Source organism: Massilia sp. Mn16-1_5 (assembly GCF_004798585.1).
GTDB lineage: Bacteria > Pseudomonadota > Gammaproteobacteria > Burkholderiales > Burkholderiaceae_D > Telluria.
The window spans coordinates 1-42,154 of record NZ_PPXQ01000028.1 but is presented as its reverse complement, the minus strand read 5'-3'; the positions used below and the strand labels follow the sequence as shown (position 1 = coordinate 42,154).

Genomic DNA, 42,154 nt, shown 5'->3' with positions numbered 1-42,154 from the left:
TGCGCTATCGCCGTCTTGTCCGGGACTACGAGCAGCGCCTTGATGTGTCGGAAGCGATGATTTTCATCGCGCTCGGCTCTTCATTACTGCACCGGATGCGTTTCCGGTGAGTTATTAAACCGTCTCTTAGCGTTTCCTAGTTAAATACAACGTGCCCATGACATCATTATAGGTAGCAAAGGGAACGGCTCAATTACTCGGACATTACATTTAAATTACGTCACAACCGGTCTAGGCCAATTCCCGTTTTTCATCGTCCAACCCTAGTGGCACGGAGCTCGACGTCACTCCCATCGGCGCAGACGGATATAGAAAAGAGCGCTAGGCCGGTTCAGTATCCGCAGCCGTGCGTCTCAGATTGATTGGCTAAAAAAGCGGCCACGTCACATGATTACTAACTTGGCCGGCGGCTTTTGCAACTGAAGTGATTCGAACCGTAATCGGCAGGTCAAGCGCCTGTTGCCCTCCAGCAATCACATCGCGCTTGGAGGCTGCTGCGAGACGAGGAACGCGGCGGCGGCGAGCGCGCCGAGAACCGCCACAGCTTCCAGACGCAACACGAAGCGTACGGTGCGCTGGCCCTCAGCCGAGCTGCCGGCGGCGGGCAGGCCAAAGAACTTGTTATAGCCGCCCAGCGCGATAGCGAACACTACCAAGACTACTTTCACCAGCAGCGTGATGCCGTAGTCGGTGCCGACCAAGTGCTCGGCAGTCCCGACACGGTGCCAGGCACTGTATAGCCCCGTAGCGACAATGGCCGTCACCGCGACCATTGCCGCGTTGGACATCGCATCAAGATAGGCAGACATCTTTGGCCTGTCGACCTCCGCGCGGTCGAGGACAAACCAGCCCGACACCATCACCATGCCAACCCAAAGCGCGATGGCGAAGAGATGGATGCTTTCAGCCGCAAGTGGCATGCTTAAGAACCCCTGTTCGCCCGCATGGCCCATCGAGGCTCGGGTAACAGTGAACACGACAAGCAGCAACAAGACTGCCCCATCCGCAGCGCGACCGGGACGATGGATGAGCCGACATAGAAGCAGTAGCGCGATCGCCGCCAGGCCAACAGCCCCGGCGTGCCCGAGCGAGGTCGTCGCAAGCATTGTCCAGAGCATCGGACCTGCTTCAGCCAGCTGGAATCCCCCCATGACTGCGGTAGCAGCCCAGAATGCGGCCGCACTCGATGCCATAACCAGTCCGGCTGCCGCAAGGTCGAGCTGACGCAAGGAGCCCTGGTAGCTCGCCGCCGGCACGTACGCGGCTTGCAGCCAGCGGCGCGCAAACCAGGACCCGACCAGCCAGGCAAAGCCGAAGTCGACCAGCCAGACCGAGGTCACCTGCAGCAGCGCAACGCGATCCAATTACTTCACCGTGAACGAGAACTCGCCGGTGCGACGATGCCCATCGTGGCCCGCTACTGCCCACTTGACGGTGTAGGCGCCGGCAGCCAGCGTCGGGGTCTCAAGACGCAGGACGGCCGGATTATCGGCATCCACCGTGGCCTTGGCGGTGGTCACGGCTTTGCCCGTACTGTCGTTGAGGCTGACAGTGCTGAAGGCCTGCTCGATTTTCTCGTTGAAGGTCAGCGAAATCTGTTTCGGTGCGGTCGCGACAGTGCTGCCTGCCAGAGGATCCGAGGCCTTCAGGCTGGCGTGGGCCGACGCAAACGGGCTTGCAAGTACTGACGCCGCGAATGCCGATGCAATCATGATCGATTGGAATGCTTTCATCTTGTTACTCCTTGGTTGATGGTCTACCGGTTGGGGTGCGGACGTGGCACCCTATCGCTCCTTCGCTACATGCCTTGCTGCGGGCATATATATTTTCATGAAGCTATTATAGGGAGCCCGTCATACGGGTAAATTACCCAAACATTACATTCGCATTACAACGAGGCCAACCGGATGGAGTGGTCAAGAGGGCAATGGCATTGGCGCCGTATCGGTAGCTGCCGGAATACCAAAGTGTGGTACTTGTCTAGTAACGAGTCAGGATCAGCCCGGCAGAACTCTATGCACGAGCCGATATCCGCGACGTATGGCAGCATCGAACTTGAGCTATCGGGTCGAAGCATCAGCGTGTGCAGGGCAATTTAAGTCTCCGTCCGGCGATCAGGGAAAAACAGTTCGAAACGGGTCAACCCTTGCTCGCTGCTTGCACTGACCCGGCCCCGGTGGAGCGTCATGATGGACCGAACGATCGCCAGTCCCAGGCCTGCCGACCTGGCGGCACTCGAGCGCGAACTGTCAGCCCGGTAAAACCGGTCGAACAGCCGTGGGAGGTCGGCGGTGCTAATGCCGACGCCGGGATTAACGACCGCTATGCGCATCCCGCCGTCCGCTGCGGAGGCTTCGAGCCGGATCGTGCCGCCTTTGGGCGTGTACCGGACCGCATTAGCGACAAGATTGTTCACCGCGCGCCGCAGCAGGTGCAAGTCTGCGAGGACGGTGCCGCTTGCCCGGACTTTGATACCGATCCCCGCTTCCGCTGCTGGTGCCTCGAAATACTCCGCGATCTGCTCGAGCGCCTTGTTCGCATCGAGCCGTTCGGTACTCAGCAATATTTCTTCGTGGTCCGCCCGCGCCAGGAAGAGCATGCTCTCCACCATGCGCGCCATGCGCTCGAACTCTTCATGATTCGATGACAGCAGGTTCTGGTATTCCTCGTTCGACCGCGGCTGGGACAGTGCAACCTGCGTTTGCACCATCAGGTTGTTGAGCGGCGTGCGCATGTCGTGTGCCAGATCGGCAGAAAACTGCGACAGGTGTTCGAAGCTTTTTTGGAGACGGTCCAGAACGGCGTTAAAGGCATCAGCCAGCACAAGCAGCTCAGCTGGGGCGGTCGCCGCGTCGAGCCTCACGGCGAGGTTAGTCGCTGTCACGTTCCTGGCCTGATCGGCCAGTTGCCATACCTGCCGCAGGCCGCGTTTTACCAGCAGAAAACCCATCAACGCGGTAAGAATGGCTCCCCCGATCACCGCTGCCATCACTTTCAGGCGATATGCTGCAAGCAGCACGGAGCGGTCATACGGCGTCCTGGCCAGAACGATGCGCACCACACTCCCGTCAGCAGCCTCGCCCAGCGCCGTCAATATCCTCAGCCCTCCGCCTCCGACCTCGTTTTCGCCAATCACATCATTCGCAGTCGGCGCACGCGTTGTAGCGACGGCTTTGGCCGGGACCGTAAACTTCCTCTGCCCGACATTACGCAGCAGAGGCCGTCCATCGATCGTTTCGATCACAAGAAGGTAGCCACCATGGATGTCGACAGCGTCCAGGAACTGATGGGGAGTCTTGCCCACGTCAGTCGCCGTCGCGGTTTCGTCGAGCAGGTGGCGTATCAACGAAATCCTGTCAATCAGGTCGGCATCGTCACGCTCTTGCAGCTGGCGCGCCAGCGCCTGGTACAGGACGATACCGACGGCAGCGAATACCACGACAGCAATCGCTGCGAACAGCGCCCCGAGCTGCATCGTAAGGGAACGCTTCCAGACACTCATCCCCGGTCTTCCAGTACGTAGCCCATGCTGCGCACCGTATGGATGAGTTTCGCGCTGTACGGGTCGTCGATTTTTGCGCGAAGCCGCCGGATCGCGACGTCGACGACGTTGGTTTCACTGTCGAAGTTCATGTCCCAAACCTGCGAAGCGATGGCCGAACGCGACAGCACCTGTCCCGTGCGCTGGGCCAGCAGGTGCAGCAAGGCGAACTCCTTTGCTGTGAGATCGATTCGGTTTCCCATTCGGGTTACGCGATGTTTCGGTACATCAATCTCGAGGTCGGCAATCTGTAGGACTTCCAGTTCACGTATGGGCCCACGCCGCAGTAGCGTCTTGATCCGGATGAGTAGTTCAGCAAAAGCAAACGGTTTGACAAGATAGTCGTCCGCGCCCAACTCGAGCCCCTTGATACGATCAGCGAGCGCGTCCCGTGCGGTCAGGAACAGAACCGGCGTATCGACGCTCTTCCTCAGCGCACTGATGACCTGCCATCCGTCGAGTCCAGGCAGCATGACGTCCAGCACAATCAGATCGTAATGCATGGCAGTGGCCGCGGCGAGTCCTTCTGTTCCGCTCCGGACCAGGTCGACAACAAAACCGGATTCGCTCAATCCCTTCTGAAGATAATCACCTGCTTTAAGCTCATCTTCGACAACTAATAGACGCATGTTCATCCTGTAACACTATTTAGGCCAGACGTATTCTAGCGGCCATCCGGAAGAGAAACATGGCGGCGGAGTGACTCGATCATTACATCGGGATGACAGGCTCATTACAGTTTGCGTGTTTGCGCGAAACCGCCGCTTACCCAAATAAGCGGAACAGGGCCATGCTGTAACGTAACTCTACCAGCGAACACCCCACGGCCCTGTGGCCATGCCAATGGTCCCTTGAATCAGGCGCTGGCGCCCATCGAACCCATCTGGCGGCACTCCTCGGCGCAGCGGCGGCAAGCAGCGGCGCAATCCTGACAGTGCTGCATCGAGTGCTTGGCGCATTCGTCCGCGCACATGTCGCAGGTCGCGGCGCAAGCCTGGCAAATCGCGTTTGCTGCCGGGCCTCCGCGGGCCATGACCGCAGCAGCGACCCGGCAGATCTGTGCACAGTCGATGTCCAGCGCAATGCAGCGTGCCATCATCTTGACGTCGTCCTCCTGCAGGCAGGCCGACGCACACATGTCGCAGGCGTCGGCACAGTCGTTACACGCGGCGATACACGATTCGAATTGTTGGTTATGCATGATGTTGCTCCTTTGTCGAAATGAATTGAATGAACAATGCCCTCTCAGGTACATCGGCGGCTTTTCCACAGGAGCGTCTCCGGACGCGCCCTGGCCTGCCGCTCTCGCTCCCTTTCATAAATCGGTCAATACCAGACGCGTAATCCGGCTACAGCACGGAACGTCGTGGCGTCCTCGCCGCGCGCTCTTGCCAGGTCCGCGGTGCTGCCGACCCTGCGGTTCCATGTCACGCCGATGTAGGGCGCGAACTGGCGCCTGATTTCGTAACGCAGGCGCAGGCCGAACTCGATGTTGGACAGGCCAGTCCCCGTTCCAAGAGCTGGATCGGCATGGCTGTACAAATTGCCCTCGAGCTGAGGCTCGAGGATGAGCCGTTGCGTGAACAGCACTTCGTAACGGGCGTCGAACCGGGCAGCAAATTCGCCTCCAGGACGCGCGTAGGCAGTTGCCTCCACGTCGAACCAGTACGGCGCCAGGCCGCGCACGCCGGCAGCAAGCCAGTTGCGGGACTCGCCCCCGCCCGTATCATGGCGCACGCCGAGCTGGGTGCTCCAGAAAGGGGCGAAGGCGCGATCCCATAGAGCCTCGGTGCGCAATGACTCCAGCCGCCCCCCCGTACGCTCGCCCTGGGCCTTCAGCCATACTTTGTTGTAGTCCCCGCCGTACCAGGCTTCGGCATCGAGGTTCTGGCCGTGCTCGCCGTCGCCGCGCGACAATTCGGCGCTGTCGATCAACACCCGTCCAGAGGGCATGTCGTCCATCATCTCGTTGCCGGGAAAGTTGGCGTGACGCGTTCCTTCGCCGTAGGCATTCGGGTCGCGTGCATCGGCAGGTGCTTTACCTCCCTGCATCGGTCCCATCTGCATGGAGCCCGTCGAGCCCCCCGCCGCGTGCGTCATCGCCTGCTGGGGCTTAGCGCCGGATGCAGCCTGTGCCGCCGGGGGCATCGTCATTTGCGAATGGGACATCCCAGAGTGATCCATGCTGGGCTGATCCTTCGCTGGCTGCTCTCCGGTGGGTCTGTTTGAATCGGCCTGCCGCGGCATCGCGTGGTCCATCTGCGAGTGGTTCATCCCCTGCATCGTCGGCTGCTGCTGCGACATCGGCGCTGGCGCCGCCTGCGCAGGGACCGGCATCGTCATCTGCGAGTGGCCCATTCCGGAGTGATCCATGTTCGATTGGTCCTTTACCGGCTGCCCTGCCGCGGGCTTCCTGGCCTTGGACTGCTGCGGCTTGGACTGGCTCATCTTCGAATGGTCCATCTGCGAATGATCCATCCCGGTCATGTCCTGGACGGGTCCTTCCTGCGAGGCGCCTGGCGGATTTGCTGTCCGAGGCGCGGTGGTCTGTGCCTGTGCGCATTGGTTGGCGACGAGCGCGCAAAGCAGCAGAGGAAGCCCTCCCCTTGTCATCATTGGCTTCTTCATGATACGACCACCTCCCTGAACATTCCCGCCTCCATGTGGTACAGCAAGTGGCAGTGATAGGCCCAATGGCCTGGGGCGTCGGCGGTCACCCGATAGGTGACGCGTTGCGCCGGCTGGACATTGATCGTGTGCTTGCGCACCTGGAACTGCCCGTCAGGCGACTCCAGCTCGCTCCACATCCCGTGAAGGTGGATGGGGTGGGTCATCATCGTGTCGTTCACGAGGACGATGCGCAGGCGTTCTCCCGCGCGGAAATGAATCGGCGTCGCTTCGGAGAACTTCTGCCCGTCGAACGACCACATGAATCGGTTCATATTGCCGGTCAGGTGAAGCTCGATTTCGCGCGTCGGTTCGCGCGGGTCGATCGGCCCGCCAATCGTACGCAGGTCCGCATAGGTGAGGACGCGGCGCCCGTTGTCGCGAAGGTTAATACCCGGATCGTCGAGATTGGTACGGGGCATGTCGACATGCATGTCGACGCCAGGACCATACTCCGTTCTGGCATGCGTGACCTTTGGCGCTTGCCCCGATTGCTGCATGCCGCCCATCGGCATCTCCTGCTTCAAACCCGACTCCATGCCCCCCATCTTGCTGTGGTCCATGCCCTGCATCTTGCTATGGTCCATCCCCTGCATTTTGCTGTGGTCCATGCCCTGCATCTCCATCCCGTCCATCTTGCTATGGTCCATGCCCTGCATGCTGCCCGCTCCTCGAGACTTTGCCTGGTCCATGCCCGGCATGCCGGCCATCCCGGCCATCGACATGGCGCCCATCATGTCTGTCATCGTCAGCCATCCTGCCGGATCGACTTCCGGTACCGGCGCCTGCATGCCGGCCCGTGGCGCGAGGGTCGCGCGGACAAAACCGGAACGACCAATCGACTGCGCAAAGATCGTATAAGCCTTGTCTTCCTGGGGTTCGACGATTACGTCGTAGGTTTCAGCAACGGAAATGCGGAACTCATCAACGGGAACTGGTTCGACATCCTGACCGTCGGCCGAAACCACCGTCATCTTCAGGCCCGGAATTCGAACATCGAATATCGTCGTCGCCGCGCCGTTAATAAATCGCAGACGCACTTTTTCGCCTGGCCGGAACAGCCCTGTCCAATTCTTCGCCGCCGGCATCCCGTTGATCAGGAAATGCAGGCCTCCGCTGACATTGCGGCTCGCTGTTACATCGCTGAAGTCGGTCGGCATCATGCGCATGCGGTTCCACATCTTGCGCTTGTCCACGGCGGGGCCGAGGCCCATCGACCGGACATCGCTTACAAAGTCACCAAACGTCGGCTGGTTGCTGGCGAAGAAGTCACTCATCTTTTTCAGGTTCGCAAACACCCGCTCGGGGTCCGAATCGGTCCAGTCCGACAGCATGACGACGTAGTCGCGGTCTGCCGGTACCCGCTCGCCCCCCTTGGGCGTGATGACAATCGGGCCGTAGAGGCCAGTCTGTTCCTGGAAGCCTGAGTGGCTGTGGTACCAGTAGGTCCCGCTCTGTTTGACTTGGAAGCGATAGACGAAGGTCTCGCCCGGACGGATGCCCGAAAAGCTCAGCCCGGGAACCCCATCCATCTCTGCCGGCAGCAAGATGCCGTGCCAGTGGATCGAGCTCGTGTCGGGCAGGCGGTTGGTCACTCTGAGGGTGACAGTGTCGCCCTCGCGCCAGTACAAGGTCGGCGCCGGTACTCGGCCATTGACGGCGGTTGCAACCCGCTGGGCTCCCGAAAAATTAACCGGCGTCGCTCCGATCTGGAGATCGAATTCGCTTCCCCTCAGGGCCCCGGGATCGGTCTCGGCGGCAAATAGTCGCGCCGGACTGAGCCCGGCGACGCCGGCGACAGCTCCCACTCCTTGCAGAATGCGGCGGCGCCAGGTATTGACGCCGCTTCCTGCACTATCATCGTGTTGCATGAATTCTCCCTCTTCGATTAATTAAGTACTTGGTGTTGGTACGCTGCGTGCCTCGGTGCCGCCGCGCAGGCGCAACGCGTTGGTGATGACTGATACGGAGCTCAGGCTCATGGCCAGGGCCGCGATCATCGGCGAAAGGAATTGCCCCGTGACCGGGTACAGCAAGCCGGCGGCCAACGGGATGCCAAGCGCGTTGTAGACGAAAGCGAAAGCCAGGTTCTGCCGCATATTGCGCACGGTCGCGACCGATAACTCGCGTGCTCGCGCGATCGAGCGCAGGTCGCCTTTAACCAGGGTCACATGGGCGCTATGGATCGCGACGTCGGTCCCCGTCCCCATCGCGATCCCGACGTCGGCTTTGGCCAGTGCCGGCGCATCGTTGATGCCGTCACCCACCATCGCGACGATCTTGCCCTGCCCTTGCAGGCGCTCAACGAGCTCGAGCTTGTCCCGCGGCTTCACTTCGCCATGAAACTCTTGAATACCGAGCTTGCCTGCTACGCTGGCGGCCGTTGCGACACCGTCGCCAGTTGCCATGACGATGGACAGGCCGGACTGGCGCAGGCTTGCCAGGGCTTCCGGCGTTGACGCCTTGATCGGGTCCGACACGGCAATCAACCCGGCAAAGCGTTTGTCGACGGCTAAATACATGACGCTGGCACCCTCCCGGCGCAGGCTGTCCGCCTCGGCGGCGAGCGGGTGGACGTCGGCACCTTCGGCCTGCATCAGGGCCGTGTTCCCCAGTGCGACGCGGCGGTTGTCGATCATGCCGGTGACACCGATGCCAGTGGACGACTCGAACTGCGCGGATGCCGACAAGGTCATCTGGCGACGCCGGGCCTCTGCCACGATTGCGTCAGCAAGCGGGTGCTCGCTGCCCTGGTCCAGGCTGGCCGCAATGCGCAGCACCTCGTCCGGGTCGAAGTCCGGGGCCGCCAGCACCCGGTCGAAGGCTGGCTTTCCCGCGGTGAGCGTGCCGGTCTTGTCGACGACCAGGGTATTTACCTTGCGCATCGCCTCGATCGCGGCAGCGTCCCGGTACAAGATCCCCTGGGTGGCGGCGCGGCCGGTCGCGGCCATGATCGACATGGGCGTTGCCAGGCCCAGGGCACAGGGGCACGCGATAATCAGCACGGATACGGCGTTAACGAAGCCGTAGCTCCAGCTAGCCCCTGGTCCCCATACGCCCCACCCGACCAGCGTCAAGAGGGCAATGACGACGACGACCGTCACGAAGTATCCGGCGACCTGGTCTGCGAGGCGCTGCAGCGGCGCCCGCGAGCGCTGTGCCTGGGCAACAAGCTGCACGATCTGGGACAGGACGGTCTGGGCACCGATGCGCTCGGAGCGAATCACCAGGCTGCCGTTCGTGTTTAGCGTTGCGGCAATGACCTTGTCGCCTGGTTGTTTCACTACGGGAACCGGCTCGCCTGTCAGCATGGACTCATCGACCGCACTTGTCCCCTCGACGACTTGGCCGTCGACGGGCACCTTCTCGCCAGGGCGTACTCGCAGCATGTCGCCCACGTGCACGTGGCTGATCTGGACGTCCTCCTCGTTTCCGTCGGAACCGATCCGTCGCGCAGTTTTTGGCGCCATGCCCAGCAGCGACTTGATCGCCGCCGACGTCTGGGACCGTGCACGCAATTCCAGTGTCTGTCCCAACAAAGTCAGGGACACAATCACGGCCGCGGCCTCGTAGTACACACTGGCTCGGCCATGCGATCCGAATTGCTCCGGTATCAGGTGCGGAGCGACGGTTGCTACCACACTGTAGATGAAGGCGGCCAGCACGCCCAGACTGATCAGGGTCCACATGTTTGGGCTTCGATTAGCTACGGACTGCGCACCTAACCTGAAGAACGGCGCGGCTCCCCACAACACAACCGGCGCACTGAGCGCCAATTCAACATAGTTTTGGTAGGGCAGCCCCTCCGGTACGAACTGATGGACTCCCATGGCGAGCGCCGTCACGACGACCGTCAAAGGCAAGGTCACCCAGAACCGCCGCCTGAAATTCACGAGTTCAGGGCTTTCTCCTTCATCGAGCGCCGGCATAACCGGTTCGAGGGCCATGCCGCAGATGGGGCAGTTCCCCGGGGCATCGCGGCGGATTTGCGGATGCATGGGACACGTAAACACGCCTCCGGCAGAGTCCCCATCAATGTTGGCGTCCCGCTGCGGCTTCGCCACCACAACTGAAGATCCGGCGTGTTCATGATGGCGATCAGCATGGCTGTGCTCATGCTCATGCCCGTGCTGGTGGTCGTGCGTAGACTGGTTCTTCATATTCCTCCTCCCTTGAGCCATAGCCGGAAACACCAGCGGATGCTCAGCGGACCATCGGTATCCTTACCGGTTCTCTGATTGGGCATACTGAGCCGCACCGGCGCTAGCGGGCAGCATCAGGACGTTTGGCTGTACATAATTCGCGATCCCGTTGCGACGCTGCATGGCATGCGGATACCAAACCGTATGGAAAGCGATGGCAGGCTACTGCTGGATGCGCTTCCTGAAACGATGTTCAGCCGGCGAAGGAGGCCGCGTAACGTGGAGGTCGCTCTATGCGAGCGGAGATGAACCCGGTGAACGGGTCGGAAGAAGGGAGAAGAACGACGCTTGATGGAGCGCCGGTTGACGCGAACGCGGCGACGGAGGGCGGCGCGAACGCGCCAAACGTGCAGCCCGCGCAGTGGCTGCACGAACTCTTGTGCACGGAGCCTTGCGTGGACTGATCATGCACATCACTGTCTTGCAGACCCACCTGCGAATTGTCCTTGCTTTCCATTGCCATCGCTGACTCATCGCATGGCTGGGAACCATTTACTGAAACACTGGACATTCCACGGTGCGCCATGGCGCACGGCGGCATGACGGCGGCTGCCATACCTTGGACAGGTAGCCAGGCCATCAACAGCCATAGAACGAAATGTCGCAGACTCTTACTCATACGGCGAATTTAGCACATATGAAAATGGCATTGCCGCACGATACGGTGATTCAAGGCACTGGGCGACAATTCGACCAGCGCGTCGGCAAGAATGCTGAGATCCCCACTTCGTACTGGGCCTATCTCCACAGATGTTGGTGTCCGCTTGGGTAGATGTCGAAAGCCAGGCGCCGGCCTTGCCGCGGTTGCCAATCGCGGGCATAGGCGCGCTCGCCGAAACGCAATGCCCGCTCGGCCGCAACGACATCCAATACGGTCAGGTGCCGATGACTGCCATATTGGCCACGGCGTCTTCCCTCGGTCACGCCCTCGCCGGTCGGCTGCGGGCAAACCACATGGTCTTAAGCCACTCCCTGACACGATAAGTCTGGGCTTCGAAGGGCATGTGGAACAGATATGCACCGACGACGAGTCCAAGATACAGGAGCAGATACACGAGCAAATGCATTGGCCGATTCGGGTCCAGTCGCCCGTTGCCGAGGGGTGGCATGCCAACATGCAGGAACACTGCCATCAGCGGGATATGTAGGACATACAGCGTGAACGAGAAGTCTGAGAAGAAACGCCCGATCCGGCTCGCCAATTCAATCGAGCGGGTACGCTGACGCTTGTACTGCATGCTGGACAGGAAAAGTACGAAGATCACGCTGAAAAGCAGATACTGGACAAAACTGTCCACCGTGATGTTGTTCTTGCCTTTCATGCGGATACCGACTGCCGTAGCCACGAAAGCGAGGAATAAGGACCAGCGCAGGAATGCGCCGCACTCGATTCGCACGCGCGAGAACGCTGCCCCTAACAGCCAGATCGAAAAGTATAGAAGGATTGCGCTGTCGAGGAAGTGAACGATAGCCGCGAGCGCCATCAGGATCAGCGCTCCCTGCAGGGCGGACCGGGTACGAAGAAGCATGGCGAGTAGCGGGAACAGCACGTAATACCAGGTCTCATTCGCCAGGCTCCACAGCGGGAAATTCCCGCCGAACTCAGGCACGAGAATATTTTGCAGTCCGACGAGGTTCCCAAAGAAGGCAGCCGCCGAATAAGCGTTGTCAGGGCCGAACGACAAACGGGTGGGATCGAGCGCCGCCGTCGCAAGACCGAACAGCAGCATTGCGCCAAAAGTCGGTATCAGCACGATCCATAATCTCGTCGCCCGGTCGATCGCGTAATTTGCAATGGCCTGGTGAGTGTCAAGGCGATTGAGCAAGCTGCCTCCCACCAGCCAGCCGCTGAGCACGAAAAATACGATCACGGCCAGATAGGCAAACCCGGTGGCGAAGGCGAGCCCCTGGAAAGCAAGCGAAGGGTTCTGGACGGTGCCGAAACCGGGATAGACCTGGGCACGCAAGTGCGCTGCTGCGACGACCAAGGCCGCCAGTCCCCGTAGCTGTGCTATGAGCATGGAATGCCACTGGTCTTCGGACAGGTTCGAGCGTTGGAGCAATGTTATCTTAGGCATGTTTGGTGCTCTTCCAAAGGTCTAGATTCACCAATCGTAGGGCAACCCAAACCTACCCGTCTGATAGCGAACAAGCATGCCGGACAAGGAGACAGAACCATGCATACTTGCCGATGTGTCTCTTCAAATTGCTGTGTGCCGATCGCGGCGCAAGTGCGATCCGGCTGGATCTTACCCGGACGTCTTGGCTAAGTACACCGCGGCCTTCCTAAGAAACTCACTTTCAGGCTGGGACCTCCTGTGGTTGCAGCGCGTAGCCAAATTGTGCAGCGCGCCGATGCAGTTGCTTGATGACCCGGTCACGATATTGTTGTTCGTAGTGGTCCGCCCCGGGGTCGCGGTAATCCATGCCGTATCGCATCGCGTTGTAGAACAGGACCGCAATCTTGCGTGCTGTTGCGGTCAGGGCCTTGGCATTGCCAATGCGGCCGGCGAGCCGTCGGTAGAACGCGCCAAGTGCCGTATTGCTGCGGCCGACGGTGACTGCGGCAAGCCGAAGTGCGACGGTGATCCGACTGCTGGTCTTTCGGGTGTGTGACGACAGCACCTTACCGCCGCTGATCTTGCAACCTGGCGACAGCGTAAGCCACGAGGTGAAATGCTTGGCGGTGCGCCAGCGGCTGAGATCCGTACCGCATTCGCCGATCAGGCGCAGCGCCAGGAATGGCCCGATGCCGTGGATCTGAGTCAGGTCGGTGCCGGCGAGCTGGTACATGGCCGAGCGCACGTCAAAGTTGGGGTCGCTCGGCATCTTGCTTCGGTGTTTAGCCTTGGGCAAAGGTCCCTCTGGTACGGGCCTGTCGATATTCAGCCCTGCAACTGTGCGCTCAATCTCGACATCGCATTCGTCGATGCATTGCTGATAGAAATCGTAAAGTGAGAGGGCCTGCTTCAATGCGAACAGGTGCTCCGGCTGGTAATTGCCCACGAGCGCAGCGCGGATCGTCTCGCTGCTTTCCTTGCAGCGGACATCACGCATGGCAGCCAATCTTTCCGGGTCGCGTTCGCCGGCGACAATAGCGCGGATGATCCGCATTCCCGTTACACCGGTAATAGTTGAAATCACATGATGTAGCTGGATGTTCATGAAAGTCAGCGCCTTCTGCATGTGCTGGATATGCGCTGCGGCGTAATCGCTATGCCGCTCGCGTGCACGCAGGTAGGCTCTCAGCTCGGCAATATCTCGGCCAGGACGAAAACTGGCGCGTAGCAGCCCACACGCATGCAGTCGCTGCAGCCATTGTGCGTCGTTGACGTCGCTCTTCCTGCCCGGGACCGCGCGCGCTTCGCGGGCATTGGCCAGAATGACCTCGAGGCCGCGCGATTCGAGGACCTCGAAAGCGGCGACCCAGTAGACGCCGGTCGACTCCATCACCACGGTTTTTGTACCGGTAGCGACCAGCCAATCGGCCATGCGTTCCAGATCACTGGTGAAGGCCTGGAACGTCTGCACCGGCTCGTCGCAGAGATCCGGACTGACGGCGGCAACGTGGAAGCGCGAGCCGATATCGATACCGGCGGCGAAGGGATGAATGATCGGCAACCCGGCGGGCTTCGATGTTGATCTGGATTTCGGCATGGTCCACCTCCTGATTCAGGTGCAGGACGGGGACTCGGATTTGATCAACTTCCTAAACGGGGTCGCTCGACAGCGCCGCCACAGATGAGTCCGCAGCTTCCCCTGGGCCAGGTTTTTTGACGGGGTCAAGCCTCCAAGAAGCTTACGGCCACAGTCCTGCGTGCATGCAGTGTACCCGCTTGGAGTTTCTATTCATGAGGGCCACGGGCAACCGTGTGGGGCGGTTTTTCAAGATGTCACGCTCCTCCCTGGCGCGCTTGAGCTCGGCCTTCTGGCGCTGCATCTCGTCAGACTGGGTATCGACAGCCTTGCGCTCCGCCTCGGGAACGCCATAGCGGTTCATCAAGGCGTACAGGCTATAGATGCTCACCTCAAGCCGCTCCGCTACTTCGCTCGCTGGGTGCCCACGCTGGGCTACCTATTTGACGGCTACAATCTTGAATTCCTCTGTGTACCGCTTGCCGCTCGTACCTTCTCCTCGCGCCCGATATTCTGGCTCAGGAGTGTCTACAAATGACGTGGCGATTCAATAACGGTTATTGCCCTTATCCCTAAGTCAAATACGGTTTCCGCCCTTCAGATCTTGAAATCGTCGTACGCTACCCTGGCATCGTCAACGCCGAGACCACGTAACATCTCCCGAGTCGCCGATAGCATCGCTGGAGGACCGCAAACATAAAACTCGAGCGAGGCTATATTCGGATGTGTGCGCAGCAAGCCCTCCAGCACTGCATCATGGACGAATCCGGTCTGCACATCGGCGGCGCCTGCTTCCTCCGACAGCACCAGGTGCCAGTGGAAGTTCGGATAGTTCTCGGCGAACTCGCGCATCTCGGCCACATAAGGCGCATCGCGACGGCTGCGCGCCCCGTACCAGAAGTGCAGCGGCTCGGTGGCGCCCTTGGCCAGCAGGTCGTGGATCATTGCGCGCAGCGGCGCCATGCCGGCGCCGCCGCCGATGAAGACCTTTTCCCGCGTCCCTGGTTTCAGGGCGAAGTCGCCATACGGCCCGCTGAAGCGCACCTCATCGCCTGGCTTGAGCGTGTACATGTAGCCCGAGCCGCGGCCGGGCTTCGAACCGGGCACAAACCGGACGAGGAAGCTCAGGTTCCCGTCGCAGCGCTCTACCGGAACCGATACCGAATACGAGCGCCGTACCGGTGCATCGTTGGCCAGCTCGGCCGGCATGCCGATCGCGTGCCAGTCGGCGTGATGATCCGCCGGAATGGCCAGGTCATCGCCGTTGCGGACAAATGCCGGCACATGCATCTGAACGTAAGCGCCGGGACGGCATTCCACGGGGCTTTGCGGGCGTATCGTAACCTCGCGCAGGAAGGGCGCCACCGGCGTCACGCTTGCCACCACACCAGCCTGCTCCGCAGACGCCACCAGCACGTCGCCAATGTCGATCTCGACATGACGCTTGACCTTCAGGTTGCATGCGAGCCTGTAGCCCGCTGCGAGCTTCTGCGGCGACAGCAACGCGCGGTCTGCGCCCGTTGGTTCCGGCGCCTTGCCGACACAGCGTACCGCGCACAGTCCACAGCTCTGCCCTCCTCCACAGTTCGATGGCAGCTGCAAGCCGGCCCGCGCAAGCGACTGGAACACGGTGTCACCCTGCACCGCCTCTACCGCGCGCAGCTTGCCGCCTTGCTCGTCCATCAGGCTGACCGTGCTGCGGCGGCGCCAACGGGCCGGCACGAACTCCGCGAGACGAACGCTGGCGAACAGCAGCCAGACGCCGGTCAAGGCCATCCATAGTCCACCAATGGCGCTCGACACCAGCAAGGGATTGTTGAAGTTGGTCCGCTCGCTGTAGTCCATGATGTGGAGCATCCAGAAGAAGTCGAACAGCCGCCAGGTGCTGTTCCTGTGCTCAAGTACGGTCCCTGAACGGCTCGACACATAGACCGAGGTCTCCTCCGGGTCGTTGAAGTCGACGCGCCAGACGGGTTCCTTGTGCGCACGCGCCTCGAGCGTAAAGTCCAGCAGGCGCGGCGTCCCAGCGCTGCCGGGCCCGGAATACGAAGCACGGGCGATCTGCTGCGCGAGCTGCGCATCGACTGGCAAGCCATGGCCTGAGCGTGCATCGACCAGCCAGCTACGCTTGTCGTTTTGCAGACGGTACACAGGACGGTCGAGCACCCATCCTGACGTGATCGACATGATGTTTTCGGTGGTCGCGGCAAGGAGCGCGTCGACGCTGAGTACATTACTGGGCCAGGCCAACGGTGGGGCCGGCTTGACGCGGAACTCGCGTCCCTGCACCTTAGTTGCGTCGAGCAGGCTCATGATGACGCCGCTGGACATCCACAACACGAACTGAATCGCGATGACCAGCCCGACCCATTTATGGAGACGCCGCATCCAATGGCTCATGCCTGCTTCCTCCGGCTGAAACTATAGAAGAGCAACCACGCGCCGCTCAGCGCGAACGCCAGGCCGGAAATCGAGGCCGCACGCAAGAGTGTGTTGTTCACGTTTTCGCGCTCTTCATAATCCATGATGTGGAACATCCACAGGAAATCGAACCACCGCCAGAGTTCATGGCGCCGCGCCACCAGGTCGCCACTGAACGGCGAAAAATACAGCGTCGTCTTGCCTGGCTCATCGTAGTGGACGGCCCACAGCGGCACCGGCCGCGCGCCGACTTCCGAAGGCGCCTTCGTCACCCATTCCACGCCGCGGATGCTGCCTTCGCCCACATAGGCTGCATCGGCGAGCGCAACGATGTCCTCCCGCCCCAGCGGACTGATTTGCCGGCCGCTTGCCGCGTCTACCAGGGTGACCTGCTTGCCCTGCTTGATTTCATATGCCTCCTTGCCCAGCAGGCTTTTAATGCGCACAGCGGTCATGCCCGGATACAGTTGTTGCAGGCGTTCCTGCGCAATGCGCGTGCCGGCGCGGCTGAGGGGCTCAGTGGCCACATGCGCCAGATGGTCGCCGTGGATGACTTCGAGAGGAACCACCACCATGTAGAGACCACTGATCATCCAGAGCAGCGCCTGCACCCCGACGACAAGCCCGATCCATTTGTGGGCGCGCCGCACCCAGAAAGCTGATTGCATAGTTGTTGTGAATAAGTTGAGTTACCGGCCGCGGAACGGCCGCTGCGCATGATAAACGCACAGCGGCCGCAAGGCACCATGAAGACCTTAGAACTTGTAGCCGAGGCGAACGTGCCAGCGGCGGCCGAGCAGGTCGTAGGTCATCGTGTCGGTATTGCCGTCTGTCCAGCTCTGGATGTAGGGCGCACGCTTGTCGAACAGGTTATCGATGCCCAGCGATACCGTCATTGCCTTGTTGAACGCATACTTCATACTGGCGTTGTGGTAGACGATGCCGGGTGCGCGCGCGCCGATATCGGTAGGGGCGGCATTGATGTCGGCGGCGCTGCCAATGTACTGGACGGTATAGGAACCGGACCACGGACCTTTGGACGAGGTCAGCGACGCGGTTGAGCGCCATTTTGCATAGCTGCCGCGCCCGCCCGTAATCTTGCCGGCGTACTCGATGACTTCACCGCCAGGGAATGGCGTCACGTCGAACTGGTTAAGCCGGGAAACATCCGCAGTGAACGACGATGTCCATCCCGCCAGGTTGAAGTCGACGATCGCCCCGAGGTCGAGCCCGGCCACGCGCTGCTGCGCAGCGTTCTCGGGTTGCGAGGACAGGAAGTTGATTTCCCCGGTGCGCGGATCACGCGTGAAACTCGATGGACCGCAGAAGATGTGCGCCAGCCCAGGCGAGTTGTAGCAGACCGCCAGCTTGGTCGAGCCAGGAACGGTCTCGATGGCGTTATCGATCTTGATGTTGAAGTAGTCGAGCGTCAGCGTCAGCGCTTTCGACGGCGTCCATACGGCGCCGATCGTGAACGTATCGGCCTCCTCGGGCTTCAGGTTCTGGTTGCCGCCCCCGGTCGTCAGGATCGACGGCCCGAACTGCCTGAAGCCGGCAGGCAAGCCGGATCCCTGGCAGTTCTTGTAGACCGTGGAGTTCGGATCGAGCGTGTTCCAGTTGTTGCATGGGTCGGTCGTGGTCAGGTTGCCCTCGGAGACACCGCCGAACAGTTCCGGCACGTTCGGCACGCGGAAGGCCGTCGAACGGTTGGCACGCACCTTCAGCGACGGAATTACCTGCCAGTCGAGACCCACCTTGTACGTGGCCTGCGACCCGAACAGGCTGTAGTCGGAGTAGCGGGCCGCGGCATTCATCGTCAGGGAGTCGACCAGGGGCAGCTTGGCTAGCAAGGGTACGGACAACTCCGCGAAGACCTCGCGCGCACTGTATTCGCCCGCAATCGGATCCTGGGCGTTGGTATTGGCGGCTCCCGATACGATCAGGCTATCCGGGTCGCGCCATCCTTTCTCGCGGCGGTATTCGAAGCCGGAAGCGAAGCCGACGGGCCCGGCTGGCAGGGAAAACACCTCGCCGCTGATGCTTGCGTTGAAGCTCTTCTGGTCGTTGCCGCCATGATCGCGGGTCGTGAAATGGATGTACTCGAGGACCGCAGGGCTGAGGTTCCCGTAGCCGAGATAGTTGCCGCAAGGAGCCGCGGACGGGCTGGTGCCGCAGGTAGCGGTATTGAGCGTCGCATCGACACGATCGAGGTTGATGATGTTCGTCATCCCGTCAACGCCGGTGTTGCGCCCCCAGTTGACGGACGCCGACCAGTCCCATTTCGGAGCAAGTTCCCCCTTCAAGCCGGCGACGATACGGAAGGTATTGGTCTCCTGGAAGAAGTAACGCGGCCCGACTTCCGCCACCCGGCGCCGCTCCAGCGTCAGGTTCTGGCCGGTCGGATTGGTAGGATGGTTCGCGGCGATTTCGATCGGGCGGTAAACCCCGATGGCGCCAGGGGTGGCAAGCTGCTCCGACTGGCGGTTCGTGAACATGAGTTCGGTGAACAGGTCTACCTTATCGGTCAGGTGCATGTTGCCGAAGGCGCTCACACCGACACGCTTGATCGGATTGACTGCGTTCAGGAACGGATTGCTGTTGTAGGCATGCTTGGCTGCGCTGTAGGTCTCGAAGCCGCGCGGGTCCCCGTTCGGATCCTGGTTGAAGTTGACCCTGCGGCCATTTGCCAGCCGCGCGCGGCCTCCGATCGTCGACGAGCTGCCGGAACACACCAGTTCGCCGTCATCCTCGAACAGGGCGCAAGGTGCACGCGAAGCCAGGTTGACCGCCTCGCTTTCGGAATAATTCAGGGAGGCCATCAGCGAGCCACGCTCGCTTTTCGTTCCCCAGACGATGTCCGCCGACTTTTCGGCGCCGTCACCACGTTCGGTCTTCCCATAGCGCACCGATGCTTCAACACCGTCGATGGCTTTCTTCGTGATGATGTTGACGACGCCGGCAACGGCATCGGCGCCGTAGATCGCCGAGGCGCCATCCTTCAGCACTTCGATCCGCTCGATCATCGCGACCGGAATCATGTTCAGGTCGACAGAGCTGTTCGCCCCCGTGCCACCCGAGACGACCCGGCGTCCGTTCAGCAGCACCAGGGTGCGATCGATGCCGAGACCACGCAAGTTCACTTGCGTGGTCCCGTAGCCGTTGCTGGTCCAATACGCACTGGTCTGGCTGCCCGCCGTACCGGCAGACGAAGGCAGGCGCTGCAGCAGCGTTTCGATCGAAATCGCTCCGGAGCGCTGGATGGTGTCGGCATCGATCACGGTAACTGGGCCAACCCCGGATACCTGTTCCTGCCGAAGGTTGATTCGGCTCCCCGTAATTTGTACGCGCTGCATGCCTGCCGCTTCGGCAGCATCGCCAGTGGCGGGCTGTTGTGCGTATGCGCTCTGTTGCAGAACCATTAATGCGAGCGCGGCCGTTGTTCTTGGGACGTACTTGTGAGCCATTTACCCTCCGGGTTTTCTTTTTTGTGAAAGCTACTAGGCCAAGCTGCCGGTATTGATTGGCAGTGGCGACGCATGGGATCCGAGACAGACCAACATGTCTATACAGGTTCAGTCTTTTTTTACTCTATCGAAATTTTCACCCCTTAGCAATAAAACTTTGTTTTGTGGATAATTGGCCATACTTAATTCTTCTGAGCGCAAAAAGGCCGACGCATATTGCGTCTGCGCTCTTCTGCGGAGTTACAAGAGCAACCGTTCGATGCTCCCAGCCCTTGCAGAAATCGGCGGTACCAACTGCTCACGCTTCATGGCTCAAGTCTCGATGTGCCTTGGAGCCCTCCGATCAGAATCGAAAATTCTGGCGCAAATGCTTCGCACGACCTGGTGCTCGTTAAGGTTCAGGTAGCCCGGACGTGTGCAAGTAGCCCTGTCACGGACGCCGCCGACGCACGGCCGCTGCAGTCGGCCCGGACCGTGCAACTGGCGCCTTCAGGAATAGCCGGCGCCGCGCGTGCGAGCGCAAGTACGCTGCCGAGCAACAAAGTCAGGAAGGAGTCGCCGGTATCAGCCGCGAAGATCTGTTACGCCGCGATTGGCGTGCTAGTGCGGGGAGGCCGCTCGATCCGGGCTGGAATGTGCCCGGTAAAAGGAGATGAGGAAGATTGCCGGAGCTGGTTTGCGGGTTCTTCACCGGCGGTTAAAACCATGACCGGCGGCGGCGCGTAGGCGCCGATGGAGCAGCCTGAACAGGTGCCGCAACTCGAGCGTCCGTCAGTGTCGGTGACGCTGGCCTCGCAGTCCTCACCTGGCAACGCGCTTTGCGCCATGGAGTCTGAATGCTCATGTCCACTGTCATGCATGGTCCCGTCGGTCATCATGACCGGCGTTGTCATGCCATGCACCCTGGAATCAACCGAGGATAGATGATGGATCATGCCGCACGCAAGCCTCGCCACTCCCGCAATGCTTTGGATTGGTAGGGAGACGATAAGTAGGCACAAGAGAAATGATCGTAGCCTGCTGCGCATATGGTCAATGTAGCATGCCCAACGTCAAAAGTGCACATGGTTGATAAGGGAATGCCACGACGAGCAATTGCCAGTCGGGAAATGCCTTTCCACCTTTTGTCTTCGAAGAGATTGAGTGCTAATCGTGACGGCTTTAGTTTTGATCTCTGCCAAAATTAATTCGCAACAAAAACAGCCTCGGCGCCTCCACGCACTGCTGCATACAAACAGACATCCGATTGACACGTGCCTAGAAGCACCGTCTATAATCAGCACCCTTTGCTCCCTTATCGGAACCCACGCCCCGACCGGCCGACCTCATGAAGAAGGCGTTGCTCCTCATCCTGCTGATCGTACTTCCCTGGCAAGCGATTGCCGCGGCTGAACGCACGCTCACGCATGTGATGTCGAGCCAGGCCGCCGGCGGTTTCGAGCAGGTTGGTAAGCACTTGGCAGAGCACGAGGCCCACGTCTTGCATCACCACGAAGCCCATGACGACGGTGACGCGCATGTCGATCAATCCGAAAAATCGGTCCAGCACTTGAACGACTACGAGCACGGTTGCGGCGCGGCCTTACTGTTGCCGGCGGCGCCGGTGTTGTCTGCCATTGCCCTTCCCCGTCTCGCTCCCATACCGTTGCCGGAAACGTTCTCCGACCGCAGCACGCTTCCGCCTCTCCCGCCTCCCCGCGCCCGCGCCTGAGGCGCGGGCGCCGTCGCATCGACAACACGCGCACACCCGATGCGCGTGTGGCCCGCTGGTTTGAATCCTGTTCAATCTGCAGAGGCTTTACATGCAAATATCATCATCAAGGTCGCGTGCAAGGTCGCGCGGCCGGCACGCGGCATCCAGCACGCTCTCCGTCCGCGGTGCGGTCATCGCCGCACTGTTCGGCAGTGCCATCTCGCTCGCACATGCCGAAACCCCTTCGTTCAGCGCCCTCCTCGCGCGGGCCCAGGGCAGCGCGCCCCAGCTGCTGGAACAGGCGGCCAACGTGCGCGCGGCCCAGGCCGACGTGCGCCAGGCCGGCGCCTGGCGCAATCCGACGCTCGACGCCACCTTCGAAAACCTGCACGCCCCCGAGACCGGCGGCGTCAGCCAGCGCCAGGACACCTACGCCCTGACCCAGGTATTCGAACTCGGCGGCAAGCGCGCTGCCCGGATCGAAGCCGAGCAGCACAAGGCCGTCGCGACCGGCACGCGTGAACGCCAGGCCCGCCTGACCTTCGCCACCGAACTGGCGCTCGCCTATGCCACTGCCGAGGCCATGCAGGACCGCCAGGCCGTCGCCAAAGCCGCCCTCGAGCGTGCCGGCGACGACTTGCGGGCCGCGCAGGCCTTGGTAAAAGCCGGCCGCGAAGCCGAATTGCGGCTGGCCCAGGCCCGCGCCAGCGCGGCCGCCGCCCGCGCTGCGCAGCAGTCGGCGGCCGCCGACGCGACCGAAGCCCTGGCGCGCCTCGCCGCACTGGTCGGTTCGCCCGAACCGTTCACGCGCATCGACCATCCGTTCATGGCCAGGGTCGCGGCAGCGGGCACGGCATCAGGCACCGCAGCAGCCACGGCGGCGGCCTGGACGCCCGAGCAGTCGCCGACGCTGGCAGCAGCCGCCGCCGAACGCGACGCCCTTGCCGCCCAGGTGCGGGTCGAGCAAAAGCGCGCCATTCCCGACATCGGCGTGTCCCTCGGCGTGCGCAGGTTTGCCTGGAGCAGCGAGCGGGCCGCCACGGTCGGGGTAACGGCCAGCATCCCGCTGTTCGACCGTAACCGCAGCGGCGTCGACGCCGCCCGCGAGCGCGCCAACGGCGCCGCCCTGCGGGTCGAAGCGGCCCGCCTCGACGCCGTGGCATCGCACCGCGCGGCGCTAGCCCAGGCTACCGCGTCCGAACAACGCCTGCAGGCTGCCGAGGAAGGCGAAACGGCCGCCCTCGAAGCCTACCGGCTCGGGCGTATCGGCTACGAAGCCGGCAAGACGCCGCTTCTTGAACTGCTGTCCATCCGCCGCGCCCTGTCCGACGCGCAGGCGCTCACCATCGACACCCGCCTGGCCCGCGTACGCGCCCTGGCCGCCCTATCCCTGGCCGAAGGCCGACTCGTATTTGGAGAAGCACCATGACCGACAAATCCATCCGTCACATGAACTGGCCGCTCGCGGCCGGCCTCGCGGCGGTCGCCGCGGCGCTCGGCTTCGGCGCCGCCCACTGGACTTCGGCACGCAACAGTCCCGTCGCGGCCCCGGTGGCGCAGCCAGCCAGGCCGGCACCCGCCGCAGCCGGTACCGGCATGGCCGAGATCACGATTCCGGCCGAGTACCTGAAGGTCGCCAACATCGCCGTCGAACCGGTCGCCAGCGGCGGCCTGGACGCTGAAATCCTGACCACCGGCACCGTGTCGGCGCTGCCCAACAGCGAGGCCCTGATCGTCGCCCGCGCCTCGGGCAACGTGACGCGCGTGCTGCGCCGGCTGGGCGACACGGTGCGTGCCGGCGACGTGCTGGCCCAGGTCGAAAGCCAGGAAGCGGCCACCATGGCCGCTGACCGGAAAGTGGCCGCGGCCCGCGCCGAGCTGGCAAGCAAAGCCTACGCGCGCGAAGCCTCGCTGTTCCAGCAGGGTGTGACGCCGCGCCAGGAACTCGAAGCCGCGCAGTCGGCCCTGGCGGTCGCCGAGAGCGAAGCGCAGCGCGCCAACGCCGTCGCGCGCGCGGCGCAGGTCTCGGCCGATGGCCGCTCGGTGGCGGTACGCAGTCCGATCGCCGGCAAGATCACGGCCGAGTCCGTGACCCTGGGCGGCTTCGTCCAGCCACAGACGGAACTCTTCCGCGTGGCAGGCAATGGCCCGGTCGAGGTCGAGGCCCCGGTCCCGGCATCCGACATCGGCCGCATCGCTCCCGGCGACACGGCCAGCATCCTGGCCGGCGATGTGTCGATCGCAGCGAAAGTGCGGTCGGTGACGCCGACGGTCGGCGGCAGTACGCGCGCCGCGACCGTCATACTCGAGCCGCTCGCTGGAACCAAGCGTCTGGTTGTCGGCGAAGGCGTGCAGGTGCGCCTGCATGTGAAGGAAAACGGCGCCGGCATGACGGTGCCGGAAGATGCGGTGCAGAACATCGAAGGCCGCGACGTCCTGTTCGTACGCACCCAAGCCGGCTTCCGTGCCCAGCCGGTCCTGGTGGGCAAACGCAGCCGCGGCATGGCGCAGATTGTTTCGGGCGTGCAGCCCGGCGCCCAGGTCGCCACGCGCAACGCCTTCCTGGTCAAGGCGGACATGATCAAGAGCGAAGAGGAATAACATGATCGATTCCATCCTCACCGGATCGGTCCGCTCGCGCTGGTTGATCCTGTTCCTGACGCTGGTGGTGGCGTTGGCCGGCGCCTGGCAGCTGAACCTGCTGCCGATCGACGTTACGCCCGACATCACCAACAAGCAGGTACAGATCAATACCGTGGTGCCGACCCTGAGCCCGGTCGAGATCGAAAAGCGCGTTACCTTCCCCATCGAGACGGCCCTGTCGGGCCTGAACGGCGTGGAAAACGTGCGCTCGTTCTCGCGCAACGGTTTTTCGCAAGTCACGGCCGTCTTCAAGGAGAGCGCCGACCTCTACTTCATGCGCCAGCAGGTATCGGAACGCCTGGCGCGGGCCCAGCCCGATTTGCCGGACGGGGCGGTGCCGCAGATGGGGCCGGTCTCGACCGGTCTCGGCGAAGTCTTCCACTACAGCGTCGAATTCGCCCACCCCGGCGGCAAGGGTGCGCCGCGCGCCGAGGGCAAGCCGGGCTGGCAGCCCGATGGCAGCTTCCTGACCGATAGCGGCGAGCGCCTCGGCGAACGCGTGGCGCAACTGGCCTACCTGCGCACCGTGCAGGACTGGATCATTCGTCCGCAACTGCGCACCACACCAGGACTGGCCGACGTCGACTCGCTGGGCGGCTATATCAAGCAGTACGTGGTCGAACCTGATTCGTCGCGCCTCGCGTCCTACGGCATTTCGGTTTCCGAACTGGGCCGCGCGTTGGAAGAAGCCAACGTTTCCGTTGGCGCCAACTACATCCGCCGCTCTGGCGAGTCCTACCTGGTGCGCGCCGACGGCCGCATCCGCAGCCTGGACGAGATCGCCCGCGCCGTGGTCGCCACACGCGACGGCGTCGCCATCACCGTGGGCCAGGTGGCGAACGTCGCCATCGGCGGAGAATTGCGCAGCGGCGCGGCCAGCCGCGACGGTTCCGAAGCCGTCGTCGGCAGCGCCCTGATGCTGGTGGGCGCCAACAGCCGCACGGTCGCCCACGCGGTCGGCGAAAAGCTGAAGGCCATCTCGACTACCCTGCCCGAAGGCATCCGCATCGTGCCGACCCTGGACCGCTCGCAGCTGGTGGTGGCCACCATCTCGACGGTGGCGAAAAACCTGGCCGAGGGCGCGCTGCTGGTGATCGTGATCCTGTTCGCCCTGCTGGGCAACTGGCGCGCCGCCCTGATCGCCGCGCTCGTCATTCCGCTGTCGCTCCTGATGAGCGCGATCGGCATGAATTCGCTCGGCATTTCCGGCAACCTGATGAGCCTGGGGGCGCTCGACTTCGGCCTGATCATCGACGGCGCCGTCATCATTGTCGAAAATACGCTGCGCCGCCTGGCCGAACGCCAGCATCGCGAAGGGCGCCTGTTACTGCTGAAAGAGCGCCTGGAAGAAGTCGTGGCCTCGTCGCGCGAGATGCTGCGCCCGACCATCTACGGCCAGCTGGTGATCTTCCTCGTGTTCCTGCCCTGCCTGACTTTCCAGGGCGTGGAAGGCAAGATGTTCTCGCCGATGGTCATTACCCTGATGCTGGCGCTGGCCTCGGCCTTCGTGCTGTCGCTGACCTTCGTGCCGGCCATGATCGCGGTTTTGATGACGGGAAGGGTCTCGGAGAAGGAAGTACGCATCGTCGCCGCAAGCAAGACCCGATACGAGCCGTGGCTGCGGCGCGCCGTCGCCCGTCCGCTGCCTTTTGTCGGCGCCGGACTGGGCGTGCTGGTGCTGGCCGCGATCGCGTTCAGCTTCGTCGGCCGCGAGTTCATGCCGACCCTGGACGAGCAGAACCTGAACCTGTCGTCGGTGCGCATCCCCTCGACCTCGATCGAGCAGTCGGCGGAACTCGACCTGCCGATCGAACGCGCCATCCTCAGCCTGCCCGAAGTGAAAACGGTCTACTCGAAGGCCGGTACCGCCAGCCTGGCGGCCGACCCGATGCCGCCCAACGCCTCGGACAACTACGTCATTCTCAAGCCGAAGGACGAATGGCCGGCCGGCGTGACGACCAAGGAACAGGTAATCGAGCGCATTCGCGCCAAGACCGCGCCGATCGTCGGCAACAACTACGACGTCACCCAGCCGATCGAGATGCGCTTCAACGAGCTGATCGGGGGCGTACGCAGCGACGTCGCGGTCAAGGTCTATGGCGAGGACCTCGACCAGCTGGCCGCCAGCGCCAAACGCATTGCGGCCGTGCTGCGCACCATTCCTGGCGCGTCCGACGTGCGCGTGGCCCAGACCGAGGGTTTCCCGACCTTCGACATCGCCTTCGACCGCGCCGCGATCGCGCGTTACGGCCTGAGCGTGAAAGAGGTAGCGGATACGGTGTCGACCGCGCTGGCTGGGCGCGAAGCGGGCCAGATCTTCGAGGGGGACCGCCGCTTCGACATCGTGGTGCGCCTGCCGACCGCGCTGCGCAACGACCTCGACGCGCTCGGCGCACTGCCGGTGATGCTGCCGGCTGCGAACGAGGGCTCACGTGCCTCGGTGCCGCTGCGCCAGCTGGTGCAGTTCCGCTTCACCCAGGGCCTGAACGAAGTCAGCCGCGATAACGGCAAGCGCCGCATCTACGTGGAGGCCAACGTCGTCGGCCGCGACCTGGGCAGCTATGTGGACGAGGCGCAGGCCCGCCTGGCGAACGAAGTGCGGCTCGCGCCCGGCTCCTGGATCGAGTGGGGCGGGCAGTTCCAGAACCTGCGCGCCGCCACCGAGCGCCTGGCCATCATCGTACCGGTCTGCTTCGTGCTGATCGCGGCGGCTCTGTACATGGCAATCGGCAACGCCATGCTGACGGCAACCGTGCTCACGGCGGTGCCGCTGGCATTGGCGGGCGGCGTGTTCGCCCTGCTGCTGCGCGGCATGCCCTTCTCGATCTCGGCGGCGGTCGGCTTCATCGCCGTCTCCGGCGTGGCGGTCCTGAACGGCCTGGTGCTGATCTCGGCGATCAACAAGCGCTTGGCCGACGGCGCGCCGGCAAGTGATGCGGTGATCGACGGCGCCCTGGAACGCCTGCGCCCGGTCCTGATGACGGCCCTGGTGGCTTCGCTCGGCTTCGTGCCAATGGCGATCGCCACCGGCACCGGCGCCGAGGTGCAAAAGCCGCTGGCGACCGTTGTCATCGGTGGCCTGATCACCTCGACAGTGCTGACGCTGTTTGTCCTGCCGGCGATCACCGGCATGGTGCTGCGGCGCCGGAGGACGCAGTCCGACGAACCGCGCGCGGCACTGGTCGAGGCCGTTTGAAGCACCAATCCGGCGCTCGTTCATCGAGGTGAGCGTCGGGTGTTCGAAGCGGCAAGGCAGGCCGCCGATCGCGGCACACAGGGGCTGAGGATTACCGCAGCCATGAAGGTGGTCGAGATTACCGCGGGGTGGTGGGTCGAATCGATGGCGCTGCAGGCAGATGGCTGGTTCATGCGCTCGCACGCCCTTGCAATTGGCCTGACTGCCTTCGCCGACGCGGCCACACCGAAGTTTGCAAAAACCTGAACTTCGCGTTCGGCACTTGGAAAATTGAGATCATTCCCCATGGACCGCGGCGGCCCCTGATCATGGTCACGTCCATAAGCACGATCACGGAGACAACGGTCACGACAGGCATCAAGAGGATAACCTAAAATCCGCCTATCCATTTAATCGCGGACGCTGCTATCTCGGCACCGGCGATCACTGCCTCTTCGGCGGCTGGATGTTCGGCTGGGAAGGCTGGACCCGCTGATTGGGATTGCGGGCGCCATCCCTGCGGCCCTTTGGGGCAAAAACCTCATCAAGGAAACCGGCAAGGTGTGCTGGACCGTGAGATGGATGCGTCGATGGCCGATGAAATCCGCGAGGTCGTGGGAGCCGAGGTGAGTGATGGCGACACCAGGATTGTGGACGTGCATGCGCGGCGAATCAGGCGCCAATCCTATGCATGCGCCGTAACCGTGGTGCCACGCAATCGGTCCCTCAGTGCAACCGCCAAACGCGAGCGCTCGCAGTGCGCAAAGAGATCGTCCATTCGACCATCGAACTGCATTACCGTCGATAACTGAACAGTATTGGGAGAAACAGCATGCTTTGGATCGTGACGAAATACATTATTACCGCCGGCGTCGTCGTATTAGTTTCTGAATTCGCCAAACGCAGCGACAAGCTGGGCGCACTAGTAGCCGCCCTGCCGATGGTCACGATCTTGACGCTCGTATGGCTACATGTCGAAAAACAGCCCGCCGCCAAGGTAACCAACCACGCATTTTATACGTTCTGGTATGTAGTTCCGACACTGCCGATGTTCCTAGTGTTCCCCATGCTGTATTCCCGCCTTGGCTTCTGGCCCGCGCTCGCCGCCTGTGTTGTCCTGACGGTAGTGTGCTTCGCGATGTTTGCGGCATTGCTCGAACGATTTGGCATCGAGCTGATCTAGTAACAGAAGGACACTGTTTGCTAAGGCTAGTACCTGCCACGCATCTACTCGCATGATCGTGAACCTGCCCCACAACGGCGTCCTCGCCACCGTTCAGATGAACTGATGCAGCATTGTTTACTTCTAGCTCAGTTTCAGCAAGTATAGTTTGTACTTAATTTCGGGCAGGGCATCGTACAAGACCGTCCACTCTACTCTTGCCCAGAAGTTTTTCAACAAAATAGGCCGAAAGCGGACGGTCGTGAGCCAATAATAAATTGGAGAGCTAATCTAAAAGGCAATTTGGGGCATCGCGCCATGGAGGACATTCAGCCAAGCACGCACTGCGGCGTCCTTGGCGGGTAAACCCGCACTGCTAGTGGTGCTCCTCCTTGTAGCGTTGATGGACACTATGACGCCTATTCCTCAGTCGCTGCCGTCTTTCGCGGCGTGGCAATTGTTTCGTCTGGACTGATTGCCGCCGTTACCCTGCTCGGGACGGCAACTCCGGTAAGGGATCCTGTGCCGGCGCTCCGTTGTGCAACGATCGCTGCAGATGCCTTGGCGCTGCCGGCCTGGGTGCAACGCCCTGGCTCTCTTTCCAATCCGGGCGCGCGGTTGCATGTTTGCCTAACGCAGGCTCAGACAGTAAAAACCGCTTCTTGGCATCGGGGTAGTTGAAAGCTGATGAGACATTATTTCCATAATGTCAAATGCTCGTTCGAACCTTCGAGTTACTCGACAATATGGTTTCTAATGTCGAATAAGATTGAATGTTTTCCGGTGTTCGATGCGCTGTAGCTCCGCTCGCACTGCAGCCAGACCGAATGCTTATTGCAGCGGCCAACTTGCCGCAGGAGCAAGTTTTCTGCGGCGTGCTGCAAGTTCCTGCTCGAGCTTCAGGTCGCGACCGTAAATATCCGTGGCAAAGCGAGGATTTCCGTCACTGTCGACGCTGGCGGTGGCGTAGAAAATCACAACTGGAATCGCATTGGTCAGATCGACGTGCCGAGTCGGTCCAGGCTGCAGCGCGTCCTGGATGGTGTCAGCGTCCCATCTACGATGCTGGCTAAGCACGTATTGGGCCAAAGCGGCCGGATGCTCGACCCGGATGCACCCGTGGGATAGGTCGCGCCGGCGCGGCTCGAACACCTCGCGCGCCGGAGTCGAGTGCAGGTAAATCTCCATCGGGTTAGGCAACGCGAACTTAATCGGTCCCAATGCGTTCTTCGGCCCCGGCCCCGGGCGCTGGCGCACGCGCGCCTTGCCTGCCTGGAGCGGCCGCGCTAGCGCCTGACGGCACCGTTTCCATCCCGTTCTGCGTGAGGTACGCAGGGTTGCGCTTGAGCTTGGGCAGGATTTCCTTGTCGAGAATGCTGCGGGGGATGTTCCAGTACGGGTTGAATTCGACGTAGCGCATTTGGCCGACGAACAGCGAGATTTCGGTCTTGAGCGCGGAGCCGACCACGACCCGCATCTCAAGTGGCGCCGCGCTGCCGCCGTCATGCAGCGCCCACAGGCGGTAAGCCGGCGGATTAACCGTGATCAGCGGGCCGGGGCCGAAATTCGGCAACCAGCGCAAGCGCTCGAGCTGGCGCTACATTGAGCGCGTCGATTGCCACGGCCCAGCACGCCGTCTTCGTCCAACCCGTGACGCGCCTGAAAATACCGGACGCCCTCTTCCATCGGCCCGGTGTAGATACCCTCAGGCGGACGCGCCGCATCGGACCGCAGGTCACCAGCAGCACCAAGCGCGCATGCAGCGCCTTCACGTACGGATAGGCGCCACCAGGCGCGACCTTGGCAGCCGGTCGCGGTAGAGTCGGATACGGCTGCCCAGATCGGAACGAGCGGTATCCGCATCTCCCGAGCGCAGCTGCCGCTGCAGGGAGTCCGTGCCGTAATCGAGCGGGTTCAGGCCTTGCAGCCTGGCTTGGCGCAGCACCCACAAAGCGGCCGCGGCAGTCGACGGATTCCAGGCTGGCGCATATTTGCGCGGAGCATAAAACCGATCAAGCCAGCCGCGTTCCTCGTATAGCCCGTGGGTACAGTGGGCGACTGCGAGGTCTGGACGGCCAAGGTATGAATGGTGGTGGAGGCGGACCGCGCGACGATCGGACTGGAGACGAGTGACGCTATTACGCAGAGCGCGGGCGCAGCGGCGATTTTCTGGCTAAGCTTCATTGATACTTTCGAACCTTGGCAGCCGTACGTTACCGATCCGCATCATACCTTTCGAGCAGTTGCAATGCCCAGCCACACAGAGACCCCTCCCCAAGCCGGGAACGACCCTGTGCGCGAAAGGGTCAAGAGACCTCCTTACACTGACGAAGCTGTCACGCACTTGCTTCATCTCCGTCGAGAACTTACAGAGTTGATTAATTAACAGTCGCACAGTTCCTTCATCGCTCGGTGGTGGACAGCAAGCGGCTCAAGGGACAGGGCGTGGTCACCTGCAGCAAGCACGATTTCACGGCCGGCACGGCGTGTACGATAGCGTCGCACCTGTCGGGGGCCAATGTTAAAAGCATTGCCAGGCCGGGCAACCCGTTCGGTGGGCTGGGAGCGAACGGCCCTGCAGATGCAACACGGCCTGTTCGCGAGACTGCTAACAATCTGAGTCAAAACCCGTCGTCGCGGATTAAGACGTAAGCATTTTGAGGTTCTACGGGTTTCTGGACGTATCAGTTACAAGTACGGTTGCCCGAACGATTGTCGAAATTAATCAAAACGGCTAGCTGAGTTTGCTTGATTCAAGTTATTTTGAGAGGGCACAGTACGGAGGGGGAAGACGCGGCGGAGAGTGCAAAGCAGATACATCACTTTCGATGGCGCCGCAGCTGCACTGTGACCCTAGCAACCCGGTATGCAGATTCTGCGATACCAGGCTTAGCTAATACACACTCAACTGGACCTTGAACGATATAGCGCTTTCACACGTGAAAACCATGGACCGCAATACCGTTGAGGACATCACTGTTGCTAAATTGCGGGAATGCAATATGTCTCGCGCAGTCGACGTCAACGTATGCGCGATCTTGTATCGCTGATGTTTTTAGGGTTCGTTGTCTAGACTCACCTTTCACGTGCGAAAGCATTGGATCGCCGAGAGCAAGGGCTAAGCTTGAGGCGTGAATGTCTCGGCCTCGAGCGCACATGGTATCGGTTCCTTATTGACAGCGCACGTGGCTGCCAAACGGCTCGGCCCGCGTCGCTTCTCTCGGTCTAGCTGGATAGCGTGTTCATGAGGCGCCGTGCTCCCGCGCTAGCTCCTAGGTTTCACTTTATTCGTATCGCTGAGGCGCGGAGACTGGTGCGTTACCGCCACCTTTCGCATAGCCTCCTGACGCCACTTGTAACCTCGTCTCTCTCGGATTTTTGCGGCGTGTAGGGTTGCATACTGCCGCTCTTCTGAGCTCGGTGAGGCATTTTCGTGTGTTCGGCTGAGCTCACAGAGTGGTTTTTCGTCGGGGCGCTGCGCGCGTTTCGTGTCCTTCTACTGAGCACTTTCACGCGTGAAAGCGCGCTGCTGAGAGCGGTCTCAACTTTCGCCGAGTCGGAAGATGACCGCGCCAGGTGTAGTGCACTTCTCCAGAAAGCACGTTGGGATTGGAGCAACGGCGCGAACCGTATTTCGTTTGATGCTGCGCAGGCAGTCGTATTAGCTCTACGTTCGCTTTCGGTGTTCGTCGCGAAGCGCACGAACTGCATGTGCCCTACGATCTTCGCATACCGCTCCTACTGTGAATTGGCCCAAAAATGGGCGGTTTGATTTCTCCGACCGTTACCGAGGTGGCGATGGCGTCACACTTGCACTCATAAGCACATTTCCTGCTGCTCCGCCCGTTCCTGTTTTGAGGAGTGACCTCAACCGCATCTGCCCGTCGAGGTGGAGCACTACGGATCGCTCCTTGCGCGGTATGCCTGCCGTTTGGCCTGGCTGATGGCACCGGACCGAAATCTTCTTCAAACTAGAACAACTAAGGCTATTCTGCCACCGGTGTATCCGCGCAACGAGCCGCTGCGGTTGCTAACAAAGCCTGCGCTGGAGGGTAGGGATGTTTAGGAGACTAATTCGGCATGGTAGCGGCCAGCTTAATCGGAGCCCAGCACCTTGTATACGCGTCTGCAGTGGGCGTAGCCCTGAGTCGGCGCCTCACGATTGCGGCGTGGGCTCACGCTGTAGACCGGCTATAAGTTGGCATGAAGTCGTGGCCCTTCGCAGGTTGCGGACCGAGTGAATCAATGCTGTACGTCAAAGGCGTTTAGGGAGGCGCATTGCCTGGACATTAAAGCTCTTCTGCGCTGGCGAGACTGTTCCTGTTTCGCTCTCACGCGTGAAAGGAGGTGAGATCGGCATGCCGCTCTCGATTCGCGAACCGACCAGTGCATCTCCGTCCATCAGCAGTAGTGCGGAGCACTGGGGCGCCAAGGCAGGAGCGCTGCGCGCTGTCGATGCGAGTGTATTAACGTACAGGCCAAGTATTCTTGCCTCCGACTACATAGTCTGGCATTTGTTGTTTCCTGACAGCTAGCTCCGCCAATTCGCGATTGCGACAACCGGCCGCGTCTGCAGATCGGATAGTGCGCTTTCACGCGTGAAAGCAGAGGGCCGCAATGTAAAGTCATCGTTCAAAAATCTTCCTATCGAAGCATATGTGTTCCCGTTTAGACTATAATTCTCCGTACTATCATAATGCGTAAAAATACGCTTTCCAAATGTCCATTACCGAGCAAACTACAAGTCCAATCATTATTTGCGTCGTGAATCAGAAGGGCGGATGCTGTAAAACCGCGACCTCAATGCAACTGTCGGGCACACTCCAGAAGGCCGGCTTTTCGGTATTCGTAGCCGACATGGACCCGCAGAACACGGCTTCGCTGTGGTCACTGCAAGCAGACCCGGAGACGCCATTCCCCGCCACCGTACTGTCCCTTGCGCCACTGCGCGAGGCCTTCCTGGACAAGCTTGTCTCGGCTGCAAAAAACTATCAGTTCATCATCATTGACTGCCCGCCAGCGGTGGAGTCGCCGGTACCCTGGGCAGCACTAATGGCGGCGGACCTGGCAATCATCCCGGTAATTCCCTTGATGGACAACGTATGGGCATCAAAGCAGATGGAAGAAATGGTCCTGCGTGCCCGCACGACCCGCCGGGATCGCGGGATTTCTGGCGAACTGCATGCGGGCTATCTGCTGTCGCAGGTGCGCCGCGGGAACGTGTTTGAGAGCTGCGAAGCGGCTCTGCGCAAACAAGCGCAGTTGCCCATTTTCCAGACCCGTATTGCGTTGCGAAACGTCTATCCCGAGTCGCAGGTGTTCGGCACCACGGTGCATTCGCTTGGCAAGAGCCCGGCAGTGGCTGAATTTGACGCCTTGGGAAAGGAAGTGCTGGACATGCTTGGAGTCAAGATGCCGAAACATCGAGGAAATAGGAAATGAATATGAAACTGAACAAGGCAGCACTGATGCAAAAGGCCGCCACCGGAGCAAATCAGTCAATCGACCTCGCCGAACGCATGCGCCAGGCTAGCGAGGCAGCACGCGGCACGCACCCTCTCGCGGTCCCTACCGGCACCAGCGCATTACCGGTGGGAGGGGCGCAGGGTGAACCGACCTCAGCTCCCGATCGCCCTGCAGAGGCGCAGCGGGAACACGACCTGGTAGCTGCGCCTTACGGTACCGTCAAGCCGGCGGGGAGCGATGACGACAATCGGCGCGGCCGGTTCGAGACTGTCCTCTTAAGCCAGGTGGACCCGAATCCGTACAATGCGCGCCAGACCTATAAGCCCGAGCGGGTGCTCGAAATGGCTGCAAGCCTCGCCAAGAATGGCCAGGATACGCCAGGTACCGCCACCATTAGGAACGGCCGGTACGTGCTCGCGGCCGGCCACTACCGGCGCTTGGGCCTGCTGCACATTCATGCCGCGTCGATAGACAAAGCCACGATCGACCTGATCGTCAAGCCGAACATGTCTGACCGCGAGCTGTACGAGGCCAGCTACCGCGAAAATGCCGAGCGCCAAGAGCAAACTGCCTACGATAATGCGCTGGCCTGGAAGAAGCTGTTGGAACAGGGCATCTACGAGAATGAAACGTCGCTGTCGGAGGCCGTCGGAATGTCGCTGCCGAACGTTAACAAAACACTGTCTGCGCTGCGGCTGTCGCCTGCCGCCCTGACGCTAGTCGAGTCCGCCCCTGCTAAATTTGCACTCGGCACCTTGTATGAACTGGCCTTGTTCGAGGAAGTCGCGGGAACGGAAAGAACGGTGGCGATGGCGGCCCAGGTACTCGACGGAAAACTCGGTCGTGACCAGATCAACGAAGCCCGCAAGCAGATCGTTGAGCCGAAACTTCGCAAGCGCAAAGAGACGTCGCGGCCCTATCCGATCTTCGTCGGCAACAAGTACGAGGGCACACTGAAGGAGTGGCCAAACGGTAAGGTGACGCTTGAAGTCAACATCGGTGATGCATCAATGCGTGACGCCTTTGTAGCTTCGCTGCGCGAGAAATTTGGCACGAAAAGCTGAAGCCACCCCGGGGAGCAGCGACGATCCATCAGCGGTCGGCTCTTCAATTGGGACAAGCTCCTCGTAGCGCGACCTTTTCGGTCGCGCTTTTTATTTCTTACCCATCATTTGCTCTATACCTGGGAATGGCTGCGTCGCGTACGCTATACCGTTGCTTGACTTTGTCGGTCTGATTGTTTGGTTAACATCATCTTCCAGAGCCCGTATGCGCGACAATAAATGGGCAACAACGCAGTCAACATCATTGCGACACCGATTCGTGCTCATGTCGCACGCCCGAGCGCGTGCTTGTGCCGCAGGCACAGAAGAGCAGATTGGGGGTAATGCGAGGTGGAATTGCCGTACGGTCGAGAAGGGCAGGCGCAGAACTGATGCGCGCGGAGCGCCTACACATTGACGAACCGTGAGCACCACAACGGCGCGCTGCAGCAAATGCGTAAGCTGACGGTCAAGTGCCGTTTTTTTGCGAAGTAGGACGATAAGACGACCTGCGCGCTGCGTCGGCCGCAGGCCACCGTCGCGTTCGACTGCAACCGTGTGCACTCCCCATATGCCCCGCAAATCAAGCCGCTGCAGGTCGAATCAATCTACGCATGACTCGACCTGTACATCCAGCGCCTGATGCAACTTAATGCATTCCGGCGCTGTACGGATGAATACACCGGTTTTACTAAAATCTATCCCATCTGACCACGGAGATGAGTGAGAAGAACAGCGACGAATCGTCTACGAAGAGTCAGCGAAACCTTGAGGCCGCACGAGTGCAAGATCGTCAGTCGAGAAAAGCCTAAGCCTACAATCTGGTAAGGTATCAAGACGTCCGACCCGACCATCATGAACGCGTTTTCGTCCGATCCGTAAAGGTCACAGGAATTGTGCGGTTTTGCTTCGATGAACCACTCAAGGTCACAGGGATTGTGCGGAGGGGAGCGTTCAGCGCCCTTATTCCAACTAAACAGCATGACCTGACGTAGACACGTGGCCACACGCCCTGACGTCTCCCCGGAATTCGGGGTTCAACTGCCGCCAGAGCGCCTCCACGCAGCGTCACGCATTCATGCGATGACCATGTACTGTAAAAGTAGAGGCGGCTGAAGGCGTCGAAGCCATGCTGGCGCCTTTAACACACAATTATGGTGACCTTGCGCCATCAAAAGACGGTGGTATCAGCACAATGACAGTGACGTTGCCATGAGCGGAGGCCTACAACCACCGAAACCGGCATAAGGCACGGATGAAAGCACTATTTGCGTCCTTGCCAGCACCACCGACTGCGTCTGGAACACCACACGTCAGGTATGAACCTACACAAAAAAAGTGACCTTGCAGGGGCCGAGCACGGGCTAGGCGCACCAGGACGCATCAAGTTCAGTGAGCAAAGCAAGAACAATGGTGGTGACCTTTGCGGCCTCTCGGCGGCTGCGAGCCCGCATAGCTGCTCGCTTTGCAGGAAAAACACACAATCTCATCGACCTTTTCACATTTTCTGTGACCTTGCCTTCGCCAGGATAGGCATACCGCACAATTTCGGTGCCCACATGCTTCCACAAAGCGACCTTGCTGCACACTTACGTCGACCATTTGAACGTCTTTTGTGACCTTGCCGTCCTAAGTCCTTGATTTTATACAGAAGTCGACCTTCCTGTTAGTAGGTTTGTCTTTTAAAAAGAACCTACTAACTGCAGATGCACGCAATGACAGACCAGCTCCAAGGCGGATAAGAGGCAGCAGCTCGCCTAGTTGCCAACAAAAGGTCACAACTTATGTGCAGCTACTCCCATCGAGACGGTCACCAACCCACATAACGCCGCTCAAATGGACCGGACCTCAAGGAAACCGGACCCCATTACCGTTTCCGGTACGGCTAGGACGACATCAGGCACCCTCCGTCAAGGGTTTGCGCAGCGCGCAACACAGAGGCGTTACCGCGCACATCTGCATCGATCTCGATTCGATGAGAAATGTGAACAATTCTGGTGACCTTACCTGAACGTGCCAAGCGCAAAAGCGCATGGTTGGCCGCTGAGCCCCAAAAACGCACAAAGACTTCGACCTTGTTACATTTTCTGTGACCTTGTGTAGACACGTCTTTTTGACGAACACAAATTTTGTGTCCTTTGACGCGAAATGGCGACCATGCTGAACACTTTCGTCGACTATGTGCCGTTCTTTTGTGACCTTGCCGAGCTAAGTACTTGATTTTTATAAGACGAACTCTCCGCTGTTAGTAGGTATGTTTAAAAGAAAAACCTACAAACCCCGAACTTGCTAGAGCTAGCCAACTAGCAGCATGATCCGGCAGCATGTCAGAGTGCTGCCAATCTAAGGTCACGCTTTTTGTACCACCGCTCTGGGCACGTATCGCGTGCGGTAGACGTCGCCGACGATTACCGGAACTGTACCAAGCCAACAGCAAGGTCACCGTAATTGTTTTGACAGGTTCACCTTGGACTGTCATGCTGCTGTGGAACTATAAGGATGAGCAGCATGTCACGACAAATGGCCCTCGCGTTATTCGCCGACTATTCGCCGACCGACAGAGGCGTGGATGATGCGCCTCTAGACCTCGGCTTTCGCCGCAACAATGCACTCGTCAAGATCGTCGACCTCAGCCTGGCTGGGCGGCGCATGATCGACGTCGCCTATTTTCTGGCAGCCGAGGATACCGAGCTCCACAAGGAATACAGGGTCGACCTTGGGCTGTTCCGGTGGTTGCTCGGCACCACGAGTCGCAATCAGCGGCACTTGGCGAAAATCATCCGTGAAGCCCAAAAGGCAGCGATCGAGCTCAACGAGATAGACCCTGACAATGCTGCCAATGATTTTTATGGCGCCGTCCCTTTGCTAGGACCGGCCTTCGTACGCGGTGGCGAATTCAGGTTTGAATTGTCCGAGCGCCTTCAGGTCGCCATTAAGAACCCGACCACCTTCCACTTCCTCAGCCTGCGCTACGTGTTTAACTCGGTACATTCGAAGATCCTGTTCGACCGCCTGCAGGAATACATCGACGAAGGCACCACGCCATGGCTTGACCTCCAGACCCTCCGCGCCTGGATGCAGTGCGAAACTAAAACCTACGATTTATGGAAACATTTCCGTAACAAGGTACTGGTACCGGCGACAAAGGAGATCAAGGAAGTCGCCCAGCTCAACGTCGAGATCGTGACCATGAACGTGCCCGGTTCCAAGCGCGTTGGCCAAGTTCGATTCGCGCTTACCCGGCTGAAGGATGGGGCAGCAAATGAACAAAAAATCGAGCTCATCGTCCTGCGCTCCCTGTATGAAACGCTCAATACCGAATTCGCTCTGAACCAAACCGATTTTAACGAGATTATGTCCAACCGCGACGTCTTTACTGACGAGCGTATCCAGCAGGCGATCGAGTACACCCGACACAACATCGAGCGCGGCAAGGTCAAGCTGAGTGCAGGTGGTTACCTCATGAAGGCACTGCGGGAAGGCTACCGCCTGGGAACCTTGGATAAGCAGATCCACGCCCGCCTTGCCGGCGAAAAGGCGGCCAAGGACGACGCCTCGACCGGCGCCGAACGGCGCAAGGCAAAGACGGACGCCGAAGCTGCGCAGCGCAACCAGCAGCTCGCCGAGCTTGGATGGGAGGCATTTGACAAACTCGATTCCTCTGCACAGGCAGAAGCGCTGTCCGATTTTTGCAGATCGCCGACCGCCAAGCCGCTCGCCCGTAAGATGGGAATCGAGGTCAAGGAACTGCGCGAAAATCTATCTACCCCGGCCGTACGTAGTAGCTTCGGCGTGTTCGTCGCCGCTCGCGTACACCGAGCATCCAAGGAGCGCCAGTAGCGATCGCCCGCCGCGGAGGTGCCAACGTCACACAGACATCATGGCAGCCATGCGTTCAGTCATGGCCTGTACCGCTGACACATCCAGATGTGGCTCATTGCGCAGCAATTGTTTATAAAGGAGAGATTGAAACGGGATCGCATCGACAGCTCGTACCGGTACCGCGACCGCGGCCCGACCGCGCTGGATAAGTCTGAAATAATAGTGAGAATCCTGAAACTCGATCTGGAGCGACTTGTCGTGCTCGCGGCCATGACCATCGAAGCGAAGTGACCGGATCTTGTTCTCCAGCAGAGCCAGCATCTGGTAGGCTTCCTGCACTGTGAGCTGGACCACGATTTTGTTCGGCCAGTCGAATGTTTTGCGAGCGCCACCGCCGGCGAGCGCCACGGCGCCCTCGATGTTGATCGTGTGCTTGCGCTCCGCCCTGGTTATGGCCTCTGCGATGCACAGCGCCGCGGCCGACGAAAATATCTTAAAGCTGTAGTACGGGGGATCCGCCGGTGCCGGCGTGCTGGCGGCTACCGCAGCTGCTGCCCCAAGTTCCGCCAGATAGCTCCGCGAGGCCGCGGCGCTTGGCGTACGCGTGGCGATCGCGTCGATAGCATCGAAGAACCGACGCTGCTCTTTGCACGCGAGTGTCACGAGCTGGTCGACCGGCAGCTGGCCACCAATGCGCTGCAGGGTCGATCGGGTCTTTGCGTCGAGCACTCGCACGGTTGCTTCCAGCGAGTCGCGCTGCTGGCGATCGCCAGCGCCAAAAGCGATGAGCGTCGCTTCAAAGCGCTTTCCCGCCTCGGTGCCGGCCAGCTCGAGCAGCTGGTCGCGCGAGAGCCCCGGCAGTCCGGCCGCGGCCAGGATGCTCGTGATTTCAGAGAGCTTCATCGGACTTCTTCTTTCTTGGCTTGGCGGTTTCGTAAATGTCGGCTGATCGTTCCAAGGCCAGACCGAGATACCCCTTGACGTCGTTTTTCGTGCGGCCGTGCTCCTTCAATTGTTGCGCGGCGAAGGTGTTTCGCAAGGTGCGGCCGCCACTCCGGTTGACATCGATGCCGGCCCGGGTGAACGTCTCCTTCGCTTGGCGCCAGAGAGTCACTTTCGACATCGGCTTGCCTTCTTTGTCGCCGGGGAAGACCAGGTCCCCTTTGAAAAGGCGCTGGCCCTTGCCATCTTCGGCCAGGCGTTCGATGAGCCAATAGCGCAGCGCGTCGGCGCCATAGCCGTGGACGATGGTTTCGTGCTCGTAGCTGGTGGCGTGCTTGTCTTCTGGATTGATCTTGAGCCGGATGGGCAGGGGGCTGAACGACTCCTCGACCTCGCTCAGGTGCAGCCCGATCGCCTCGGCCACCTTCAAGCCCCCGAACAGCAGCGTCGCCTGTACGGCGTGGTCGCGCCGGCGCTTCCACGCCTTGGGCAGCCGTCCGGCCCGGTTCGTGCCTGGCGGCTCGCGGGAGGGCAGAGCGGCCACGAAAGCGTCTACCTGGGCCGCGTCCAGTGCTTCGGTGCCGACGTTCTGCGCAAGGTAGTGGTTATCGGTGGCGAGCTTGGTGGCCGACGTCGCCGGGTTCGGCGTGATCTGCAGGTGGCTGTAGCAGCGCTCGAGCAGGCGCAGATACCGTTCGGTGATTGCGCTGTTTTGCTCGCCGCGCCGGCGCAGCTGGCTGATGAAGCGCACCAGGTCGCGCTCCTCGACTTGCGAGAAGCGGCGGTTCTGGCCAGCCAGCCAGGTCACGAACTTGCGGAACATGAAAATGTAGACCTCAGCCGACTTCGTGGAGATCGCCTCCGGCTCGGCCTCGCCAAGTCGCCGGCTAGTGCTGGCGAAAGCCCGCTCTGTGACGAAGGCCGTGAAGGCAGCAAGGGGATCGTCGTCCCACGTTTTCAGGTCAGGCATGTGCACCTCGTTTTTTGCGTTCGCCGCGGCCACCGGGCGGCTGGCGCCGAAGGCGCGACCCTTCAGGTTTTTTTCGGTGTGGAGTATGCCAAGAATACCATAACTGAAACTAACAGACAGGCAAGTCGCCTAACCCCACGGAGATTCGAACGCCGCTGGCTCCGGGAGAGGGCCGGGGGGGATTCTCTGGATTCTCTTTGTTCTTTTCGTTCTTTTTGCTCTTTTAGCACTCGACGGCGGGCGGCCAGGCGAAGGGGGTGCTTGATCAGTCTGTGACGTGTCTGGAGAGTCGTTTTTATTTTCCTTTTTGTTTGTTAGTTTCAATTATGGTTTTATTGAAGTCATCCGATCTTCGGGCTTTACTCCGGGGATACAACTGGTACTGATAAACGCTATCCCTGATGCAGCTTGCACCAGTCGAAATTGCATGCAAGTCAACATGAGGGAGATGACTGTCATGCCCAATCGATTCAAAAAATTGTGGGCAACACCACGCCACCTGTTGAGTGATGGTCAACGCAAGTTTTGACTGGCCAGGTTCTCGATGGACTGATGAAGTTTCTGGCGTTCTGCTTCCGGCATGGCGGAATAGATGAGGATCAGCTCTGCAAGTCGGTCATCTGGGCAGTAGAAGTACGCAGGCGACACATCCATAAGCCTGGCGAGGGTCTCAACGAACTGAAAAGGGGGTTCGTGGATCCCACTCTCATACCGGCTAATCCTCGCGCTACTGGAGGATTCCTCCAGGCCAGCCATGACACCAAGCTCGTCCTGAGCCAACTTGCGGCGTTGCCGGGCCTGACGTAGACGCTTGCCGAAGATGGTGTTCGAAGATGTGTTGCGTGGGGACATCCTACGATAATCGTAGGTTTCACTGGAGATTTCTCTACGAAAAACGTAGAATCGCTATGCGGCATGCAAGGGCCGCAGTGACCAAATGTTGGGCAGGAGCTTTCACATGTTAGATGTAGAGACGTTGAATTTCATTAAGCAGGAAATTGAAGCCTTGCTGAATCAGGGGAGTGAAGAGTCTGTTAGACGTGCCGAAGAGATGGCCCAGATGCTTGAAGCTCGCATTCAAGAGCAGCGCCAGATGGAATCGGACATCGTGCAGAGCAAGCTGCGGGCTCTCGTTGAAGCGCATCCCTGGATGGCCCCGAAGCTTTTACAACAGGACCTTAGAGACGGTTTGAAAACTCGGAAGCAACTATGATGTCCAAATGGTCCTCTTCGATAGGAGTACGCCATGTGGACAGCAGAGCAACGAACACGGCATAAGGTCCGGGTTCCCAAGGAGCGCAAGGGTT

General features: G+C 60.6%; 30 protein-coding genes and 2 pseudogenes. 11 read left to right on the top strand and 21 right to left on the bottom strand.

Annotated features, from left to right (window positions below; genetic code table 11):
- Positions 1–110 (top strand): annotated as a pseudogene (locus C2862_RS23510) (IS5/IS1182 family transposase); the annotation flags it as partial.
- A gap of 363 nt (positions 111–473) precedes the next feature.
- Here C2862_RS23510 and C2862_RS23505 read toward each other — a convergent pair.
- From C2862_RS23505 to C2862_RS23440, 14 genes are all read right to left on the bottom strand, one after another.
- The gene (locus C2862_RS23505) at positions 474–1,364 is read right to left on the bottom strand and encodes a CopD family protein (RefSeq protein ID WP_136223234.1); all 891 of its coding nucleotides are present in this window, start codon (positions 1,362–1,364) and stop codon (positions 474–476) included.
- The gene (gene copC / locus C2862_RS23500) at positions 1,365–1,733 is read right to left on the bottom strand and encodes a copper homeostasis periplasmic binding protein CopC (protein WP_136223232.1); all 369 of its coding nucleotides are present in this window, start codon (positions 1,731–1,733) and stop codon (positions 1,365–1,367) included.
- Positions 1,734–2,095: 362 nt separating this feature from the next.
- The gene (locus C2862_RS23495) at positions 2,096–3,502 is read right to left on the bottom strand and encodes a heavy metal sensor histidine kinase (RefSeq protein ID WP_136223231.1); all 1,407 of its coding nucleotides are present in this window, start codon (positions 3,500–3,502) and stop codon (positions 2,096–2,098) included.
- Positions 3,499–4,170, bottom strand: coding sequence for a heavy metal response regulator transcription factor (locus C2862_RS23490; protein ID WP_136223229.1), 672 nt, complete (start codon positions 4,168–4,170; stop codon positions 3,499–3,501). Before C2862_RS23490 ends, C2862_RS23495 begins: the two co-directional genes overlap by 4 nt.
- A gap of 227 nt (positions 4,171–4,397) precedes the next feature.
- Complete coding sequence (locus C2862_RS23485) at positions 4,398–4,742, bottom strand: four-helix bundle copper-binding protein (protein ID WP_136223228.1); 345 nt, start codon at positions 4,740–4,742, stop codon at positions 4,398–4,400.
- A 125-nt stretch (positions 4,743–4,867) separates the two neighbouring features.
- Complete coding sequence (locus C2862_RS25860) at positions 4,868–6,169, bottom strand: copper resistance protein B (protein WP_229467577.1); 1,302 nt, start codon at positions 6,167–6,169, stop codon at positions 4,868–4,870.
- Complete coding sequence (locus C2862_RS23475) at positions 6,166–8,079, bottom strand: copper resistance system multicopper oxidase (protein ID WP_136223227.1); 1,914 nt, start codon at positions 8,077–8,079, stop codon at positions 6,166–6,168. The genes C2862_RS25860 and C2862_RS23475 overlap by 4 nt, the downstream gene beginning before the upstream one ends.
- A gap of 21 nt (positions 8,080–8,100) precedes the next feature.
- Positions 8,101–10,368: a copper-translocating P-type ATPase gene (locus C2862_RS23470; protein ID WP_136223226.1), complete on the bottom strand. Its 2,268-nt coding sequence runs from the start codon at positions 10,366–10,368 to the stop codon at positions 8,101–8,103.
- Between the two features lie 962 nt (positions 10,369–11,330).
- Positions 11,331–12,488 (bottom strand): acyltransferase, encoded by a 1,158-nt coding sequence (locus C2862_RS23465; RefSeq protein ID WP_136223225.1) that lies wholly within the window; start codon positions 12,486–12,488, stop codon positions 11,331–11,333.
- Between the two features lie 223 nt (positions 12,489–12,711).
- Entirely contained in the window at positions 12,712–14,067 is a 1,356-nt protein-coding gene (locus tag C2862_RS23460; protein WP_136223224.1) for an IS110 family transposase, read from the bottom strand.
- A 142-nt stretch (positions 14,068–14,209) separates the two neighbouring features.
- Entirely contained in the window at positions 14,210–14,437 is a 228-nt protein-coding gene (locus C2862_RS23455) for a hypothetical protein (protein ID WP_136223223.1), read from the bottom strand.
- A 206-nt stretch (positions 14,438–14,643) separates the two neighbouring features.
- Positions 14,644–16,446: a 2Fe-2S iron-sulfur cluster-binding protein gene (locus C2862_RS23450; RefSeq protein ID WP_136223222.1), complete on the bottom strand. Its 1,803-nt coding sequence runs from the start codon at positions 16,444–16,446 to the stop codon at positions 14,644–14,646.
- On the bottom strand, positions 16,443–17,135 hold the full coding sequence (locus C2862_RS23445; protein ID WP_136223221.1) for a PepSY domain-containing protein: 693 nt from the start codon (positions 17,133–17,135) through the stop codon (positions 16,443–16,445). The genes C2862_RS23450 and C2862_RS23445 overlap by 4 nt, the downstream gene beginning before the upstream one ends.
- Before the next feature lie 87 nt (positions 17,136–17,222).
- Entirely contained in the window at positions 17,223–19,931 is a 2,709-nt protein-coding gene (locus C2862_RS23440; RefSeq protein WP_136223220.1) for a TonB-dependent receptor, read from the bottom strand.
- A gap of 1,327 nt (positions 19,932–21,258) precedes the next feature.
- Here C2862_RS23440 and C2862_RS23435 point away from each other — a divergent pair.
- From C2862_RS23435 to C2862_RS23410, 6 genes are all read left to right on the top strand, one after another.
- The gene (locus tag C2862_RS23435) at positions 21,259–21,642 is read left to right on the top strand and encodes a hypothetical protein (RefSeq protein WP_136223219.1); all 384 of its coding nucleotides are present in this window, start codon (positions 21,259–21,261) and stop codon (positions 21,640–21,642) included.
- A 91-nt stretch (positions 21,643–21,733) separates the two neighbouring features.
- Complete coding sequence (locus C2862_RS23430) at positions 21,734–23,053, top strand: TolC family protein (RefSeq protein ID WP_136223218.1); 1,320 nt, start codon at positions 21,734–21,736, stop codon at positions 23,051–23,053.
- A complete protein-coding gene (locus tag C2862_RS23425; protein WP_136223217.1) occupies positions 23,050–24,225 on the top strand; it encodes an efflux RND transporter periplasmic adaptor subunit in 1,176 nt (391 codons plus the stop codon). The genes C2862_RS23430 and C2862_RS23425 overlap by 4 nt, the downstream gene beginning before the upstream one ends.
- Position 24,226: 1 nt before the next feature.
- On the top strand, positions 24,227–27,463 hold the full coding sequence (locus C2862_RS23420) for a CusA/CzcA family heavy metal efflux RND transporter (protein WP_136223215.1): 3,237 nt from the start codon (positions 24,227–24,229) through the stop codon (positions 27,461–27,463).
- A gap of 39 nt (positions 27,464–27,502) precedes the next feature.
- Complete coding sequence (locus C2862_RS25855) at positions 27,503–27,709, top strand: hypothetical protein (RefSeq protein ID WP_229467576.1); 207 nt, start codon at positions 27,503–27,505, stop codon at positions 27,707–27,709.
- 565 nt (positions 27,710–28,274) lie between these two features.
- A complete protein-coding gene (locus tag C2862_RS23410) occupies positions 28,275–28,625 on the top strand; it encodes a DUF3147 family protein (RefSeq protein ID WP_136223213.1) in 351 nt (116 codons plus the stop codon).
- An 810-nt stretch (positions 28,626–29,435) separates the two neighbouring features.
- On the opposite strand, the gene C2862_RS25850 is transcribed toward C2862_RS23410, so the two are convergent.
- The 4 genes and pseudogenes from C2862_RS25850 to C2862_RS26040 form a co-directional block, all read right to left on the bottom strand.
- Complete coding sequence (locus C2862_RS25850; RefSeq protein WP_267873550.1) at positions 29,436–30,110, bottom strand: L,D-transpeptidase family protein; 675 nt, start codon at positions 30,108–30,110, stop codon at positions 29,436–29,438.
- A pseudogene (locus C2862_RS25930) lies at positions 30,070–30,177 on the bottom strand (hypothetical protein); the annotation flags it as partial. The gene C2862_RS25850 and the pseudogene C2862_RS25930, both read right to left, overlap by 41 nt.
- Entirely contained in the window at positions 30,150–30,467 is a 318-nt protein-coding gene (locus tag C2862_RS26045) for a peptidoglycan-binding protein (RefSeq protein ID WP_136223207.1), read from the bottom strand. The pseudogene C2862_RS25930 and the gene C2862_RS26045, both read right to left, overlap by 28 nt.
- Complete coding sequence (locus tag C2862_RS26040) at positions 30,373–30,750, bottom strand: hypothetical protein (protein ID WP_373888278.1); 378 nt, start codon at positions 30,748–30,750, stop codon at positions 30,373–30,375. Before C2862_RS26040 ends, C2862_RS26045 begins: the two co-directional genes overlap by 95 nt.
- 2,573 nt (positions 30,751–33,323) lie before the next feature.
- Between C2862_RS26040 and C2862_RS23390 the strand changes: the two genes are divergently transcribed.
- The 3 genes from C2862_RS23390 to C2862_RS23380 all read left to right on the top strand — a co-directional run bounded on the left by C2862_RS23390 (position 33,324) and on the right by C2862_RS23380 (position 38,953).
- A complete protein-coding gene (locus tag C2862_RS23390) occupies positions 33,324–34,046 on the top strand; it encodes a ParA family protein (RefSeq protein WP_136223205.1) in 723 nt (240 codons plus the stop codon).
- Between the two features lie 2 nt (positions 34,047–34,048).
- Positions 34,049–35,134, top strand: a complete 1,086-nt coding sequence (locus tag C2862_RS23385; RefSeq protein ID WP_168710154.1) for a ParB/RepB/Spo0J family partition protein — start codon at positions 34,049–34,051, stop codon at positions 35,132–35,134.
- A 2,487-nt stretch (positions 35,135–37,621) separates the two neighbouring features.
- The gene (locus C2862_RS23380; protein WP_229467575.1) at positions 37,622–38,953 is read left to right on the top strand and encodes a replication initiation protein; all 1,332 of its coding nucleotides are present in this window, start codon (positions 37,622–37,624) and stop codon (positions 38,951–38,953) included.
- 27 nt (positions 38,954–38,980) lie between these two features.
- Here the strand turns inward: C2862_RS23380 and C2862_RS23375 are convergent, their stop codons facing one another.
- The 3 genes from C2862_RS23375 to C2862_RS23365 all read right to left on the bottom strand — a co-directional run bounded on the left by C2862_RS23375 (position 38,981) and on the right by C2862_RS23365 (position 41,699).
- Complete coding sequence (locus C2862_RS23375) at positions 38,981–39,838, bottom strand: hypothetical protein (RefSeq protein ID WP_136223199.1); 858 nt, start codon at positions 39,836–39,838, stop codon at positions 38,981–38,983.
- Positions 39,825–40,847, bottom strand: coding sequence for a tyrosine-type recombinase/integrase (locus C2862_RS23370; RefSeq protein ID WP_136223197.1), 1,023 nt, complete (start codon positions 40,845–40,847; stop codon positions 39,825–39,827). Before C2862_RS23370 ends, C2862_RS23375 begins: the two co-directional genes overlap by 14 nt.
- Positions 40,848–41,360: 513 nt before the next feature.
- Positions 41,361–41,699, bottom strand: coding sequence for a helix-turn-helix domain-containing protein (locus C2862_RS23365; RefSeq protein WP_136223195.1), 339 nt, complete (start codon positions 41,697–41,699; stop codon positions 41,361–41,363).
- A gap of 106 nt (positions 41,700–41,805) precedes the next feature.
- Between C2862_RS23365 and C2862_RS23360 the strand changes: the two genes are divergently transcribed.
- Positions 41,806–42,060, top strand: coding sequence for a hypothetical protein (locus C2862_RS23360; RefSeq protein ID WP_136223193.1), 255 nt, complete (start codon positions 41,806–41,808; stop codon positions 42,058–42,060).
- Positions 42,061–42,154: the final 94 nt, after the last annotated feature.

What these genes read in the sequence shown, in the direction of transcription:
- copC (WP_136223232.1), bottom strand. Translation starts at nt 1,733, where the DNA reads ATGAAAGCATTCCAATCGATCATGATTGCATCGGCATTCGCGGCGTCA.
- C2862_RS23495 (WP_136223231.1), bottom strand. Translation starts at nt 3,502, where the DNA reads ATGAGTGTCTGGAAGCGTTCCCTTACGATGCAGCTCGGGGCGCTGTTC.
- C2862_RS23490 (WP_136223229.1), bottom strand. Translation starts at nt 4,170, where the DNA reads ATGCGTCTATTAGTTGTCGAAGATGAGCTTAAAGCAGGTGATTATCTT.
- C2862_RS23485 (WP_136223228.1), bottom strand. Translation starts at nt 4,742, where the DNA reads ATGCATAACCAACAATTCGAATCGTGTATCGCCGCGTGTAACGACTGT.
- C2862_RS25860 (WP_229467577.1), bottom strand. Translation starts at nt 6,169, where the DNA reads ATGAAGAAGCCAATGATGACAAGGGGAGGGCTTCCTCTGCTGCTTTGC.
- C2862_RS23475 (WP_136223227.1), bottom strand. Translation starts at nt 8,079, where the DNA reads ATGCAACACGATGATAGTGCAGGAAGCGGCGTCAATACCTGGCGCCGC.
- C2862_RS23470 (WP_136223226.1), bottom strand. Translation starts at nt 10,368, where the DNA reads ATGAAGAACCAGTCTACGCACGACCACCAGCACGGGCATGAGCATGAG.
- C2862_RS23465 (WP_136223225.1), bottom strand. Translation starts at nt 12,488, where the DNA reads ATGCCTAAGATAACATTGCTCCAACGCTCGAACCTGTCCGAAGACCAG.
- C2862_RS23460 (WP_136223224.1), bottom strand. Translation starts at nt 14,067, where the DNA reads ATGCCGAAATCCAGATCAACATCGAAGCCCGCCGGGTTGCCGATCATT.
- C2862_RS23450 (WP_136223222.1), bottom strand. Translation starts at nt 16,446, where the DNA reads ATGAGCCATTGGATGCGGCGTCTCCATAAATGGGTCGGGCTGGTCATC.
- C2862_RS23445 (WP_136223221.1), bottom strand. Translation starts at nt 17,135, where the DNA reads ATGCAATCAGCTTTCTGGGTGCGGCGCGCCCACAAATGGATCGGGCTT.
- C2862_RS23440 (WP_136223220.1), bottom strand. Translation starts at nt 19,931, where the DNA reads ATGGCTCACAAGTACGTCCCAAGAACAACGGCCGCGCTCGCATTAATG.
- C2862_RS23435 (WP_136223219.1), top strand. Translation starts at nt 21,259, where the DNA reads ATGAAGAAGGCGTTGCTCCTCATCCTGCTGATCGTACTTCCCTGGCAA.
- C2862_RS23430 (WP_136223218.1), top strand. Translation starts at nt 21,734, where the DNA reads ATGCAAATATCATCATCAAGGTCGCGTGCAAGGTCGCGCGGCCGGCAC.
- C2862_RS23425 (WP_136223217.1), top strand. Translation starts at nt 23,050, where the DNA reads ATGACCGACAAATCCATCCGTCACATGAACTGGCCGCTCGCGGCCGGC.
- C2862_RS23420 (WP_136223215.1), top strand. Translation starts at nt 24,227, where the DNA reads ATGATCGATTCCATCCTCACCGGATCGGTCCGCTCGCGCTGGTTGATC.
- C2862_RS23410 (WP_136223213.1), top strand. Translation starts at nt 28,275, where the DNA reads ATGCTTTGGATCGTGACGAAATACATTATTACCGCCGGCGTCGTCGTA.
- C2862_RS25850 (WP_267873550.1), bottom strand. Translation starts at nt 30,110, where the DNA reads ATGACGGCGGCAGCGCGGCGCCACTTGAGATGCGGGTCGTGGTCGGCT.
- C2862_RS26045 (WP_136223207.1), bottom strand. Translation starts at nt 30,467, where the DNA reads ATGCGGATACCGCTCGTTCCGATCTGGGCAGCCGTATCCGACTCTACC.
- C2862_RS23390 (WP_136223205.1), top strand. Translation starts at nt 33,324, where the DNA reads ATGTCCATTACCGAGCAAACTACAAGTCCAATCATTATTTGCGTCGTG.
- C2862_RS23385 (WP_168710154.1), top strand. Translation starts at nt 34,049, where the DNA reads ATGAAACTGAACAAGGCAGCACTGATGCAAAAGGCCGCCACCGGAGCA.
- C2862_RS23380 (WP_229467575.1), top strand. Translation starts at nt 37,622, where the DNA reads ATGTCACGACAAATGGCCCTCGCGTTATTCGCCGACTATTCGCCGACC.
- C2862_RS23375 (WP_136223199.1), bottom strand. Translation starts at nt 39,838, where the DNA reads ATGAAGCTCTCTGAAATCACGAGCATCCTGGCCGCGGCCGGACTGCCG.
- C2862_RS23370 (WP_136223197.1), bottom strand. Translation starts at nt 40,847, where the DNA reads ATGCCTGACCTGAAAACGTGGGACGACGATCCCCTTGCTGCCTTCACG.
- C2862_RS23365 (WP_136223195.1), bottom strand. Translation starts at nt 41,699, where the DNA reads ATGTCCCCACGCAACACATCTTCGAACACCATCTTCGGCAAGCGTCTA.
- C2862_RS23360 (WP_136223193.1), top strand. Translation starts at nt 41,806, where the DNA reads ATGTTAGATGTAGAGACGTTGAATTTCATTAAGCAGGAAATTGAAGCC.